The 43,997-nt window shown below is 37.3% G+C and carries 48 protein-coding genes; 42 read left to right on the plus strand and 6 right to left on the minus strand.

Annotated features, from left to right (window positions below; translation table 11 throughout):
* Positions 1-139 precede the first annotated feature (139 nt).
* The gene (gene ubiE / locus QOS06_RS08050; RefSeq protein WP_283595743.1) at positions 140-847 is read right to left on the minus strand and encodes a bifunctional demethylmenaquinone methyltransferase/2-methoxy-6-polyprenyl-1,4-benzoquinol methylase UbiE; all 708 of its coding nucleotides are present in this window, start codon (positions 845-847) and stop codon (positions 140-142) included.
* Between the two features lie 20 nt (positions 848-867).
* Positions 868-2,091 carry an MFS transporter gene (locus QOS06_RS08055; RefSeq protein ID WP_181462878.1) on the minus strand — a complete coding sequence of 408 codons (1,224 nt, stop codon included), beginning with the start codon at positions 2,089-2,091 and terminating at the stop codon, positions 868-870.
* A 130-nt stretch (positions 2,092-2,221) separates the two neighbouring features.
* On the opposite strand from QOS06_RS08055, the gene QOS06_RS08060 reads away from it, so the two are divergent.
* From QOS06_RS08060 to QOS06_RS08105, 10 genes are all read left to right on the plus strand, one after another.
* Positions 2,222-3,100, plus strand: a complete 879-nt coding sequence (locus tag QOS06_RS08060; protein WP_283595744.1) for a metallophosphoesterase family protein — start codon at positions 2,222-2,224, stop codon at positions 3,098-3,100.
* A 145-nt stretch (positions 3,101-3,245) separates the two neighbouring features.
* Positions 3,246-3,515: a 30S ribosomal protein S14 gene (gene rpsN / locus QOS06_RS08065; RefSeq protein ID WP_003667006.1), complete on the plus strand. Its 270-nt coding sequence runs from the start codon at positions 3,246-3,248 to the stop codon at positions 3,513-3,515.
* Between the two features lie 316 nt (positions 3,516-3,831).
* Positions 3,832-4,269 carry an IS200/IS605 family transposase gene (gene tnpA, locus QOS06_RS08070; RefSeq protein ID WP_152715617.1) on the plus strand — a complete coding sequence of 146 codons (438 nt, stop codon included), beginning with the start codon at positions 3,832-3,834 and terminating at the stop codon, positions 4,267-4,269.
* Positions 4,266-5,426, plus strand: coding sequence for an RNA-guided endonuclease TnpB family protein (locus QOS06_RS08075; protein WP_086118402.1), 1,161 nt, complete (start codon positions 4,266-4,268; stop codon positions 5,424-5,426). The genes tnpA and QOS06_RS08075 overlap by 4 nt, the downstream gene beginning before the upstream one ends.
* 217 nt (positions 5,427-5,643) lie before the next feature.
* Positions 5,644-6,105, plus strand: a complete 462-nt coding sequence (locus tag QOS06_RS08080; protein ID WP_098035609.1) for a hypothetical protein — start codon at positions 5,644-5,646, stop codon at positions 6,103-6,105.
* Positions 6,105-6,410 carry a hypothetical protein gene (locus QOS06_RS08085; protein WP_225430665.1) on the plus strand — a complete coding sequence of 102 codons (306 nt, stop codon included), beginning with the start codon at positions 6,105-6,107 and terminating at the stop codon, positions 6,408-6,410. The genes QOS06_RS08080 and QOS06_RS08085 overlap by 1 nt, the downstream gene beginning before the upstream one ends.
* Positions 6,400-7,062 (plus strand): serine dehydratase beta chain, encoded by a 663-nt coding sequence (locus QOS06_RS08090; protein ID WP_098035608.1) that lies wholly within the window; start codon positions 6,400-6,402, stop codon positions 7,060-7,062. The genes QOS06_RS08085 and QOS06_RS08090 overlap by 11 nt, the downstream gene beginning before the upstream one ends.
* A gap of 11 nt (positions 7,063-7,073) precedes the next feature.
* The gene (gene sdaAA / locus QOS06_RS08095) at positions 7,074-7,955 is read left to right on the plus strand and encodes an L-serine ammonia-lyase, iron-sulfur-dependent, subunit alpha (RefSeq protein ID WP_283595746.1); all 882 of its coding nucleotides are present in this window, start codon (positions 7,074-7,076) and stop codon (positions 7,953-7,955) included.
* A 99-nt stretch (positions 7,956-8,054) separates the two neighbouring features.
* A complete protein-coding gene (gene ahpC / locus QOS06_RS08100; protein ID WP_003671585.1) occupies positions 8,055-8,618 on the plus strand; it encodes an alkyl hydroperoxide reductase subunit C in 564 nt (187 codons plus the stop codon).
* A 13-nt stretch (positions 8,619-8,631) separates the two neighbouring features.
* The gene (locus QOS06_RS08105) at positions 8,632-10,299 is read left to right on the plus strand and encodes an FAD-dependent oxidoreductase (protein WP_228342186.1); all 1,668 of its coding nucleotides are present in this window, start codon (positions 8,632-8,634) and stop codon (positions 10,297-10,299) included.
* An 85-nt stretch (positions 10,300-10,384) separates the two neighbouring features.
* Here the strand turns inward: QOS06_RS08105 and QOS06_RS08110 are convergent, their stop codons facing one another.
* Entirely contained in the window at positions 10,385-11,788 is a 1,404-nt protein-coding gene (locus QOS06_RS08110) for a C69 family dipeptidase (protein WP_283595748.1), read from the minus strand.
* A 138-nt stretch (positions 11,789-11,926) separates the two neighbouring features.
* Here QOS06_RS08110 and QOS06_RS08115 point away from each other — a divergent pair, with 138 nt between their 5' ends.
* From QOS06_RS08115 to QOS06_RS08130, 4 genes are all read left to right on the plus strand, one after another.
* Complete coding sequence (locus tag QOS06_RS08115; protein WP_283595749.1) at positions 11,927-13,756, plus strand: cation:proton antiporter family protein; 1,830 nt, start codon at positions 11,927-11,929, stop codon at positions 13,754-13,756.
* A 79-nt stretch (positions 13,757-13,835) separates the two neighbouring features.
* Entirely contained in the window at positions 13,836-14,021 is a 186-nt protein-coding gene (gene thmT, locus QOS06_RS08120; RefSeq protein WP_003663508.1) for a 2-hydroxymuconate tautomerase, read from the plus strand.
* Positions 14,022-14,155: 134 nt separating this feature from the next.
* A complete protein-coding gene (gene glpK / locus QOS06_RS08125; protein ID WP_181462871.1) occupies positions 14,156-15,658 on the plus strand; it encodes a glycerol kinase GlpK in 1,503 nt (500 codons plus the stop codon).
* A gap of 46 nt (positions 15,659-15,704) precedes the next feature.
* Complete coding sequence (locus QOS06_RS08130; RefSeq protein ID WP_324294750.1) at positions 15,705-16,217, plus strand: hypothetical protein; 513 nt, start codon at positions 15,705-15,707, stop codon at positions 16,215-16,217.
* Positions 16,218-16,308: 91 nt separating this feature from the next.
* On the opposite strand, the gene QOS06_RS08135 is transcribed toward QOS06_RS08130, so the two are convergent.
* Together QOS06_RS08135 and QOS06_RS08140 are read right to left on the minus strand one after the other, a co-directional pair.
* Complete coding sequence (locus tag QOS06_RS08135) at positions 16,309-16,545, minus strand: hypothetical protein (RefSeq protein WP_086118374.1); 237 nt, start codon at positions 16,543-16,545, stop codon at positions 16,309-16,311.
* 9 nt (positions 16,546-16,554) lie between these two features.
* Positions 16,555-16,761 carry a helix-turn-helix domain-containing protein gene (locus QOS06_RS08140; protein ID WP_224758160.1) on the minus strand — a complete coding sequence of 69 codons (207 nt, stop codon included), beginning with the start codon at positions 16,759-16,761 and terminating at the stop codon, positions 16,555-16,557.
* A 509-nt stretch (positions 16,762-17,270) separates the two neighbouring features.
* On the opposite strand from QOS06_RS08140, the gene QOS06_RS08145 reads away from it, so the two are divergent.
* The 22 genes from QOS06_RS08145 to QOS06_RS08250 all read left to right on the plus strand — a co-directional run bounded on the left by QOS06_RS08145 (position 17,271) and on the right by QOS06_RS08250 (position 37,710).
* A complete protein-coding gene (locus QOS06_RS08145; RefSeq protein ID WP_283595751.1) occupies positions 17,271-18,272 on the plus strand; it encodes an LCP family protein in 1,002 nt (333 codons plus the stop codon).
* A gap of 19 nt (positions 18,273-18,291) precedes the next feature.
* Positions 18,292-19,167 (plus strand): YveK family protein, encoded by an 876-nt coding sequence (locus tag QOS06_RS08150; RefSeq protein ID WP_283595752.1) that lies wholly within the window; start codon positions 18,292-18,294, stop codon positions 19,165-19,167.
* A 12-nt stretch (positions 19,168-19,179) separates the two neighbouring features.
* Complete coding sequence (locus QOS06_RS08155) at positions 19,180-19,926, plus strand: CpsD/CapB family tyrosine-protein kinase (RefSeq protein ID WP_283595755.1); 747 nt, start codon at positions 19,180-19,182, stop codon at positions 19,924-19,926.
* 15 nt (positions 19,927-19,941) lie between these two features.
* Positions 19,942-20,601 (plus strand): sugar transferase, encoded by a 660-nt coding sequence (locus tag QOS06_RS08160; protein WP_283595756.1) that lies wholly within the window; start codon positions 19,942-19,944, stop codon positions 20,599-20,601.
* Positions 20,602-20,619: 18 nt separating this feature from the next.
* Positions 20,620-21,492 carry a glucose-1-phosphate thymidylyltransferase RfbA gene (gene rfbA, locus QOS06_RS08165; RefSeq protein WP_283595757.1) on the plus strand — a complete coding sequence of 291 codons (873 nt, stop codon included), beginning with the start codon at positions 20,620-20,622 and terminating at the stop codon, positions 21,490-21,492.
* A gap of 13 nt (positions 21,493-21,505) precedes the next feature.
* Positions 21,506-22,087, plus strand: a complete 582-nt coding sequence (rfbC, locus tag QOS06_RS08170; protein ID WP_003664372.1) for a dTDP-4-dehydrorhamnose 3,5-epimerase — start codon at positions 21,506-21,508, stop codon at positions 22,085-22,087.
* Between the two features lie 11 nt (positions 22,088-22,098).
* The gene (rfbB, locus tag QOS06_RS08175) at positions 22,099-23,139 is read left to right on the plus strand and encodes a dTDP-glucose 4,6-dehydratase (protein WP_283595758.1); all 1,041 of its coding nucleotides are present in this window, start codon (positions 22,099-22,101) and stop codon (positions 23,137-23,139) included.
* Between the two features lie 39 nt (positions 23,140-23,178).
* The gene (locus QOS06_RS08180; RefSeq protein ID WP_283595759.1) at positions 23,179-24,099 is read left to right on the plus strand and encodes a glycosyltransferase; all 921 of its coding nucleotides are present in this window, start codon (positions 23,179-23,181) and stop codon (positions 24,097-24,099) included.
* A gap of 1 nt (position 24,100) precedes the next feature.
* Positions 24,101-24,550, plus strand: coding sequence for a PssD/Cps14F family polysaccharide biosynthesis glycosyltransferase (gene pssD, locus QOS06_RS08185; protein WP_283595761.1), 450 nt, complete (start codon positions 24,101-24,103; stop codon positions 24,548-24,550).
* A gap of 12 nt (positions 24,551-24,562) precedes the next feature.
* Positions 24,563-25,063, plus strand: coding sequence for a glycosyltransferase (locus tag QOS06_RS08190; RefSeq protein ID WP_283595763.1), 501 nt, complete (start codon positions 24,563-24,565; stop codon positions 25,061-25,063).
* 21 nt (positions 25,064-25,084) lie between these two features.
* Positions 25,085-26,242: a hypothetical protein gene (locus QOS06_RS08195; RefSeq protein ID WP_283595765.1), complete on the plus strand. Its 1,158-nt coding sequence runs from the start codon at positions 25,085-25,087 to the stop codon at positions 26,240-26,242.
* Entirely contained in the window at positions 26,230-26,955 is a 726-nt protein-coding gene (locus QOS06_RS08200) for a glycosyltransferase (protein WP_283595766.1), read from the plus strand. The genes QOS06_RS08195 and QOS06_RS08200 overlap by 13 nt, the downstream gene beginning before the upstream one ends.
* A 3-nt stretch (positions 26,956-26,958) precedes the next feature.
* Positions 26,959-27,672: a DUF4422 domain-containing protein gene (locus QOS06_RS08205; RefSeq protein ID WP_283595768.1), complete on the plus strand. Its 714-nt coding sequence runs from the start codon at positions 26,959-26,961 to the stop codon at positions 27,670-27,672.
* A 19-nt stretch (positions 27,673-27,691) separates the two neighbouring features.
* Complete coding sequence (locus QOS06_RS08210) at positions 27,692-29,119, plus strand: flippase (RefSeq protein ID WP_283595769.1); 1,428 nt, start codon at positions 27,692-27,694, stop codon at positions 29,117-29,119.
* A 38-nt stretch (positions 29,120-29,157) separates the two neighbouring features.
* On the plus strand, positions 29,158-30,264 hold the full coding sequence (locus QOS06_RS08215) for a glycosyltransferase (RefSeq protein ID WP_283595772.1): 1,107 nt from the start codon (positions 29,158-29,160) through the stop codon (positions 30,262-30,264).
* 2 nt (positions 30,265-30,266) lie between these two features.
* Positions 30,267-31,385 (plus strand): UDP-galactopyranose mutase, encoded by a 1,119-nt coding sequence (glf, locus tag QOS06_RS08220; RefSeq protein WP_283595774.1) that lies wholly within the window; start codon positions 30,267-30,269, stop codon positions 31,383-31,385.
* Positions 31,386-31,781: 396 nt separating this feature from the next.
* On the plus strand, positions 31,782-32,627 hold the full coding sequence (gene rfbD / locus QOS06_RS08225) for a dTDP-4-dehydrorhamnose reductase (RefSeq protein ID WP_283595777.1): 846 nt from the start codon (positions 31,782-31,784) through the stop codon (positions 32,625-32,627).
* A 455-nt stretch (positions 32,628-33,082) separates the two neighbouring features.
* A complete protein-coding gene (locus tag QOS06_RS08230) occupies positions 33,083-35,086 on the plus strand; it encodes a S8 family peptidase (RefSeq protein ID WP_283595779.1) in 2,004 nt (667 codons plus the stop codon).
* A complete protein-coding gene (locus QOS06_RS08235) occupies positions 35,077-35,910 on the plus strand; it encodes a toll/interleukin-1 receptor domain-containing protein (protein ID WP_086118481.1) in 834 nt (277 codons plus the stop codon). Before QOS06_RS08230 ends, QOS06_RS08235 begins: the two co-directional genes overlap by 10 nt.
* A 97-nt stretch (positions 35,911-36,007) precedes the next feature.
* Positions 36,008-36,700 (plus strand): TIR domain-containing protein, encoded by a 693-nt coding sequence (locus QOS06_RS08240; protein ID WP_086118480.1) that lies wholly within the window; start codon positions 36,008-36,010, stop codon positions 36,698-36,700.
* A 610-nt stretch (positions 36,701-37,310) separates the two neighbouring features.
* Positions 37,311-37,601: a type II toxin-antitoxin system Phd/YefM family antitoxin gene (locus tag QOS06_RS08245; RefSeq protein ID WP_098046359.1), complete on the plus strand. Its 291-nt coding sequence runs from the start codon at positions 37,311-37,313 to the stop codon at positions 37,599-37,601.
* The gene (locus QOS06_RS08250) at positions 37,585-37,710 is read left to right on the plus strand and encodes a hypothetical protein (protein ID WP_263851182.1); all 126 of its coding nucleotides are present in this window, start codon (positions 37,585-37,587) and stop codon (positions 37,708-37,710) included. The genes QOS06_RS08245 and QOS06_RS08250 overlap by 17 nt, the downstream gene beginning before the upstream one ends.
* 62 nt (positions 37,711-37,772) lie before the next feature.
* On the opposite strand, the gene QOS06_RS08255 is transcribed toward QOS06_RS08250, so the two are convergent.
* A complete protein-coding gene (locus QOS06_RS08255; RefSeq protein WP_283595786.1) occupies positions 37,773-39,212 on the minus strand; it encodes a helix-turn-helix domain-containing protein in 1,440 nt (479 codons plus the stop codon).
* A gap of 143 nt (positions 39,213-39,355) precedes the next feature.
* Between QOS06_RS08255 and QOS06_RS08260 the strand changes: the two genes are divergently transcribed.
* The 6 genes from QOS06_RS08260 to QOS06_RS08285 all read left to right on the plus strand — a co-directional run bounded on the left by QOS06_RS08260 (position 39,356) and on the right by QOS06_RS08285 (position 43,648).
* Complete coding sequence (locus QOS06_RS08260) at positions 39,356-40,297, plus strand: NmrA family NAD(P)-binding protein (protein WP_152715307.1); 942 nt, start codon at positions 39,356-39,358, stop codon at positions 40,295-40,297.
* A gap of 135 nt (positions 40,298-40,432) precedes the next feature.
* A complete protein-coding gene (locus QOS06_RS08265; protein ID WP_229280764.1) occupies positions 40,433-40,990 on the plus strand; it encodes a hypothetical protein in 558 nt (185 codons plus the stop codon).
* Between the two features lie 309 nt (positions 40,991-41,299).
* Positions 41,300-41,635, plus strand: coding sequence for a hypothetical protein (locus QOS06_RS08270; RefSeq protein WP_003672313.1), 336 nt, complete (start codon positions 41,300-41,302; stop codon positions 41,633-41,635).
* A 119-nt stretch (positions 41,636-41,754) separates the two neighbouring features.
* Positions 41,755-42,402: a type II toxin-antitoxin system death-on-curing family toxin gene (locus QOS06_RS08275; protein WP_225431047.1), complete on the plus strand. Its 648-nt coding sequence runs from the start codon at positions 41,755-41,757 to the stop codon at positions 42,400-42,402.
* A 56-nt stretch (positions 42,403-42,458) separates the two neighbouring features.
* Positions 42,459-42,617: a hypothetical protein gene (locus tag QOS06_RS08280; protein ID WP_262866210.1), complete on the plus strand. Its 159-nt coding sequence runs from the start codon at positions 42,459-42,461 to the stop codon at positions 42,615-42,617.
* A gap of 143 nt (positions 42,618-42,760) precedes the next feature.
* On the plus strand, positions 42,761-43,648 hold the full coding sequence (locus tag QOS06_RS08285) for an LPXTG cell wall anchor domain-containing protein (RefSeq protein ID WP_283595794.1): 888 nt from the start codon (positions 42,761-42,763) through the stop codon (positions 43,646-43,648).
* Positions 43,649-43,997 lie beyond the last annotated feature (349 nt).

A 43,997-nucleotide genomic window follows, 5' to 3' on the forward strand; every position in this document is an offset into this window, starting at 1 on the left:
AAAACTGGAACAACTCGGACTTATGAATATGTCCAAGACGCTCCAGTCAATTCAATGTGATTAAGTTGTCGAACCGCTGTATACGGAACCGTACGTACGGTGGTGTGAGAGGTCGATAATCGAACTAATCAATTATCTCCTACTCGATTTTATCGCCAAAATGTAATGCAGCTGCGCCAAAGTTCAATGGTTGGTAATGGACTTCCTTAAATCCGACTGCCTTCATCATCCGCGCCAGTTGGTGGGCGGAGACAAATTGTTGGCTGGTTTTCTTTAAATATTGATAATCGCGGTAATGTCCACCAGCTAATGAAGCCATCAATGGAAAGGCCGTAAAGTAAGCTTTCCAGCCGACTTTAATAATTGGATTGGTCGGCTGCGACATTTCCAAGCTAACGAATTGCCCACCTGGCTTGAGGACCCGGTAAATCTCGCTGAGCGCCTTATCTGCATCTGGAACATTTCGTAAGCCAAAGCCGATGGTGACGATATCAAAGCTATTGTCATCAAACGGCAACGCCATGGCATCCCCTTGTACTAAGAAGAGGTTGCCAATCATCTTTGTCTTTTCTTTAGCGATTTCCAACATTTCTTTATTAAAATCAAGCCCGGTTACTCGTCCAGCAGAGATCTGCTTAGCCAGGGCAATTGTGAGGTCTCCCGTTCCACAGCAAACATCTAAGGCGTTATCGGTAGGCTTAATTTGAAGCTGGTTAAAAAGTTCGTGTCGCCATATTTTCTGCGTTCCTAGACTAATCACATTGTTTAATAAGTCATAGCGGGGGGCAACCCGGGAAAATAAGTTATTTACTTCGTGTTCATTTAATAATTTATTTGTTTGAACCATGATTTTCTCTTTTCTTTAAGTTATTCTGTAAGTTGCTTCTTTGGTCTAACCAACATCACCAAGATAAAGTTAAGCAGGAGAGTCAAACCAGTAATGACAAAGACCATTTCATAACTAGAAATTCCCGAAATGAATGACCCAAGAATTGACCCTAACACCGCACCCGCAGCCTGGAAAGATTGATTGTAACTAAAGATCCGGCCGAATGCTTCGGTTGGGACGTCAAGGGTTAAGACCGTTTGGGTAGCAGGCATTAACGCCGCGTTTGCTAACCCAAGCAAGAAGCGCCAAAATGCCAAGGCCCATGGAGACTTAGTAATGCTCATGGGGATAAAGAGGATAAAGGCCGTGAGAATCCCAATCTGTAATACTTTTTCTGGTCCAATCCGGTCCATCGTGTGACCAACCTTTGAAGCGGCAAGCAATGTTCCTAGTCCTGGAGTAGCAGCAACAATCCCAGCGACAAAGGCAATATTGCCGTGGCCGCCCATCAATTGCCGAACATACAAACTGATAATTGGGTCAATTGACATGGTAGAAGAAGTAACAATCATTGTGGTTAAGAACATAACGAAGATCAATGGTGGATTATCCAGATTATGAATTATCTCTTTCATTGGCTTCATCGCTTCTTTTTTAATCGGGGTAAAATGTTCTACCGTCAATAACCACGTACTGAGAAAGACACAAAACATTAGTGCTCCGGTGATGAAAAATGGGATTCGGTACCCAAACAATCCTGATAGGAAACCACCAAGCAAAGGACCAACCAAATTGCCGGCCACCCCCGCAGTAGTCATCGCTGACATTACCCAGCCTGATTTATTATGCGGTGTTTCGCCAGCCATTAAAGCAGTAGCGTTATTAATGTAGCCGGAAAAGACTCCTTGAAGGAACCGCATGCCAATAATCATCCAGACACTTTGGGCAAATCCAATTGCACAGATTGTACAAGCCATTACTCCCGATGCACGCATACACATCAGTTTTCGTCCTTTGCGATCAGCCAGACTGCCCCAAAACGGTGAAACAATGGCTTGACTAATGAAGGTCACCCCAAATGCTAGTCCGGAGTAAATGTTGAGCTGAAAACGCGTAAAGTTTCCTAATTCTGCAATAAAAAGTGAGATAAACGGCATCGTCATCGAGTAGCCCATCCCGGTGATGAACGCGCCGAGCCAGAGGGTGTAAAAAGTTCGGTGCCAACCGTGAGGAAATTTTCCTCTTGCGACTTCCGAATCCATTTTGATTATCATCTCCTAAAATGATTTGTTCATAAAAGTATATTGTAACAAAATAATTTGTAATGTGGGAAATCATTCTGAAAATACAAATTAATTTAGCATTCCTTTTCGAAAATTTGCTAATATATTAATGAAGATAAGAAAGGGGAAATCATCTGTGAAAAAGAGGATCGCAGTCTTTTCAGATACGCACGGAAATCTAACAGCGTTGCAGGCAATGTATCGCGATAGCATAGCGCAACATGTTGATGAATATTGGTTTATTGGTGATTTACTGATGCCAGGCCCAAGTGTAAAATCAATTTGGGAGATTTTGCAAGAAATGAAGCCAACAGTAATTGTACGAGGAAACTGGGATGACCTAGTTGTTCGTGGCGCTCGCGGGATGATGGATATGGAGCGTCCTTCCCACATTTACTTTGCACGGTTAGCCCAGTATGTTGCGGAACATGCCCCTGACGGAATGGTTGATGAAATTGCAAGTTGGCCGATGCACGTGACGAAACGCGTGGGCCCCCTTAACTTTGGTATCTCCCATAACCTGCCGTGGCTTAATATGGGCCAAGTCCTTTTTCCTACGCAAGCTAGTGAAAATTTTGATAAGTTGTTTAACGTCGCTGGCGAACCAGTTGATATTGCCATTTATGCCCATGTTCACCATGACCTTTTGCGGTATGGGAGTGATGAACGCATGGTTTTAAATCCCGGAGCAGTCGGCGAGCCATTCAACCACTGGCAACCTCTCCAGCGTGATTTGCGGGCCCACTATCTAATTTTGGAAGTAGACGATATTGGTTTAGCTGAAACTAGCTTCCGTCATATTGGATATAGTCGCGATCAGGAAAAACAAATTGCCGATAAGAGTGATTTGCCATACCGTGACCTTTACAAGAAGATGATGGTGACGGGACGGGCTTATACCCATGATGATGAACTTTTAACTGAATATAATAATCAATACAATTATGCTGACGAATACCGTAAATACGCGAAAAAATTAAATGGTTAAGAAAAGTCAAAAAGTAATGCAAAATCCTTGTATTTTTTGTAAGTATCAGCGATAATATTAAAATGAAAAGAGTTCGCAGATGTTTTAATTTTAAATAGTAATTGTATAGTAGATAAAGTTTTTAATATAAAAGGAGAACTACTTAATGGCAAAAAAGTCAAAGATTGCTAAATTACATCACCAAGAAGCTTTAGTAAAGAAATACGCTGAAAAGCGCAAAGAATTAAAGGCGAAGGGCGACTACATCGGTTTATCCAAACTTCCTCGTAACTCTAGTGCGGTTCGTCTTCACAACCGTGATCGTTACGATGGCCGACCACATGCTTACATGCGTAAGTTTGGAATGTCACGGATTAAGTTCCGTGAACTAGCACACAAGGGTCAAATCCCTGGTGTTCGTAAGGCTAGTTGGTAATAAGGAGTGAGTGGGAATTAACCTTCTCGACAAGGCGGTGGGCTAAGGATAGAACGGTGATTAGCACGGCACGGGCTGATTATCGTTCGGACTTAGACTTGAGCCTTGTGGTTACGACGCGAAGCTAGTTCCACGATATCTTAAATAATGTTCGTATAGATTAAAGAGGCTGTTGAAAAAACAAAGTTTTTTCTCAGCCTCCTTTTTGAAAAGGGGCAAGGAAACACGTTCTTTTAAGAACGTGATGAATTGCCCCCCCTTTTTTTACGCCCGACGGGCGTATATGGGAAACGTGAATTATGGTATAATCGTTGGTATGAAAGATACAAACAGACTTACATATGGCCGAACATCGGTCTACAACCTTAATTACCACATTATTTGGGGAACCAAATACCAAAACAAAGTCCTTACCGGTCGGGTCGAGATCGCCTTCAAACGGATTATCCATGAGATCGCCGCTAAATATGGCTTTGAAATTGCCCACATGGAAATTGGGAAGGACGACCATGTGCACTTGTTAGTGAGTGCACCACCCAAATTATCGGTGACGAATATTGTTCGTTGGCTGAAAGGCGGTACTGCCTATCAGCTATTTCGGGAATGTCCGGAATTACAGCGAAGCTATTGGAAAAAGGAGGGCCGTCACTTGTGGTCGCCCAGTTACTATGTTGAAAGTATTGGGGCCGTTAATGAACAAGCCGTTGCCAAGTACATTGATGATCAACAGAAAAAGGAGGTGGAACTAGAATGAACAAGGTCATTAAAGGGATCAAACTTCGCTTGTACCCTAACCAATCCCAACGGGATCAGTTATGGCAAATGTTTGGTAATGACCGCTTCGTTTGGAACCAAATGCTCAGTATGGCTAAGGAGCGTTACCAAAACAATCCCAGTAGCCACTTCGTCAATGAGTATGGTATGAACTACCTCTTGAAACAGCTCAAGCGTGAATATCCCTTTCTCAAGGAAAGTGATTCCACCAGTTTCCTAGTGGTGAACCATAATCTTACCGAGGCCTTTAAACGATTGTTTAAGCACCAAGGTGGCTATCCCCGCTTTAAGAGCCGCCATGTGGCCTATCAGGCCTACACTGGCCGATCAACGTGCAAGGTACTTGCCAAGCGGCGATTACAATTACCAAAACTCGGAAGTATACGCACGAGTAAAACGACTCTTATTGGTGAGGCCAAAATTAAGCGTTATACGGTCAGTTATGACCCGACGGGTCGTTACTACCTCTCCCTGCAAGTTGAAACAACCGTTGAACGGTTACCGAAAACGGGGCAAATGGTCGGGCTTGACGTAGGCCTGGCCGACCTTGCGATTAGTTCTGATGGTGTCAAGTACGGTACCTTCAACGCTAAATTGTTAGAACATCAAGTAACGAAGTGGCAAAGTAAATTCAGCAAGCGGCGCCACCGGGCAACCGTTGCCGTTCGCCAATGGAATCACAACCACCAAGATACCAAGTTAGCACTCAATGATTATCAGAACTGGCAACGCGCCCGACTTGTTAAAGCCCATTATCAACAACGAATTGCCAACAAGCGCAAGGATTACCTCCACAAGCTAACGACGGCTCTAGTTAAGCAGTACGACGTGATTGTTATTGAGGATTTGAAAGCCAAGAATCTCCAAAAGAATCACCACTTAGCGAAGTCGATCGCTAACGCTAGTTGGTATCAGTTCCGGACGATGCTGGAATACAAGTGTGCTTGGTATGGCAAACAACTAGTCTTGGTGAAACCAAACTATACCAGTCAAATCTGTTCGCATTGTGGCTTTAACAGTGGCAAGAAGCCACTTGAAGTTCGCGAATGGACTTGTCCAAAGTGTGGCGTTCACCACGACCGAGATGTTAATGCGGCAGTTAACATCTTGCAAAAAGGATTAAAAGCCGTTGGCTAGGAACTAGCCTTGGTAAAAGAACGGAGTTCTGTAAGTTAGGTAGCAAGAATACTTGTGTAACATCCTAAATACTACTTCGTGTTCCCAGAAGCTCGGTCATTTATGGCCGAGTAGTTCACCGATAATCTTCTAAAAAATTGACATTTTAGCTTCGTTCGCGATCAATAACTGCTATACTAAGAATAGTAGACGAGTAAAGTCGGGCGGTGGAAATCTAATGAACGAAAAAGTAGTTTTTGATCAACTAAGTAAAGATGTAGCTGATCAAGTACGTGTAAGGCAAACATATAAATACTTTAATGGGACTGATCGTTCTAAGGGTCTTTATGATGAAGCCATTAGAATGGGGGAGGATGTCCTTCAAGAGCATAAAGAGGGATATAATGAACCACAAGCAATGGTCGACCTTGTTGATCAAGCGATTTATAATTCGCGAAAAGCATTAAATGGTCAGCAAACGGATAAGCATTCGTTGAAGATGCAGTTATCACGAGCAGGTCAGTTCTTACGGAGCCAGGAGTTTGCTGGTTTACCTATTAAGACACAACAATACTGGGAACGTGAGATTACGGCAGCCCATAATATTGAAGTGGCTTCAAATACTGATCAAGCCTTAGCCAATAAGACAGCTATTAAGGTGGCAACAATGTTTGATACAATGGAACGCGGCCACAATTAATGAAAGAAGCTGCTCAGCAACGGGCAGCACGGGCTAAAAAGGCAATGGCAGCCCGAAAAGAGGCTGAAAAAGAGCGGCAAAAGCGGGAATTCTCGCCAAGCAAAAAGCACTTGCTGAAAAGGCTGCCAAAGAAGATCGAAAAGCAGAAAAGAAACCGAAGAAAAAATCTGGTGGTCATCGCGGCTTCTGGTCATTTCTTGACTTTCATAAAAAGAAAAAGTAATTATAATGAAGAGGTTGAGAAAAACATGATTTTTCTTTCAACCTCTATTTTATTTTTAAGGGAACAACAACATGAAAAATAACTATAAAAGTGTTTTTGACATTATTGGACCAGTAATGATTGGTCCTTCTAGTTCGCATACTGCAGGGGCGGTCAAGATTGGTCGAGTCGCAAATAAACTTTTTGGCACGGTTCCACCTAAAGTAACCGTTCACTATTATGGATCTTTTGCTCGGACGCATCGTGGTCATGGAACAGACTATGCAATTGCGGCGGGATTGCTAGGATTTGCGCCAGACGATTCACGAGTTCCATCGGCGCCAATGATTGCTCGCCAAGGAGGAATGGACCTTCGCTTTGTTGAAGAAGAGGGTGAAAGCCCGATTCACCATCCTAACACAGCCATCCTTCAAATGACTGGTGATAAGACGAGGGTAACGGTTGCTGGTTGTTCGATCGGTGGCGGGATAATTGAAATTAGGGCTATTAACCTTGATGGTGTTGATATTTTACCAGCGGGTCCCTTACCAATTGTTATCTTTCGCGATTATAGTAAACAGATGGCCAATGCACTGGCGATCAATACTGATTTGGAAGAAAAAGCACCATTTACCCGGCGACAAGTATTACGGGCAGATGATTGTGATATTTATGTTTACGATATTAAAAAACCGATGCAGCCAGCGACGATTGCTTATTTTGAAAAGAAGTACCCGGCTGCAATTTGTCTTTAGGAGAAAGAGCGATGTATCAAAGTGTTAAAGATTTAGTGCGAACTGCAGAAATTCAGCAAAAAGCATTGTCCGAACTAGTGATTGAGGCAGAATGTCATGAATCTGGTAGCAATCGAAAAGAAGTTTGGCAACGGATGCGATCAAACTTACTGACGATGCGAGCCGCAATTAAACAAGGTGAAAATGAGCTGGGAGTTCGGTCAAAAACTGGTTTAACTGGAGGCGAAGCGATTAAGCTGAAAAAATATCGTGCAAAAGGAAAGACCCTCTCTGGTGATGTTATGATGGCTGCCGTGGAAAATGCGATCGCAACTAACGAGGTTAACGCAGCAATGGGAGTCATCTGCGCAACCCCGACTGCCGGTTCATCCGGGACTCTTCCTGGCGCTCTTTTTATGTTAGAACAACGATTAGGCCTTAGTGAAGATCAGATGATTCGCTTCTTATTTACTGCTGGTGGGTTGGGCTTAATTATTGCCAATCATGCGGGAATTGCTGGCGCGACAGGCGGCTGCCAAGAAGAAGTTGGTTCAGCATCGGCAATGGCTGCCGCGGCGGCTGTTGAAGCAGCGGGTGGTAGTCCAGAACAAAGCAGTCAAGCATTGGCAATTGCTCTTAGTAACTTGTTAGGCTTGGTATGTGACCCGATTGCCGGTTTGGTAGAAATCCCTTGTGTTAAAAGAAATGCGATTGGAGCTGGGAACGCGTTAATTGCAGCTGATATGGCACTCGCTGGTTGTACGAGTATGATTCCGGCCGATGAATGTATTTCTGCTCTTGATAAGGTTGGCCGGTCAATGTCAGTTGATTTACGGGAAACAGGCCTCGGTGGACTGGCTGGAACCCCAACTGGACAGGTGATTAAGACGAAAATCTTCGGCAAGGAAATTTGATCTTTTTGGAATTATTCTAAAATTACTTGCAAATTAGCATAAAAAGATTATACTAAGAGTTGCAGTTAAGAATGATTCTAATTTAAGGAGAGGATATACATGAACTTTGTAGGACATGAAATTGAAGATTTTAAGGTAAATGCTTATCATGACGGTGAAACAACCGAAGTATCCAAGAAGGATGTTTTAGGTAAGTGGAGTATTTTCTTCTTCTACCCAGCTGACTTCTCATTTGTTTGTCCAACTGAATTGGAAGCTTTGCAAGATAAGCACGAAGACTTCAAGAAAGCAAACGCTGAGATTTACTCTGTTTCTGAGGATACCGAATTTGTCCACAAGGCATGGGCTCAGGCTTCTGACAAGATTGGCAAGATCAAATATCCAATGCTTGCTGACCCAGCTGGTAAGTTAGCCCGGATGTTCGATGTTCTTGACGAAGACGCTGGTCAAGCATACCGGGGAGTCTTCATTGTTGATCCTGATGGTATTATCCAATCCTACACAATTAATAACATGGGAATTGGTCGGAGTGCTGATGAGATCTTACGGACACTCCAAGCTGCTCAATTTGTTCGTGAACATGGTGACCGGGTCTGCCCAGCGAACTGGAAGCCAGGCCAAGATTCAATTAAGCCAAGTCTTGATCTAGTTGGTAAGCTTTAATTTGGTGAGCTAAATGGCAGAACAACATTTATATGATTTAATCATCGTTGGTGCTGGACCAGCGGGATTATCTGCTGGTTTATATGCTGGACGCGCAACCTTGGATACGTTGATTTTAGAAGGAGATACTGTCGGCGGTCAGGTAACAACGACCTCGGTGGTTTATAATTATCCAGCTGTCGAAAAAGTCGACGGTACTCAATTGATGAACCAGATGCAAAGCCAGGTCGCTAGCTTTGGGGTTGAAATTCAACATGATGCGGTTGAAAAGTTTGATCTTACTGGTGAAGTTAAGACATTGATTGGCAAGAGTGGTCAAAAATATACTGCCCGAAGCGTAATTATTGCGACTGGTGCTAACCCTAAAAAAGTTGGTTTTCCCGGTGAAAATGAATTCCGTGGACGGGGAATTGCTTATTGCTCAACTTGTGATGGCGAACTTTTTACCGGTCTTCAAGTCTTTGTCGTTGGTGGCGGATATGCGGCCGCTGAAGAAGCTGACTATTTGAGCCGCTTTGCCAAGCACGTTACTGTTTTAGTTCGTGGCGATCATTTTACATGTCCTGTATTGACTGCTAAGCGTGCCTTGGATAATCCTAAAGTTAGTGTGGAATACAATACTGAGGTAAAGGAAGTTAGTGGGGATGATTACCTTACTACTGCTACCTTGGTTAATAATAAGACTGGCGAAGAGACGGTTTACCATGTCGATGATGGTGACCAGACATTTGGGATGTTCATTTATATTGGTACGCAACCAGCAACGAAAGCATTAGCTAATATCCTTGATTTGGATGATCGGGGCTATATCATGACGGATGAAAATGGTAAGACAAACATCGATGGCGTTTACGCTGCTGGGGATGTTATCCATAAAAATCTTCGCCAGATCGTGACAGCTGCATCCGATGGGGCGGTTGCTTCTACTGCTGCAGAACGATACATTATTTTGCAAAAGGAAAAGCAAGGTATCCCGATTCATGCAGAAACTAATAAAAAGCCTGCTAAGACCGTGGGACAGACAAGCGAACTTAGTCAACAAGAAAACACCACGCCGCATGAAGGAAACTGGCTGCCAGCTGAGATTGACCAACAGTTACAACCAATCTTTGCCCGTTTGACTAAGGATATTAAACTCCAAGTGTTAACCAATGGGACAGAGCTTAGCAATCAGTTAGTTAGCTTTGTTGAAGAATTTGCTTCACTTGATAAGCACCTGCAGATGGAGACTAAACCGGCGCCAGCGGACGTAAAGTACTTACCACAATTGCGCTTGCTTGATGCGGATGGTAATGATACTGGCTTACATTATGCGGGGATTCCAACTGGTCACGAATTAAACTCCTTAGTTCTAGGTGTCTACAACGTTGCCGGTCCTGGACAAACAATTGCACCAGAAATGGTAGAACGAATTAAGAAACTTGCGCCGACTAAGATTCGGATTGGCGTTTCCTTAACTTGTCATTTCTGTCCTGATGTTGTTGCGGCTTGTCAACGGATGGCTTCTCTGAATGTGGGAATTACTGCCACAATGATTGACTTGCAGCATTTCCCAGAATTACGAAAAGAAAAGAAGATTATGAGTGTTCCAGCGACGATGATTGATGATGACCCAGTTATTTTTGGAAGTCAATCATTGGAAGAACTAGTTACGGCAGTTGAAAAACATCATCAAAATTAAGATAAACGAGGATTTGAAGAAGTAAAACTACAAAAAGCAGCCCCTAAGCTGGAAATTCCAACTTAGGAGCTGTTTCTTTTTTGTCTTACAGATTCTCATCCGTATTAAAGTTTAATTCACAATAATCAGTCATCTTGGTAATCAATTCAAGGCTTAACTTCTTATAAGCATTCAAAGTATCGGTCGCATAGTCGTCACTTTGCCGCGTTAAGAAGGTTGCTCGTGCTTCTCCTTTGAGGCTTGGGAGGCGACGATCAGTTTCCGCAATCATCTTAATGGCCGCGGCGTTTCGTTCCTTCTGAACATCCCGTAATAATGGAAGAAAATCGTGTAGGTGGCTGTCAACTAGCACACTGGCATGCTTGAAAATCCAGTAAGCAGAGTTGAGCTGAGCCGGTAGCTTCCCACGCTTGTACGGGGCTGGCGTATCGGTAATGCCGTTGAAGAATGGCACATAGGTACTTTCGGCAGCGACTCCCATTGCTAACCAGTGAATATTAGCGCCCGGTCGGTTCATCTGTAAAATATGTGACTCTTGGGTCTTTGCTAAACTAATTGGCCGGTACTTATGAGCGTGCTCACCGTGACCAAGGGGATCGAATTCGGTTCCCTCATAGTGGTTGCTGAGATAGTTCTGGGCATCAAAAATCGATAACTTATGGTCCGGCTTCATGATAAATGGCAGTTCGGTTGATTCTGGTGTCTCTTCCGTTGCTTGCCGGGGACTAAACATTTGGTGACCAACCCATACCCGCGGTTCAGAGTAAATCGCATCTGACCGGTCAGCTGTCCCGAAGATTTTACGGAAATTGAAAGTAGCTGGATCAGGGTTTAAGTCATGCTTCTCAACAAATTCTTGAATTCCGGGATGGAACATGAAATTATTCGTATCATTAAAGTCAATTTCTTGAATTGCCAGTTGGTTGGCGACCACCGCGTATGAATCATCCGGAATCCGTTGCGCAACCCAGTAGTGACCTGCTCCGGTTTCGAAGTACCATGCTTCATCATTATCGGCGAAAAGTACCCCGTTTGTTTCGCCGGTTCCGTACTTCGCGATCAAGTTACCAAGGCGTTGGACTCCTTCACGTGCCGTCTTAACATATGGTAGCACCACGGTGATCATCGCTTCTTCATTTAACCCATTTTCAACTAGCGGATCATAGCCCAAGACGAGGGGATTAGAATAAGCACTTTCAGTCGCACTCATTGCCACATCATATTCATTAATCCCATCTTCTTCAAACAGCCCGTCTTTATCTGTCCATTCAGGAGTAGCCGTATACCGAGCGCTTTCTTCTGGCAAGTCAAGCTCTAAACGGGTATCCTTAGAGATGAAGTGACTGGGCATTTCGCCACGCTGGTGAACAACCATGTGCTTGGGCCAGGCAGCCTTAGCATCTTCATTTCGACCGATCATGATCGTGCCGTCGATACTAGCATCCTTTCCAATTAATATACTTGTACATGCAGTTAATTTATTCCCCATAGATAATAAATTCTCCTTTTGTGTAATATATTAATTGTACCGCGAACCACGATTTAAGTCGATTTAGTTAGAATATTTTAATTTCAAGTTAAGAAGTATATAATATTGCTGTATAAAATAGGAAGGGAGAAAGAAAATATGCAACAATTATCACTGTTAATCGTTATGTTAGCGGCGTTAATTATTCCTATTATTATGGCGCGGTTTAAAGTTTCTTCAATTCCGACCGCCATTGCTGAAATTATTACGGGGATTATTCTGGGAAAAAGTTTCTTAAATATCGTTAACCCCAACTGGACCCTCAATATGATGTCGTCGATGGGGGTTATTATGTTAATGTTTTTGTCTGGGATGGAGATCAATTTTGACCTGTTCCGCAAAACGCCCGGGAAAAAGCGTGATAGTAAGTCGCCGGTAATTATGGCTTCACAGGCATTTGGCCTCATTGTTATTTCTTCATTTGTGATTGCCTTAATTATTAGCAGTTTGCACTTATTTAGCGATATTTTGTTAGCAACAATTATTTTTTCAACCGTCGCCCTCGGAGTTGTTATCGCGACGTTAAAGGAAAAGGATATTTTACAAAAGCCAGTGGGGCAGACCCTACTACTGACGGCGGTCTTAGGGGAAGTGGTCCCGATGCTTGCATTGACCTTCTATGCATCCATTAATGGGGGCAATGCCAAACGCTTGGGCTTAATTGTCTTCCTTTTCTTGGCAGCTTTTTTCCTCTTGCGGCGGTTTAAGCAACCGTTTATTTGGTTTAATAAAATTTCCAAATCAACCACTCAACTTGATATTCGGTTAGCTTTCTTCTTGATCTTTGCCTTAGTAACAATCGCCGAAACGGTGGGAGCAGAAAATATCCTGGGAGCCTTCCTAGCCGGGATGGTCATGAAACTGCTTGAGCCTAGTGAAGCAACTGAAGACCGGTTAAACTCAATTGGTTATGGTTTCCTGATTCCGTTCTTCTTTATCATGACGGGTGACCGCCTTGACTTGAAGAATTTATTTGCTAACCACCAAGCACTCGCCCTGATTCCGATTTTGGTCATCGGCTTTTTACTTGCTAAATTGCCAACCATGTTTATTTATCGGCGGCGTTTTAAGCCCCGTAATTCATTTGCCGGCAGCTTTTTAGTAGCGACAACGATTACCTTGGTATTACCAACCTTGGAAGTTGCGCGGAATTTGCATGCAATTACTGGTGCGCAATCGGATGCCTTTACATTGGCCGCCGTAATTATCTGTATCATTGCGCCAATCGTCTTCAATTCAATGTATAAGCTTGAAAAATCTGATTTGATCAAGCAAAGGGTTAATTTTATCGGAACCAACACCTTAACTGTTCCGATTTCCCAACAATTATATAAGAACTGGTATGACGTGCGGATGGTGACGGACAATGAAAATAACTTCAAGACCTATAATAGTCAGGTGAAGCATTTAGAGTATCTCCCGACTCTTGACGCGGAGGCCCTGGAGCAGGGAGGCTACTTTGATTGTGATATTGTTGTTGTTGGGTTCTTAAATGATCATAAGTCAGCACGTTTAGCTCAGATCGCCAAAGAACATGGAGTAAAACGGGTTATTGCCAGTCAAAATAATCCGCGGCTAGACCCAAAAGATGTCAGCGCGCTTCGTGAAAAAGGGATTGAAATCTTTAATAGTTTCAATGTTCAAAGCAGTGTCCTGCGTGCCTTGATTGAATCACCATTGATCTTGCGGATGTTAACCGATACCGAAGCCGGACTATATGAAGCAACCGTTCTTAATTCACGTTATACTGGACGTGAACTGCATACATTGCCATTTGTTAATGATATTACGATTAGTCGGATTTTCCGGAAGCGCAAGCCAATTGATCCGCATGGTGATACGATTATCGAGTATGGTGATCATATCCTCTTTACGGGGGACCGGAAAGCAGCCGAAGAGGTTCGTGAAACCTTGCGCGGCGTTAATTAAAATATTTTTCGTTAATGTAATTGCCGTAAAAGCGCTATTATGGTAAGATTTTAAATGAATTTAGAAGGAGGCACGGATTATGCCATTAGTTCATATTGACTTGATTGAAGGCCGGACCGATGAGCAGTTAAAGGCTCTCGTAAAGGATGTTACAGCAGCAATTTCAAAGGATGCCAACGTTCCTGCCGAACGGGTGCATATCGTGTTGAATGAGATGCGCAAAGACCGCTATAGTGTAGCTGGTAAGATGGTCAGCGACAAGTAACAACAAGAGAGTCATCGGGGGAGGCAGTTCAGTCTTTGCACGGTGGCTTTTTTGTATGATCTAAAATCCATCAAGTTTCTTCCCATTATATAGGTAGAAACTGCTCGCAATTAGCAGCGAAAGGATGAATATAATTGAGTGAACAACAATATATCATGGCGATTGACCAGGGAACGACGAGCTCACGGGCGATTATCTTTGACCATGACGGAAATAAGGTTGCGATCAGCCAACAAGAATTTCCTCAATACTTCCCGCAGCCAGGGTGGGTTGAACATGATCCCCTGGAGATTTGGGATAGCGTTCAGTCGGTGATTTCAAACGTAATGATTAAGTCCCAGATCAAGCCCTATAAGATTGCGGCGATTGGGATTACTAACCAACGGGAAACGACGGTTATTTGGGATCGCCATACCGGTAAGCCGATTTATAACGCAATTGTCTGGCAATCAAAGCAAACGAGCGATATTGCCGAACAATTGATTAAAGATGGTTATAAGGATATGATCCACAAGAAGACTGGCTTAGTGATTGATTCATATTTTGCGGCCACCAAGATCAAGTGGATTCTTGACCATGTCCCTGGTGCCCGAGAAAAAGCGGCGAAGGGTGACTTAATGTTCGGGACCATCGATACTTGGCTACTATGGAAATTATCAGGACGGCGGGTCCACGCAACGGATGTGACTAACGCTAGCCGGACGATGCTTTTTAATATCCATACTCTCGAGTGGGATCAAGATATCCTTGATTTGCTTGAGATTCCGCAGTCGCTTCTGCCAGTAGTAAAGCCAAGTTCAGCAATCTACGGTTATACCGGTGATTACCACTTCTATGGTGTCCAGATTCCAATTGCCGGGATTGCTGGTGATCAACAGGCGGCTCTCTTTGGTCAAGCAGCCTATGATAAAGGTTCAATCAAGAACACCTATGGGACTGGAGCCTTCATCGTCATGAATACGGGACTAAAACCCACGCTTTCGGATAACGGCTTGTTGACGACGATTGCGTACGGCCTGGACGGACAAACTCATTACGCGCTTGAAGGGAGTATCTTTGTGGCCGGTTCTGCCGTTCAATGGTTGCGGGATGGCCTTAAGATGTTTAATAAGGCAAGCGAGTCCGAACAAATGGCTGTCGATGCCAAGACAACAGGCGGCGTTTATGTTGTCCCCGCCTTTACGGGATTGGGCGCACCGTACTGGGATCAGGAAGTGCGGGGCGCAATGTTTGGTCTTACCCGGGGAACTGAGCGGGGACATATCATTCGCGCGACCTTGGAAGCAATCGCCTACCAGACCAAAGATGTTGTCGATACGATGGTTAAGGATACCCAGTTACCATTAACAGCACTGACGGTTAATGGGGGAGCATCACGGAACAACTTTATGATGCAGTTCCAGGCCGATATTTTACAAACGCCAATTAAGCGGGCAGCAATGGAAGAAACAACCGCCCTGGGAGCAGCCTTCCTCGCTGGATTGGCCGTTGATTTCTGGGAAGACCAGGATGAGTTACGAAAGCTATCACGGATTGGCGACCAGTTTGATCCGCAGATGGATCCACAAGAGGCAACTGACTTGTATCGGGGATGGCAACGGGCCATTGCAGCTGCGCAGTTTTATGGGAAAGATTAACTAAAAAACCACCGATCACCATTCAACAAACTAATGTAAAAGGAAAATGAGAGAAATGAAAATGAAAACACCGGTTCAGATGACTGATGATTTGGCACGCTTTATTAAGGAAACCCGGGAAGACGCGGCTTATCCTCATGAATCACTCTATGTTGATTTGTTAGAACAGTGGAAAGTTTTAAGTCGTTATCAGTTAGCATACGCTGATAAGGAAAGTAAACGCCTTTATAATGCCTACTGGAACTCCATGGCACGGTGGTATGAGGTTTTTAATAACGAACGGAACCACTTATTAGAGCCAACTGCTGTGCCAAGCGATGAGTTAATGGACTTCTATGCTGGTTTGATTGAAGACCTCATGGATCACGTCCTTAGTCTGGTACCACCAATGCCCCATTCGACGATTATTAAATTAACTGACTTCCGGGTTTTGTTGAGTAACGAGTTACAAAAGATCACCCAACTCGACCTCGGAATTCAGGGCCCCATCGACTTTGCGATGATCATGGATTATTGGAAGATGTTGGGTGAAAGTTTTGATCGGGAAAAGATCAAGTAAGTGAATAAAAAACAGGCCTGTGACGTGTACCCCCAGAGTTGATTTCCAACTCTGGGGGTACACGTCACTGGAGCAATCCAGACCTGTTTTTTTAGTTAATCCAATCTTTTAAATACTCAATCAATACCCTCGCGTCTTCTTTTGTTAATGCAAAAGTATTATCATGGCTGATATTATCAAAATCAATATTTGACACCAGCATTTGCAGCTCAGGCTCGTCAGCGTTCTGATAAATACTAAGCTCATTAACGCACTCATCATCACGATCTTCGCCATCATATTTAATATGGAGCCACTTAGCTTGATGGTCGATTTCATGTTTTTCCACATTCTCACCTCAAAACTCTCCTTTCATTTTAGCACGAAGCTGGTGGGCACGGGTAATTACTCTGCGCCGCCATTGCGAAACGGCTGCTCGGCTGACACTGTACTCATCTGCAATCTGCCGGTCACTCAAGTGGTGGTTGAGTTTGGCAATCAAATATCGTTGTTGAACGCGGGGACAGTGGTGGTAGAGATAGTTAAGAAAGTCGCTATTTTCCAGGTGAGCAAATGGATGACTCCGCTAACCGAGTTTCCACGCAGATTGTTGAATCCGAAAAAGATGCTAGTATGTCAGAGCTGATAAAGTATAATGAGAAGCTTAATGAATATATGTAACGAACGGTGAGTGCCTAAGGAAAGTTTCCTGGGCGCTTTTTGTTAGGCAAAATTTTCAAATTTGAATTTGTAACTAAAATGAAATAAACAGGTGATTAGCGATCAGAATTCGTTATTTACCCGTTAAGAAACCGATATAATCATAAAGAAAACAATAACGAATTTTATAATTTGACGAAAATGTGAAAAAGTTATGAAATTCATCCTTGACTATTGATGTTACATTCTTAATAATGTATTAAGTAATTATAAATTTGATTGACTGACAACTGATATTAAAAAAGTTCACAACTCGTTATTTACAATTGTTAGTGTAGGTTTCCAGTAATGTAACTTGTTGCACTAGTGGATTTTTTTAATTACGGCGTTAGTCAAAAATGGGAGAAATTTTTTATGTCAGACGAAAATAATCGACCCTTGAATAATAATGATGATGGTATGCAACAACCAGAACATCACCATCACCACCACAGACATCATCGACGTCACCGGGGATGGAAGATCTTCTGGTCAGTTGTAGGGATATTAGTCCTCGTCGCCCTGTTCTTTGCGGGGATGGCATGGCACAACCTAAAATCAACGACCGATGATATGTATAGTAGCGCGGGTGCTACCAAGTCACGGGATGCGCAAAAGGTACTTGACCAAAAGAAACCGGTCTCGATCCTCCTGTTAGGAACTGATACCGGGGCGCTTGGTCGGGACTATAAGGGCCGAACGGATACGATCATGGTAATGACCTTGAATCCAAAGACGAAGACCACTACGATTGTTAGTCTTCCCCGGGATATGAAGGTTAACTTACCTGGCTATCCGCAATATTCACCAGCAAAGATCAATGCTGCTTATACCTATGGGGGAGTCAAGGAATCGATTAATACGATTCAAGATCACTTCAATATCCCAATTGACTACTATGTGTTAGTTAACATGGGTGGTTTGGAAAGGGCAATCAACCAAGTCGGTGGAGTTGATGTCAAGTCACCATTGACGTTTGATTATGAAGGCTATCACTTTGAAAAGGGTGAGACCTACCATATGAACGGAAAAAAAGCCCTTCAATTCAGTCGAATGCGATACGACGATCCTGATGGCGATTATGGCCGACAACAACGGCAACGGTTAGTAATTATGGACTTGCTTAAGAAGTCCGTTTCATATAAGACAGTCCTTAACCGATCATTCTTACGGTCAGTATCTGATAATTCACAAACTGATTTAACCTTCAATGATATGATGCGGTTAGCGCAAAGTTATCGTGATACAAACGAACACATCGTTCAAGATCATGCGCAAGGACGAGGCCAAAATGAAGATGGTCAAGCCTTTGAGGTGGTGCCGACGAGTGAGCAGCAACGGATCACCAACTTGTTACAAAATAGTCTAAAAAATTAATACATGAGGAGTAGAAGTCGTGAATAGTTCACAACAAACAGCGAATAATACAATTGATTTGCATCGGTTAATGATGCTCTGTCGTAAACATATTAAGATGTTAATTATCTGGACATTATTGGCCGGAATACTGGGGTATGTCGTCGCCCAGTTCGTCGTGGTACCAAAGTATACGGCGACGACCGAAATCTTAGTTAACCAAAAGCATGAAAATAACGATAATGGTCAGGCCTATAATAATCAGCAAGCGGATATCCAAATGATTAACACTTATAAGGATATTATTACTAACCAAGTGATTTTGAGTAAGGCAAGTAAGCAACTGAAAAATCCAGTTCGTGTTATCAAGCCGGCTCAACCGGCAGAATACCGTCGTAACGCGGATGGAACGCGCCGACTAATTAAAGAAGCCCAACCGGCAGTTGTTGAACGTGGTGGTAAGAGTTATAGTCTTTCAACCGATGAATTAAAAAAGGCCATTAGTGTTTCAACTCAGCAAAATTCGCAAGTGTTTTCACTTCAAGTTAAAACTGATGATCCGCAAGAATCGGCAGTGGTTGCTAATACCGTTGCTAATGTCTTTAAGCAACAAATAAAGAAGATCATGAGTGTTAACAATGTGACAATTGTTTCCCGGGCAAGCACACCAGATGAACCATCGTTCCCGAATAAGAAATTATTCGCCTTAGCTGGTGCTGTATTAGGCTTAATCCTTAGTTTCTTATATATCTTGATTGGAGACTTAATGGATACTAGTGTGCATGATGACGATTATCTTACTAATGAATTAGGATTAACTAATCTGGGTCATGTGAACCATATTGAGATGAGTCGGGACTTTAAAGTTAATAATCAAGAAAGTCGGCGCCAAAATAACGGTAATCGTCGGGTTTAAGGAGGAGAGAATATGTCATTATTTCATCGAACACAACAACAATCAACAGACACCATGGATAATGGGGCAAAATTGATTACCGTTGCTCATCCAAAGAGCCCAATTTCTGAACAGTTCCGGACGATTCGGACCAACATTAACTTTATGGCGATTGATAAGCCAATCAAGAGTTTGGCGCTGACTTCGGCCAATGTAAGTGAAGGGAAGTCTACCGTAACGGATAACGTTGCCGTAGTATGGGCACAAACAGGACAAAGAGTATTATTAATTGATTCAGATTTACGGCGACCAACCCTTCACGCTACTTTTAATAAGAGTAATCAGCACGGATTAACGACAATTTTAACTAGTGGCACTAATTCTGTTGATTTACGGGAAATTATTCAACCAAGTGGGGTTGATAACCTTGATATCTTAACAGCCGGTCCGATTCCACCCAATCCCGCGGAATTATTGAACTCACAACGGATGAAAACATTACTGGATACAGTTAAAGGCATTTACGACATGGTGATCGTGGATGTACCACCAATGTTAGAAGTTACTGATACGCAAATCCTGTCACGTCATCTGGATGCGGTTGTCTTAGTTGTAAAGCAGGGACAAACCCAAAAATTAGCGGTTAAACGGGCTGTTGAGCTTCTTAACTTAGCACAGGCTAATTTGCTAGGTTATGTAATGAATGATGTTAATGCCGATGGTGATGCAGCTTATGGCTATGGCTATGGCTATGGCTATGGAGAGGGAGCAGATAAATAGAAAAGATAATGGGGGATGAATTTGTTGGAAAGTAAAGCTATTTTACTTAACAAAGATAAAATAAAATCACGTTTTGTCTACCATGGTATAAAACGTATTTTTGATATTGTAGCAGCTACATGTGGAATAGTTCTTTTAAGCCCTCTAATGATAATTATTGCCGTTTTAATTAAGACTGAAGATCATGGACCTATTTTTTATAAACAAGTAAGGGTAGGAAAAAATGGTAAGACATTTAAAATGTATAAATTTCGTTCGATGTTTGTAAATGCCGATAAAATGTTAACTAAGCTAAAAGAACATAATGATGTTGAAGGTCCAATGTTTAAAATGAAAGATGATCCACGGATAACTAAAGTGGGGCATTTTATCCGTAAGCATAGTTTGGATGAATTGCCACAATTTCTAAACGTCTTGAGAGGAGACATGAGTTTAGTGGGTCCACGGCCACCACTGCCGTCGGAAGTGGAAGAATATAGTGAATATGATAAGCAACGTTTATTTGTGATACCTGGCTGTACTGGGTTATGGCAAGCAACAGAACGAAATGAAGTTGGCTTTAATGAAATGGTTCAATTAGATATCCAGTATATTCAACGTGCTAGTTTTATATTTGATTTATGGATCATTTGGAAAACAGTTGAAATAATAATTAGGCCAAATGGATCTTATTAAATGAAGGGGGAGTAAGGAATGACAAAAGGAATAATTTTAGCTGGAGGGTCAGGAACCCGTCTCTATCCCATCACACGTGGTATTTCAAAACAATTGATTCCTGTTTATGATAAGCCGATGATTTATTATCCACTATCGACTTTGATGCTGGCGGGAATTCGGGACATCTTGGTGATCTCGACACCGGAATATTTGCCACTATTTGAAGAATTATTGGGTGACGGGTCCAGCCTGGGCTTGAACTTCTCCTACAAGGTGCAAGATCAGCCAAATGGACTCGCCGAAGCTTTTATTCTCGGAGAAGATTTTATTGGTGACGATAGTGTTTGTTTGATTTTAGGAGACAATATCTATTATGGAGCCGGTCTGTCTGAATTGGTTCAATCAGCAGCAAAAAAAACTGATGGTGCCACGGTATTTGGCTACCATGTCAATGATCCAGAGCGTTTTGGCGTGGTCGACTTTGATGATCAAATGCATGCTTTATCTATTGAAGAAAAGCCGGCTCATCCCAAGAGTAATTATGCAGTGACTGGTCTTTACTTCTATGATAATCGAGTAGTTGATATTGCTAAAAATATTAAACCATCAGACCGTGGTGAACTTGAAATTACGGACGTTAATAAGGAATACCTGCGTCAAGGAAAACTTGATGTCAAGTTAATGGGTCGTGGGTATGCCTGGTTAGATACTGGCACCCATGATTCAATGCTCGAGGCAGCAAACTTCATTGCCACAATTGAAAAGCGGCAAAACTTAAAAGTGGCTTCCTTAGAAGAAATTTCTTATCGGATGGGTTACATTAATAAGGATCAATTAGTTGAACTTGCTCAACCATTAAAGAAGAATGACTATGGTCAATACCTATTACGGTTAGCACAACAGGACTAGGAGTGAACAGATAATGGGAAAATTAAACGTTCAAACAACAAAATTACAAGACGTCAAAATTATTACACCCGCCGTCTTTGGTGATCACCGGGGTTTCTTTGAAGAAACATACTCTGATCGTGACTTCAAGGCAGCTGGGATTGACTTTAACTTTATTCAAGATAACCAATCACTTTCAACGCAGGCGGGCGTTTTGCGCGGACTACACTTTCAACGGGGAAAGGCAGCGCAAACAAAGTTAATCCGAGTTGTTACCGGTGCCGTCCTTGATGTAATTGTTGATTTACGGAAGGGTTCACCAACATACAAGCAATGGGAAGGTTATATTTTATCAGCAAGTAATCACCGCCAACTTCTGGTTCCGCGGGGCTTTGCGCATGGCTTCTTGACTCTAACTGATAACGTTAACTTTGTTTACAAGTGCGATAACTATTACGATGCAGAAGCAGATGGGGGAATTTCCTTTAAGACGCCAGAATTAAACATTGACTGGCCAATTGAATTTGATAAGGCCATTACTTCTGAAAAGGATGCCGCACAACCAACCTTAACTGAATTTGAAAAAGACAACCCATTTGTTTATGGTGAAATTTAAGCGAGGTCGTTATGGAAACTTTTAAAAATATTATTGTTACCGGGGGAGCTGGTTTTATTGGCTCCAACTTTGTTTACTATGTTGTTAACCACCATCCGGAAGTTGAACACATTACAGTTTTAGATAAACTAACTTATGCTGGTAATCCTGCCAATCTTGATGGTTTACCAAAAGATAAGGTTGAACTTGTAGTCGGGGATATTTGTGATAAAGACTTAGTTGATAAGTTGGTAAGCAAAGCTGATGCCGTTGTGCATTACGCTGCTGAAAGTCACAATGATAATTCCTTGATTGATCCAACCCCGTTCATCCAAACTAATATTGTTGGGACTTCGGTTTTAATCAATGCTTGTCGTAAGTATGACGTTCGTTACCATCATATTTCGACGGATGAAGTATATGGCGATTTACCATTACGGGAAGACTTACCCGGTCATGGTGAAGGAAAAGGAGAAAAGTTTACTCCCGAATCACCGTACCGACCATCAAGTCCTTATTCTTCATCGAAGGCTAGCTCTGACTTATTAGTGCGGGCTTGGGTTCGCTCATTTGGCTTACGGGCGACGATTTCTAATTGTTCCAATAATTATGGTCCTTACCAACACATTGAAAAGTTCATTCCCCGTCAGATTACTAATATCTTGAGCGGTATTCGCCCTAAGCTTTACGGTTCAGGTAAGAATGTCCGCGACTGGATTCACACTAATGATCATTCACGGGCGGTTTGGGATATTTTGACCAAGGGGAAGATTGGTGAAACTTACCTGATCGGAGCCGATGGTGAAAAGAACAACAAGGAAGTTCTGGAAATGATCTTAGAGTTAATGGGCCAACCTAAAGATGCTTATGACCATGTTAAAGATCGTCCTGGACACGATTTACGTTATGCCATTGATGCCACGAAGCTCCGGACTGAACTCGGTTGGGAGCCCGAATTTACTGACTTCAAGACCGGTTTACAACACACGATTGATTGGTATACTGAACACCAAGATTGGTGGAAAGATGAAAAAGCCGCAGTTGAAGCAAAATATGCGAAAAACGGTCAATAAAGATCAAGTTATAAAACTCAGCATTTATGAGGTGGGATATTGAAAATCTCAATAGTTATTTCGGTTTTTAATGGTAGTGTCTTTCTTCAAGAACAACTTGATTCAATAAAGAATCAAACAAAAAAGGCTGATGAAGTAATTATATGTGATGATGTTTCTTCTGATAATAGTAGGACATTAATTAAAACATATATTAAAAAGAATTGTTTAGAAAAATCATGGAAACTAGTAGAAAATAAAAAAAATAAAGGATGGAGAAAAAATTTCTTTGATGGAATAAAAATGTGTAGTGGCGATTACATATTTACTTGTGATCAAGATGATATATGGATGCCCAATAAAATTGAGGTTATGTATAATATCATGACTAAGAATAACGTCATCGATGTTCTAGTATCTGATTATATTTCTTTTTCCAATTCATCCAATATGCACCCTAAAAATACAGTTAAATTGGCAGTCAAACAATTAAAAATTAATAAGCATTTTATGAAAGTTAAGAGACCTGGCTGCACATTTTGCTTCAAAAAAAATTTTTTTGATTCAATAGAGCGTTATTGGAATAAAGACTTTAATCATGATGCTTTTTTATGGAGATCGGCAATTATCAAAGGAACTCTCTATATATGTAATCAACAATTAATATATTGGAGGCAACATTCTAATAGTACTTTTGCAATTGAAAAAAATACGGTTAGAAATAGTAAAGCTATAAGACTTGAGTTATTAAAAAAATTAAATTGTGAATTAAGCACGTATCAAAGTTATGCTAGTAATGAGAAGTTTTTAAAGAGCTTAAACTACATAAACTATGCTCTCAAAAGGAATTCTTCTAGAATTAATTTAATTGAACAGCTTACTTTTTCTAATCTATTTAAAGAAGTTTATTTTTTACCTAGTTTTGATTACAAAAGAAGTTTTATTAGAGATATCCTAGTATCGTTAAAAGGAGAAAATTAAAATGAAAGTATGTTTAGTAGGGTCAAGTGGTGGTCATTTAGCCCATCTATATATGTTAAAACCGTTCTGGAATAATAAAGAAAGGTTTTGGGTTACTTTTAACAAGCAAGATGCAAATAGTTTGTTAAAGAATGAAAAAGTTTATAATTGTTATTTCCCAACTAATAGAAATTTTAAGAATCTTATAAAAAATACTATTTTAGCTTTTAAGGTTTTAAAAAAAGAAAAACCAGATTTAATTATTTCTTCTGGTGCTGCAGTTGCAGTTCCTTTTTTTTATATTGGTAAATTAATGGGAGCAAAACTTATCTATATAGAAGTTTTTGATAGAATAGACAAACCAACTTTAACTGGTAAATTAGTTTATCCAATAGCTGATAAGTTTATAGTGCAGTGGGAAGAAGCAAAAAAAGTTTATCCTAAAGCTATTAATTTTGGATCTATTTTTTAAGGAGACATAGCAATGATTTTTGTTACTGTTGGAACACATGAACAGCCATTTAATAGACTAATGAAAGAATTAGAGATTATAAAAGATAATTATAAGTTGAAGGATGAAATTATAATTCAGGGTGGTTATAGTACATACCATCCTCATAATTGTACCTTTTATAAATTCTTAGATTATGATCAGATGAATAGTTATATGGAAAAAGCAAGAATAGTTATTACGCACGGGGGACCAGCAACTATGATTATGTCTTTACAACATAAAAAAATTCCAATTGTTGTACCACGGCAGGTAAGGTTTGATGAACATATAAATAACCATCAAGTTGAATTTGCGTCGAAAATAAGTTCCACTATGCAAAATATATTATTAGTTTTGAACATAAAAGATCTTAAAAAAAACATTTTTGATTATAATAATTTAACTAAAAGCAAACAAGTTTCTAAAGAAGATAATAATAATTTGTTTAATAAAAAATTAGAACAACTAGTCAAAAAAATGGGACTTAGCTAGTTTTTCGAGAGGTTAGTGTACATGGTTAAACAACCAAATCAAAATTTATTTAATAAGTATATTTTCTTTATTGCATATATTCCGTGGTTAGTTTCTTGGATTTTTACATCTACTTATTTTAAGGATACTTTACATCCTTATTTTATTATATCTGTTTATAATTTACTTGGAATTCCAATTTTACTTATTGCTTTCATATGTAGAAGTAAATTGAATATAGTGAATATTATTGTAGGACTATTGGTATGTGGAATCGGATGGAGAATCTCATTTCATAATGACAATGCTTCTTTTGTTTTTTATACGTTAGTTCTATTATACCTTGCTGCAGACTTACAGTTTAAGCAACTAATTGAGTTAACATTTTACATACAGATAATTAGTCTTATATGTATAATTAGTAGTTCTTTAATAGGGATAATTCCTAACATAGTTGATTCAAGTTATGCTGGAGGTTTTTTTCGAGCTCGTTATTGTCTAGGCTTTACGTTTTCAACTTATGCGCCAAACTATTTTTTATCTTTAGTATTAGAATATTTGTTTTTAAAAAAGGGAAAGAAACTTTACTTTATAGAATTGTTAATAATTATTTTTATTGATATATTTATTTATTCATATACTAAAACTAGATTATCATTTTATATGACCCTAGGCGCATTAATCTTTTATTACCTTGCAAAAAAAATTCGACCCTCATTTTTTAAGAAAACTATTATTAGTTTTCTTATACATTATAGCTATATAATTGCATGTGTGTTAAGCTTTACGATCACATTAAAGTATGGTACAGGGGGAGATTGGTTAGAAAAACTTAACTTATTACTAAGTGAGCGATTACGTTTTGGAAAACTTGGATTAGAGCAATGGGGTATGAGTATGTTTGGAAAAAGTGTTACATGGCTTACTGATCCAACAACGTATAATTATATCGATTCATCTTATATTAATATTGCAGTTTGTTATGGTTGGGTATTATTGTTAATTATTGTGTTAACATTTTCTGCCATTTTAAAAAAGATTACAAATACTAACCAAGTGTTAGCATTTGTATTAGTTCTTTGGGCAATACGTGCCATGATTGATCCACAACTATTTCTATTATGGTTTAATCCATTTCTTTTTTTAATTGGGAAGCAACTTTTTGGAAATAATTTAGAGGGAGAATTATGTACTCAATAGTTTGCGTTTTTAATAATGAGGATTTACTAAATAAATGTTTAATTAAATCTATAAAATACCAAAAATTTACTGATTATGAATTAATATTAATTGATTCGAAGAGACATAACTTTCAATCTGCAAGTAGTGCTTTAAATTATGCTTTCGAGTTATGTACGGGCGATTATGTAATATTTGCTCATCAAGATCTTATTATAGAAGATAAGAATTTCTTACAAAAGCTTGATTTATCTTTGAAAAAAGAAGATTTTGGGATAGCAGGTGTAGCAGGGTTAAAGATAGGAGATAACGGAAAAGTTGAATTATTTTCTAATATTTTACATGGATTAGAAAAGCAAAAAATAAGTCCTTATGTAAAAAGAATAAATAAACTAACTAAAGTTTCTACTGTTGATGAATGCTTTTTTGTTGTAAAAAATAATGATATCAGATTTAGAAATATTGGAGAGACTTGGCATTTATATGCAACAGATTATGCTCTACAGATGGAAGCAATAAAAGAGAGTGTAGTTGTCCTACCATTACAATTATGGCATTATTCCAAAGGTAATTCTTTTAATATGAATTATTTTGATGCAATATATTCATTATGTAAGAAAACTAAGGACAAGAAGTTTATAACTACTTTTTGGGGTAAATGGCCAACCAATATTGTCTTATTAAAAATAAAAATTTTATATAGAAAGTTAAGATATCGTATAGCTAGGAGATAAACTATGAAAATATATGTAATTACACATAAAAAATATAAAAAAATAAAATCAGTATATCCTTACTATCCATTATTAGTTGGAAGTAGTAATGGAAATAAAGGAGAAAATTTTTATCTTAAGGATAATAAAGGTAATAATATTTCAAAAAAAAATAAATCTTATTGTGAACTAACTGGAACGTATTGGATTTGGAAAAATAATTTGGAAAATAATAATGATATAGTTGGAATTGTTCATTATAGACGCTACTTCACAAAATATAAAGGGATTTTTAAGAGATTTGGTATTTTAAATAGTAAAGATTATAGTAAAATCCTTGAAAGATTTGATATGATTTTGCCAATGAAAAATTTAGGTGAATTTAATGGTAAGAAGGCAAAAGAATTCTTTATTGAAAATCATGATGAAGAAGTATGGAATATTACTAAAAAAATAATTTTTAAAGAGTTTAATGATTACTATGACGATTTCTGTTGGTTTGAAAACCAAAAATCTGGTTATTGTTATAATATGCTAGTTACAAAAGAGAATATTTATAGCAGATATTGTAGTTGGATTTTTCCGATATTAAATGAGATAGAAAAAAATATTAATTTAGATGATTATGATGATTATAATCAGAGAATGATTGGCTTTATTGCGGAACGTTTAATGAATGTTTGGGTGCATCATAATAATTTTAAAGTCAAAGAAATACCAGTCTATTTTCAAAAATAGTTTTTAATTAGGTGCTAGTATGAAGGTTATTAAGAATTATTTATATAATGCGGGTTATCAAATTTTATTAATGATTGTTCCTGTAATTACAGTTCCATATGTTTCAAGAGTCTTAGGACCTAAAGCAAGTGGTATTAATTCATATACTAATAGTTGGGTAACTTTTTTTGCAATGTTTGCTCAGTTAGGAATAATACTCTATGGGAATCGTGAAATTGCCTATCATAGAGATAATAGGAAGGAAAGATCTGTATGCTTTTGGGAAATTGAAGCATTACAGTTAATGACAACAACTACTTCACTGATTGTATATCTTTTGTGTGTTTATTTATTCAGTTCAACATTTAAAGAATACTTTATATATCAGTCACTTTGGATTTTAGGGGCAGGAGTTGATATTTCATGGTATTTTATGGGATTGGAAGATTTTAAAAAAACTGTCACAAGGAATTCGGTTGTAAAAATAATTTCTATTATATTAACTTTTATTTTAATAAAGAATAGCCAGCAACTGAGCGATTATATTTTACTTTTAGGATTTGCTCAATTAGTTGGTAATCTAACGTTATGGCCTTATTTAAGAAATTCCATTAGTAAAGTTCCATTATCAAGTTTGAGACCTTTTTCGCATTTTTATCCAGCATTATGGCTATTTATTCCTACAATAACAACACAAGTCTATGTTGTTGTTAATCGATTAATGTTAGGTAAAATGTCAAGCCAAAATTCACTTGGTGAATTTGATTATGCTGATAAGATTGTAAAATTAGTTTTAGCAGTTGTTACTTCTATTGGAACGGTTATGTTACCTCATGTGGCGAATAGTTTTGCTAATGGAAACAAAGAGGCAGTCAGGAATGGACTTTATAAGTCTTTTGAATTTGTTACTTCTGTTTCTATTCCATTAATGTTTGGGATCATGGCTATTTCAAAAAAATTTGCTCCCTGGTTTTTAGGAAATGCTTATAAGGAAACAGGGAATATTATGATCTTCGAAAGCTTTATTATAGTTTTTATTGCATGGAGTAGTGTAACGGGAACGCAATATTTAATTCCTGTGAAAAGAGTTCATGAATATACTATATCTGTTACAGTAGGAGCTCTTATTAATATCTTACTGAATTTTGTTCTAATAAAATTTTATGGTGCGATAGGAGCAGCGATAACAACGTCTATTTCTGAACTTATTGTTGCAATGGTTCAACTATTTTATGTAAAAAAAGATATAAAATTGACAGTACTATTCAAGTCAACATGGAAATATATAATTAGTGGTTTAGTATTGTTTATTATTGTTCGAGTGATATGTAACCATATTAGGATGACCATAATATCACTATGTTTTGAAGTATTAATTGGTATTATTGTTTATTTGCTAGGTTTAATAATGTTGAAGGCACCTATATTAGTTGAGTTAAGAAAAATATTAACTCTAAAAAATAATTGAAGTTATTTCAATTTAAATTAGAACATTGAGTGAAAATTATGAAAAAAATTTTATTTATAAGTACAGTAGATTTCAGTAAAAATGGTATTACGACATTTATTATGAATAATGCTAGTCAAATGTCGAGAGACAATATAAAAGTTGGAATTGTTTCACCTAATAAAATAGATTTAGAGACAAGAAAAATATTAAATGAAAATAAAATCAGTATATATGAATTACCTTATAGAAAAAACAATCCGTTCAAATACCTATTTAACCTAATAAAAGTAATAAAAACTAATAAGTATAATTTAATTCATGTTAATGGTAATAGTAATACAATGGTTATAGAGTTAATGGCAGCTAAGATTGCTGGATGTAGTTGTAGGGTATCTCATGTACATAATACAAAAACAGATCATGATGTGCTTAATGTTTTTTTAAGACCTGTCTTTAATTATTGTGTAACAGAACGATTAGCATGTAGTTATGAAGCTGGTAAGTGGCTTTATAAAAATAAAAAATACAATGTTATAAATAACGGAATTAATATCAATCAATATTCTCCATCAACTAATAGTAGAGTATTAATTAGGAAAAAATATAACCTAGGAAAGAATGATATCTTAATAGGAAATGTTGGAGGTTTTAACTTTCAAAAAAATCAGTTATTTAGTTTGAGAATATTGAAGAGTTTAAGCAAAGAATATAAACTCATACTTATTGGTGAAGGTGAAAATTTTAAAAATATAAAGAATAAAATTAGGGAAATGGAATTGTCGTCGAGGGTTATTTTAACAGGTAATGTGAATAATGTTTCCGATTATCTATCTGCAATTGACATTTTTATAATGCCTTCAAGATTTGAAGGACTCCCGTTTTCTTTAGTTGAAGCACAAGCTTCTGGTTTACCCTGTATAGTTTCTGATAAGATATCTCGTGCCTCAAATTTAACTGGTAAAGTAATTTATTTACCTATTACGGATGTAAAGATTTGGAAGAAAAAAATAGAAAAAGAAGATATACCAGATTTTAATAAAAGGGAACAAATTGCTTTATCTAATTTCAATTCTATACGAAAAAAAGGATACGATGCTAAAAGTAATTCTATTAAGTTAGAAAAGATTTTTTCTAACTTAATACGAAATAAGGAGTTTAAGTGATAATGAAAAACTATGATTATCTAGTAGTAGGCGCAGGCCTTTTTGGGGCAACTTTTGCCTATGAAGCTGCTAAGCGTGGTAAGCGCGTAAAAGTAATTGAAAAACGCAACCACATTGCTGGTAACATCTATACTAAAGAAGTAGATGGTATTCAGGTTCATCAATATGGTGCGCATATTTTCCATACGTCTAATAAAGAAGTGTGGGATTATGTGAACCAGTTTGCGGAATTTAACCGCTATACGAATAGTCCGGTAGCTAACTACAAAGGACAAATGTATAACCTGCCGTTTAACATGAATACTTTTAGTCAGATGTGGGGTGTACGGACACCAGCGGAAGCAATGGCAAAGATCAATGAACAACGGCAAGAGATGGCAGGTAAAGAACCACAAAACTTAGAAGAACAAGCCATTTCCTTAATCGGTCGCGATATCTATGAAAAACTCATTAAAGGTTATACCGAAAAGCAGTGGGGACAAAAGGCAACTGAATTACCAGCCTTTATTATCCGGCGTCTGCCCGTGCGATTAGTTTATGATAACAACTACTTTAATGATACCTATCAAGGAATTCCAATTGGCGGCTATACTCAGATTGTCGAAAAAATGCTTGAGAGTGATTTGATTGATGTTGAAACTGGAGTAGACTTCTTTGATAAGAAGGATGAATACCTTAAAGATTATCCAAAGATTGTTTTTACCGGGATGATTGATCAATTCTTTGATTATCAGTTAGGTGAATTGCAATACCGTAGTTTACGCTTTGAAACTGAAGAAAAGAACGTAGGCAACTATCAAGGTAACGCAGTAATTAATTATACTGATGCTGAAACACCATATACCCGAATCATTGAACATAAGCATTTTGAATTCGGTAAAGGTGATAAGGATAAAACAGTGATTACTCGTGAATATCCGGCTGATTGGCATCGGGGTGATGAACCATATTACCCAATTAATAATCAACGGAATAACGAACTTTATAAGCAATATGCAAAGTTAGCGAGCGAAGAGGCTAATAATGTGATTTTCGGTGGTCGTTTAGGTCAATATCGTTACTACAACATGGATCAAGTATTACACGCAGCATTGACGGCTGTTAAAGAAGAATTTAAATAAATCAAAAGGGTATCGGCTTTTGTTTACCGGATACCCTTTTTAGTTTGGATGAAATTGATTGAGAATAGTAAGAAAAATCTCACTAACGGTTGAATTTTACTCGATATTTAAGGGAAATTCAAGATCTGCATGGAATTCTGCTTGTCTTTTTGCTACAATAATAAAGCAACATAATTAAACTTCATTGAATTGGTGTCTGTCAAAGGACGCCTTTTTCTTCTTAACACTAATGTTGTAATATGTGTGTCGAACCTGTATTTATTGCAGGTTTTTCTTTTAAACTACTACCAAAATTTTAGAAGATATTTTATACTAATATGGTAGCTAAATAATTGCATTAGGCGATATCTTTTTTCTTAGATGTCGCCTTTTGTTTAGTAATTGGGAGAGGTAAAAATGACAAAAATTTTAATTACAGGTGCTAATGGTCAACTCGGTTCAGAATTACGGAACTTATTAGATGAACGCGGAATTGCATATGACGCCTTTGATTCTAAACAAATGGATATCACAGATCAAGCCGTTGTAAATGAAAAGATTAGTGCGCTTAAGCCAGAAGTGATCTATCATTGTGCCGCTTATACTGCTGTTGATAACGCTGAAGATGTTGCCAAAGACCTCAATTGGCAAGTAAACGCCGATGGTACGCGCAATGTTGCCGAGGCCGCTAAAAGAGTTGGCGCTAAGATGGTTTACATCAGTACCGATTATGTCTTTGATGGGACCAATGAAGGCGAGTATGAAGTTGATGCGCCCACTAATCCACGAAATGAATATGGTAAAGCTAAACTTGCCGGTGAAAAAGCAATCCAAGAAACCTTAGCTGATTACTACATCATTCGGACATCCTGGGTCTTTGGTAAATACGGTAAGAATTTTGTATACACAATGCTTCGTCTTGCCAAAGATCATGATCAGCTCACCGTCGTTAACGATCAATTTGGCCGCCCAACGTGGACTAGAACCCTAGCAGAATTTATGACGTACTTAGTCGATCATGATCAGCCATTCGGTACCTACCAGCTATCTAATGAAAATAGTTGTTCCTGGTACGAATTCGCTACCGAGATCTTAAAGGATAAAGATGTTGAAGTCGCTCCTGTTGATTCTTCAGCATATCCAGCCAAAGCTTACCGTCCTCGCCATTCAGTTATGAGCTTGAAGAAGGCAGAAGATACCGGCTTTGAGATTGTGGATTGGCAGACTGCATTGAGTGAGTTTATGGGGGAGATTGAGGAGTAGAGTGAGAACCGGCTTGGACGCCGGTTTTTTGTGTGGTATACTTTGAACATATGTTCTATATCAGAATATTAGATAATAAAATACATTGAAAGAATACAAGGGAGGCATGAAAAATTTGGTTGTAAAAAAGCAAAAAGTTAAATTTAAGTTTTATAAAGCTACTAATAGAGAGGGTTACCCTGTCAATATAGCAGGATTACTTCACAGAGTAATTTATTTATTGAAAAATAATCAAAAGAAAGTAAAACTATATGGAGTTACCGTAAGGATTGACGTTTGAAAAAATAATCTTAGGTGATTAAACCTTACATAAATTTCCTAGTTTAGAACAGGTTTATTTTCATATGACGAAATTACGTAATGTTGGTTTAGCAATTGTAAAAGAACAATAGATAATTTAAGAAATTTAGATCTTGATGCAGATGAATATCTTGCAGAGGATATAAATTGTATTTTTGATACCCGAAAATTATTTGATATTTATTCAACGTAACTTTCATAGTCTTTCAATAATTGAGGTAAATAATTCTTTTGGCAAGTGCAATAATGGAAAAGATCTTAAGCAATCAATTAATAATGCGAAAGTAGTACAAAAGATACTCGAAGAAGAGTTCGATGGTAAGATTGATTTTAAGATTTTTAACAATGAATCAGAAATTAATAAACTTGACTTTAAAAGTTATGAAATAGCAAAAACAATGTTTAAAAAGATCATTGTTGATGCCTGGTACGTTGAAAAGTTTGGTGTAGAGGAAGTTGATCAGAAAGATTTTGAGAAAGCTAATACTAAGATCGTGACTCTTTATGATACAGGAATTGATACACAAGAACTTTTGAAAAAAATAGGGATTAGTGTCACTGATGACAGGATTCTTGGTGATGGAAGGACTATCTCACTTAACGAAGAGGAGATCAAGCTATTAGTAAATAAGGCTCCCTATTTAACTGCGATGCAAGCCGATGATTTATCCCATTATTCACCTACGGACTTTGAAGTTAAAGATGTGTCAAAAAAGATGGCTATTCAATTACCATCTAATGAACCCGTAGTAGGAGTAATTGATACGCCATTTGATGAAAATGTCTATTTTTCTGATTGGGTTGAAGCCACTAATATCATTGGTAAAGATATTAGTTTGAGTTCAAAAGATTACGATCATGGAACGGCAATTGACTCAATTATTGTGGATGGACCAAGTCTAAATCCTAACTTAGATGATGGGTGTGGGCGTTTTAGAGTTAAACATTTTGGGATTGCCTCTTCCGGAAGAACTAACTCGTTTAAGATAACAAAGAGAATAGAAGAGATTATAGATAAGAATCCTGAAATTAAAGTGTGGAATCTTTCTTTAGGATCAGAGAATGAAATTAATAAGAATTTTATCTCTGCTGAGGGAGCAGCCCTAGATAGACTTCAAACCGAGCATAATATTATTTTTATTGTCAGTGCAACAAATAAGGGCAGCGATGATAGTGATGAAAAAAAGATTGGAGCGCCAGCTGATTCTATAAATTCATTAGTTGTGGGAGCTGTTGACAAAAATAGGCACCAAGCCTCTTATGCTCGAAAAGGTGGAGTGTTATCTTTCTTTATTAAACCAGATATTAGTTACTTTGGTGGCGATAGAGGGGACTATCTGAAAGTTTATAAATCTGATGGAGAGTATGAAACGAGTGGAACATCGTACTCTGCTGCATGGATAACGCGTAAAATGGCTTATTTGATAGAAGTAATAGGATTAAGTCGAGAAGTAGCTAAAGCATTAATTATCGATTCAGCATATGGTTGGACAAACTTACCCAAGAATCATAATTATATTGGGACTGGAATAGTTCCCAGAGATATTAAAGATATTCTTGAAACGCCAAATGATGAGATACGCTTTATTGTTCAGGGGGTCTCAGATAAATGGGATACATATAATTACAATTTGCCGATTCCAGTAGACAAGGATAATAAATATCCTTTCTTTGCGAGGGGCACATTATGTTACTTTTCTAAGTGCACAAGGGCTCAAGGTGTGGACTATACAAATACCGAGTTAGATTTGTATCTTGGACGTATTAATGATAAGGGTAGAATTGATTCAATTAATGAGAACCATCAATCTGATTTATCTGACAGTCATATCAGAGAAGAAGATGCCCGAAGTAACTTCAGAAAATGGGATACAGTGAAGCATATCAATCAAACGTTAAATCCCTCGGCACGACCTAAAAAGGTTTATAAAAACCCAATGTGGGGTATTAGTGTAAAGTCTAAGGATAGGTTGGGACATAATAATAGGAAGAATATCCCATTTGGTATTGTTGTGACACTTAAAGAAATGAATGGCGAAAATAGAATCGATGACTTTATTCAACAATTGAGCTTACGTGGCTGGATAGTTTCCAAGATTGACATTCAAGAAAGAGTTAATGTTTACAATCAGGCTGAGGAAGAGATTGAGTGGGAATAGGAAAGGAAGAAAAGATTATGTATAAAGGTTATGATTTAACACTATCTGAACAAGACATTTCGAGTCTCTTAGGTGAGAATATTAAATATTATAGTGAATATACAAATAGTATTACGACATTTAGGGAAAATCTTTGTAAAAACATATGTAAAAGGTTTGATTTACGTGATGAAAATGAGGCACTAGATGCAGAATCACTAAAAAATGAATGGTTTCCAAGTGGAAATTATGATCTATTTATTTCTCATTCTCATAAAGATGTAGAGTTAGCAAAAAAACTAGCAAGCTGGTTATATGAACGATTTGAATTAAAAGCATTTATTGACTCTACAGTTTGGGGGTATGTAGATGAATTATTACGACAAATTGATAATAAATATTGTATTCTAGAAAATACCTCTGATGGTATTACTTACAATTATGAAAAAAGAAATTATTCAACAACCCATGTTCATTTACTTTTAGCTTCAGCTTTAAGGGAAATGATAGATAAGTGCGAGTGTTTATTTTTCTTGAATACAACTAATTCAATTAGCCTTAGTGATTCAATTGAAAGTCTTACAACAGAATCACCATGGATTTATGATGAATTACAAAATGTAAGGTTCCTAGAGAGAAAAAAGCCACGTAGAGTCTTTAAAGAGGTTGTAGAAAAGAAGTCTGAATTTCAGAATAAAGATCTTATTGTTAAATATGATGTTAGTGAGGAATTGAAAAAGCTAGAAAAACTAAATAAGAAATCGTTAAATGATTGGCTAAATAAGTATGAACATACAGAAAAAAAGAATAATCCTTTAGATATACTATATACATTAAACATTTAAAACGAGTTTGTTAAAGTTACTAATAATTGAACAAATTTACTCAGTAAGAGAAATAGAATTGTTTAATTATAAATAGTATTAAAAAGTGAGGTTACTTATGGGAAATAAAATCTTTGTATCATATAAATATGCAGATAGCAGTGTAAAACAATTGCAGGGATATAATAGAGGCACTGTCCGAGACTATGTTAGCTATCTGCAAGACCACAAATTTAGTGGAGATGACTTGAATAAGGCAGAAAGCGATAACGAAGATCTAAGCAACTTTAAGGTTGAAACAATACGAAGTAAGCTTAAAGATAAGATATGGGATTCCTCAATTACTATAGTTTTAATCTCTCCTAATATGGTTGATTGGACCAAAGACCAGAAGGAGCAATGGATCCCTTGGGAAATAGCATATTCATTACGGACTCAGACAAGAATTGATATTCGAAGTAAGCCAAATGCTTTGATAGCTTGTGTTTTACCTAATGTAGAAAATGATTATAAGTATTTTGTTGATAATTGGTATTATTATGATGATAATAATAAAAGACAAATAGTAAAAAGTATACGTACTTGGGCTACATTTGATATTTTAGGAAATAATATGTTCAATAAAATTAATCCAGATAAAAGGATGATAAATGGTAAAGAGGTATATTTTGGAAAATCATCGTATGTACTTGTTGTAAAATGGGATGACTTTATTGATGAGACAGATAAGTATTTAAAAGAAGCTCTAGAGTTAAGGAATAGTATTTATGATTATAAAATCTGTAAAAGAATAATAAAGGAAAATGATTAATGCGAACAGAAAATAAAAGATTTCACCTGCAACTAATAGAAGATACGATAATCAGAATGAGTTCGAATTCATTTTTAATAAAGGGATGGTCAGTAACCATACTGAGTGGTTTAATTACTCTTTATATAACGAAAATGAGGGAGAAATGGTCACCTAGGTTACTTCTTTTAGGAATAGTAGTATGTATAATTTTTTGGATTAATGATACATACTATTTATATCAAGAGCATAGATTTAGAAGTTTGTATGAAAAAGTAAGAAAGACTAATAATGAAGCTATTGACTTCAACATGGAACCTCCTACAAAACCTTTTTGCTATTTTCTTAAATGTATGTTTCGCCCAATTTTTTGCTGGTCTTATTTAGTTATCTTAGTACTTTTTTTGTTTTTTATACTTCATGAATTTCATATTATTATTAAATTCTAGACTATTTAATAATGTAAGTCTAAGTCTCAATCAGTATAGTAAATTGGAGACTGCCAAAGCTAGACATATTGATATAGACTGAACTCTTTTAGTATGGCTGAATCGTAACCGCTTACTTTGATTACCTACACTTGTGCACAAATATAATCTTGGCTGATCTAATATAAGCGAGGTGATAAGCTATGATACAAGTAGTTACAATCAAAGACTTTAGAAAATCATTTGAGAAATACGCTGATGATGTGGCAAACTATAATGAAACAATTATTGTTGCACGTCCAGAGCAAAAGAATGTTGTTGTAATATCGGAAAAAGAATATAACTCTTGGCAAGAGACTAATTATCTATTACAAAGTAAAGCAAATAATAATACTTTGGCTCATTCTACTAATCAGTTAAGTGATTCTACTAAATATCATTTTTTAACACCTAAAGAATTTGAGAGGATAGCAGCTGATGACCAATTATGTTGAGCAATTAAAATTGTTTGACTTTCATCAACGTAAATGGCAATTTGTAGAAACAATGCCGGCTGATTTGTTTGAAGAAATCCAGAAAAAGGTTCAATTAGTGATTAAATAAGATTGTAATTCTTGTTATAGCAAAGGCATCCCCGTATTCTTTTAGTGAGGATGCCTTTTAGCTTATCCAACAAGCAAACAGGACAGAAAAACGTAAAGATATTCTCTTGGCGCGTTGTAATTAATTTCGTATTCCTGTTCTAACTTATTTAAGCGGTAATCTAACGTCGAGCGATGAATTTGAAGGTCAAGAGCGGTTTGTTTCTTATTCTCGTGATTTAGAAGGAAGAGTTTCAATGTTTTAAATAGTTCTGAATTTTCTTTTGCTAGTTTCTGTATTTGGGGACTTAGATAACTATTCAAAGACTGATCTTGGCGGATATGATCAAGAAGATCGAGAGCAATGTAATCATGATATTGATTAAACGTGTTTGCTTTCCCCAGTCTTATTGCCTTAACTGCTTGTTGATAGAATTGATTAAACTGGTGCAGATGAGTGAAAGAATTGCTCAGCCCTGCACCAGTTTTATTTCTAATTAAATAAGGGGCTAACTCTTGCATAATCGTTTTGGTGATGAGCGGACTGCTATTTTCCACCATATAAACATTGTAATCATCATAGTGGAAACTAATAAACCTCGTTAGGATCGTTCCTAATGGTTGGATATTAGTTGTTGGAGCCTTTATACATAACACACTTAATGGTTGGATATTAGTTGTTGGAGCCTTTATACATAACACACTTAATGGTCGTTTTAGTTGATGAGGGTCAAATTGGAGACGATTTTTAATTTCACTTACTGAAATGTTTGGCCGCACTAGAATATCACGAAGCAAACCCTCAAGATTGTTTCCTTGTGATTGATAGGGGAAGTTATGCAGCCCGACTGTTGCTGAAATTTTATCAATCACTGATTCGATCGTTGATTTGTCCTTTTCAAAGTTAGAACGATCAACAATAACAATGGCAAGATAGAAGTGATCTGAATTCCGTAAACCGATCTTTTGCAAATAGAAAGGTTGGTTAAAGTCGGCAAATCGATACTCTTTTCCGTTACCTTCTCTTATTGAATGCACTGCTTGCACTAAATGTTCATTTGCGTTATCTGCAACTCTAATATATCCTGCCTTAATGGTCTTTAACCAATCAACTAGGACTGGCTTACCTTTTCCTTCACTATGCCCGAGAAGCTTTAAACTGGAATCAAAAATCAAAAGCGAATTTGTAATCTTTGCTTGAATAACCTGTAAAATTCGTTGAACAGGATGCTTATACGAAAGAGCATCAGCTAACTGATTTTCCCATCCTAAGTAGTCAATAACCTCTCTTTGTAACAAATTTAAAAGCGCCTCTGGAGTCCGGGTAGTGCGGATCCACGATTGTTGCTTATTACTTAACGATTTAGGACTAATTAGGATTTTACTTACCATTTTATTACCCTGATATATCTGAAACGCAGAGCCAGCTAACTTAAAATTTAACTGGCTAATGTCTAATTCTCTTAATGAGTTAGTTAAATAATAATCTTTTGCGACTTTACTCACAATATGTTCTAGCTTCATCTGTTTTCTCCTACATAATGTAGTAATTTTTAGGAAATAATTACTGCTTTATTGACGATGATATATGAATTTCTTTCTATTATACTTTAAAACATAATATGAAATGAATCACAAAGCAATTATTAAGATGGAGGATTAGTAAAATGAAGAAATTAATTGTTACAGGTATAGATGGTAACTTAGGGAGAGTTGCAGCTAAAGAAATTCAAAAATTAGTTCCAGCTGATAGATTAATCTTTTGCAGCTATAACGAGGATGAGCTCAAACCTTATGACAAAGTTGGCATTGAAACTCACAAAACTGATTTTAATCATGCAGAAGGGCTAGGGGATGCGTTTAAGAATGGTGAAAAATTATTATTAATCTCTATGCCGTTCGTTGGTGCTAAACGTCAGGCTGCACATAAGAATGTTGTCGATGCAGCTAAAGAAGCAGGTGTTAAGCAAATTGTTTATACTTCCTTAGTCAATGCTGATGATCCAACAAATCCAAGTGTTGAAAAGAAGGATCATATTTATACGGAAAATTATATTAAGGATAGTGGTCTAGATTACATTTTCTTACGCAACTCGCAATATGCCGAGGCAATGATCACTAACTATTTTACCTACGTTAAGGGCGATGGTATTTTGAAGAACAATCAAGGGGATGGCTTAATGGCCTACATCTCCCGTCAAGATTGTGGTAAAGCGGCGGCTTATGCATTGGCTTCTAATGATTATCACTCTGCAATCTTAAATATTAATGGATCCGAAGCAATGACAATTAGCAAATTCATTGAAATTGGTAATGAAGCTACCGGGAACAATGTTAGTTACCAAGAAATTACTGATGAACAGAACTATGCTATTTTTGATGCGATGGGTGTTCCTCGTACAACTGATGGAAAGTTCAAGAAAGACTCTGAAGCACCATTCTCAAGTGACGGGATGGTAACATTTGGTCAAGCAATCCGTAAAGGAAAGATGAGTTTGAAAACCGATGATTTTGAGAAACTTACTGGTGATCAACCCCTAACCGTTAAATACATGTTTGAACACTCGGACGACTTCCAAATTGGTGCCCGGCACTCACAGGATAAGTAAGTTAAATTAGTAGTCTTGTCAAAAAACTATTATGGCAAGGCTTTTTGATTTTGTAATAAAGAGAAAAGCAAAAGCAAGTCATTTTCTAGTAAGATAGATAATATAGAGAGATTAATTAAAGTGTAGGAGATGACTATGAAAGTAGATAAAGTTTTAAACATTATATTAATATCATTGGGAATAACAGTAGTTGGATTAGTGACATTTGTAGGAATTAGGGCAAATCAAGATCATGCTACGAAACATAATAACTACGCTGAATCATCTAAAGTTAGTAACAAGAGTAGGAGTTCTAAGGACACAACAAAATCGGATGAAGTTACCGGCAATAAACTAACAACTAGTTCAAATACTAGCTATCAATTTTCTGAACAAAAAGATAAATCAAATGCAGGAAAAGTTATAAAGCTCAACAGTGTTGAAGAAGCCGAAGCAACGATTAAGCAACACGAAGCGACTTGTCCATATGGTCATGAACCGTTTTATCCAGGGTTAGTTTATACTGGAACATATACGTGTAAATGCGGATTAAAGATTATCTGGTGGGATAAGGCGATGAAGGAAAGCGTTGATAGAGATATGGCGAAGTATTCACATGACCCTGAGGATTACAGCTATGGCACTAGTGACCCGTGGGATGAATCGGGAACATCGGAACCTCAGGATGGCACAGCTGTAAGTAGTGTTGATTAATCTTTAATAAGTTTCAAACCGAGAAAACTAGAAATGATTTATTTGATCTAGATTTCACAATAAATACTATGGTAAAATTAAATTCGAATATGCGTTCGATGATGAGGTACTATATGTGAATGCTGTTGACACGTTAAACAGAGTCATTCCACTTATCAATCAACTTTATTTGGATTATAATAAATATTATTTTAGTGGAAATCCGAAGATATACAGAATGAATAAGCTATCATATACAGATACATTAAATGCAGGTATGCTTTAAAAGCAGCGAAACTTATTGCTTAAAGAAAAAGGGGCTATTAAATTATGATTCAATTAGTAGAGTTGGTTACCGTTGATAATGAAAATTTAGCCTACCATTATGCTTCAGATGATATTGATGCTGTGTTTAATTACGAGAAGAAGTTTAATGACTTAACTAAGGATATTCCGCTTTCATTCAGTTCTCATATTTTGGCTACGGAAGATTCTACATTTGATTCTTTATGTGAAAAGGATCCGTACTTTAAGCAATTCAGAAATTATTCTGACTTAACGAGTTTCGTTAAGAAAACACAAGAAAAAAGTCAACTTACGGAAAGAACATTACTAACCGATGATGATATAAAGAATTATCATTATCTAGAACATAATTATGAGTGACTGCATTTATATTATTTAAAATGATAGCTCTAAGAGATATTTGCACGTTAATGTAGAGCCAATTCTTCTCATGTAAAGATAAAAATATAATATTTATTTATGGTATACGGTGATTTGTGATGAGCAATAAAATGTATGGATATTTGGTTGTGACAAATATTTGTAGAAGACAAATTTATGAATATAAAAAGATATTTTCAAAATCTATAAATTTAAATCAAATAGATAGAAAAAGGTGGAAGCTTAGGTTCAGGAAAAGTAAAAATGGTCTTTATAAGCTTTCATTTTATTTTGATAATAATCTTGAAGGGTATTGGATAGTAATTCCTGCTGAACAACCTTCATTAGATTTAGAAAAGCTTGCTGATCTAAATGAAAAATCTGAAACTCTTTTGAAAGAGGAATGGTTTTATGGGATTAAAGATGAAGCTGGTTTAAAAGGAATGCTTGGACAAGTGGATAATGGTTTCTTTGGATATACACCTTATCCCACAATATTGCATAAAGCTACATATTTTTGGTATACAATTTCAACTAAGCAAATGTTTAATAATGGCAATAAGAGAACAGCACTATTAACATCATTATTGTATTTAAAAATTAACGGTTTTTCTTTTGACATTTTGGATGAAGTTAAGTTATATAATATTTCGATTCAAGTAGCCAATAAACAATTCTCCTATAATCAGCTTTATCAATATATTCTTAGACATAGTTACATTGATTTTGAATTTTCTAAAAGAATTCTTTCAGATAAAAAAGCTTGATGATAAACTATACATATAGTATTATATTTATTATTAGTTAGGAAGGAGCTGAGACAATGAGTAACAATTTGAAAGGTCAGTTTGTTAAGGTTCCAGCGGTAAAAATCAATGAACTTGTGAATAATGTTGTTAATGTTGACCCTAAAAAAGCTATGAATGAACTACTTGAAGATCCTAAACTGGTTAAGACATTAAAGAAATTATCATTGGTTTAAAATAAAAGATCAATCTGGTATTACTGATAGTAGTAACTATATATGACTCTATAATGAGATTTTCGTTAAGAAGCACTGACGAGAAATTGAATACTTTTCATAAAACAGCTTATGCCTTAATTTTGGCGTAGGCTGTTTTATATTTGGTTACTAAAATAAAACCCTCCCACCTATCGATTTCGCGTTATAATGATGATTTGAAAGCTGAACAGGCCAAATTAGCTACTGCTCAAAAGACTTTGGACGATGCTAATACTGCTTTAGCTAAGGCTAATGATAAATTAAATGCTAAAAAACAGATTGTTGGCAATGCACAGACTATGCTTAAGGCTGATAATGATAAGTTAGGTCAATTGCAAACTACGCTTAGTGATTTACAAAATGCTCCAGAAAAACTTGCTACAGCTAAACAAGCCGTTGTCGATGCACAAGCAAAGCTAACTACTGCGCAAAATGAATTAACTACTGCTACTAATGAGCTTAATGAATTGAAGCAAGCTGCCATTACTGCTCAAGCAAATGTTGATGAAGCTAATCAAAAGCTTGCCATTGCTACTAAGAACCAGCAAAAGGCTCAACAAGCACTTACCCAAGCTAAGGATGAATTAGCAGCCTTACAGCAAAAAGAAGCATTAGCTAAACAAGTTGCTGAACAACAAGCTAAGTTAGCTGCTCAAAATAAGGCTAAGGGCAACGGCTACCATGTTGCGAATAACCAAGTCGTTGATTCTCAAGGTAATGCTGTTCAGGATTGGGCTGTTAAGAATGGTCAAATGCTTGATCCTAACGGTGCTGTGATTGAACAGGCTACTCCAAAGACGGTAAACGTTGCTGTAAATGGTACCAAGGGCGAAACTGCTAGTAACGCTGTGGTTCTCAAGACAGGATCACGTTCTGCTGTACAAACTCAAGTAGCAAATGAGAATGCTCAATTACCACAAACTGGTAATGCTGATTCTGTTCTTGCACTCGCTTTTGGTAGTTTATTAGCAATGTTTGGAATTGGTGCTCTTCGGAAGCGGGAGTATTAGTCTGATGAAAAAATAGAATAATATTATTAAGCAGTTTTTGCTTAAATCTCTTTGAAGTGCGTTACTAGAGTTGAAAATCAACTTGGGGGATGCACTTCATTTTTATATGATATTGTTTCTGTTTTTTATGGCGCAAATTATTGAATTAAAACAAGTAAGATCATCTAGCCACCATTTCTAGAATTTGGTACAATAGAATGGCTTTAAAACTTAATGGTCAATCGACGCAAAGTATTACGCTGATTGACCATTCTTTATGGTATGAAATTATTACCTAAATTTCAAGAATAAGTTAGCCACTGGACTCAAATAAATAATACTGACCAATTGATTATTGGTTGATGGAGCT

Origin of the sequence: Limosilactobacillus sp. DJ3M12 (assembly GCF_947381695.1) — a bacterium.
Taxonomy (GTDB): Bacteria; Bacillota; Bacilli; order Lactobacillales; family Lactobacillaceae; genus Limosilactobacillus; species Limosilactobacillus kinnaridis.

Excerpts from the sequence above, each read along its gene's own strand:
- tnpA (WP_152715617.1), top strand. The coding sequence starts at position 3,832 with ATGAAAGATACAAACAGACTTACATATGGCCGAACATCGGTCTACAAC.
- pssD (WP_283595761.1), top strand. The coding sequence starts at position 24,101 with ATGAAAGTATGTTTAGTAGGGTCAAGTGGTGGTCATTTAGCCCATCTA.
- QOS06_RS08130 (WP_324294750.1), top strand. The coding sequence starts at position 15,705 with ATGAGAGAAATGAAAATGAAAACACCGGTTCAGATGACTGATGATTTG.
- rfbA (WP_283595757.1), top strand. The coding sequence starts at position 20,620 with ATGACAAAAGGAATAATTTTAGCTGGAGGGTCAGGAACCCGTCTCTAT.
- rfbC (WP_003664372.1), top strand. The coding sequence starts at position 21,506 with ATGGGAAAATTAAACGTTCAAACAACAAAATTACAAGACGTCAAAATT.
- QOS06_RS08205 (WP_283595768.1), top strand. The coding sequence starts at position 26,959 with ATGAAAATATATGTAATTACACATAAAAAATATAAAAAAATAAAATCA.
- QOS06_RS08280 (WP_262866210.1), top strand. The coding sequence starts at position 42,459 with ATGAGTAACAATTTGAAAGGTCAGTTTGTTAAGGTTCCAGCGGTAAAA.
- thmT (WP_003663508.1), top strand. The coding sequence starts at position 13,836 with ATGCCATTAGTTCATATTGACTTGATTGAAGGCCGGACCGATGAGCAG.
- QOS06_RS08160 (WP_283595756.1), top strand. The coding sequence starts at position 19,942 with ATGAATTTGTTGGAAAGTAAAGCTATTTTACTTAACAAAGATAAAATA.
- QOS06_RS08275 (WP_225431047.1), top strand. The coding sequence starts at position 41,755 with ATGAGCAATAAAATGTATGGATATTTGGTTGTGACAAATATTTGTAGA.
- QOS06_RS08210 (WP_283595769.1), top strand. The coding sequence starts at position 27,692 with ATGAAGGTTATTAAGAATTATTTATATAATGCGGGTTATCAAATTTTA.
- QOS06_RS08270 (WP_003672313.1), top strand. The coding sequence starts at position 41,300 with ATGATTCAATTAGTAGAGTTGGTTACCGTTGATAATGAAAATTTAGCC.
- QOS06_RS08105 (WP_228342186.1), top strand. The coding sequence starts at position 8,632 with ATGGCAGAACAACATTTATATGATTTAATCATCGTTGGTGCTGGACCA.
- QOS06_RS08255 (WP_283595786.1), bottom strand. The coding sequence starts at position 39,212 with ATGAAGCTAGAACATATTGTGAGTAAAGTCGCAAAAGATTATTATTTA.
- QOS06_RS08085 (WP_225430665.1), top strand. The coding sequence starts at position 6,105 with ATGAAAGAAGCTGCTCAGCAACGGGCAGCACGGGCTAAAAAGGCAATG.
- QOS06_RS08060 (WP_283595744.1), top strand. The coding sequence starts at position 2,222 with ATGAAGATAAGAAAGGGGAAATCATCTGTGAAAAAGAGGATCGCAGTC.
- QOS06_RS08260 (WP_152715307.1), top strand. The coding sequence starts at position 39,356 with ATGAAGAAATTAATTGTTACAGGTATAGATGGTAACTTAGGGAGAGTT.
- QOS06_RS08145 (WP_283595751.1), top strand. The coding sequence starts at position 17,271 with ATGTCAGACGAAAATAATCGACCCTTGAATAATAATGATGATGGTATG.
- QOS06_RS08195 (WP_283595765.1), top strand. The coding sequence starts at position 25,085 with ATGGTTAAACAACCAAATCAAAATTTATTTAATAAGTATATTTTCTTT.
- QOS06_RS08155 (WP_283595755.1), top strand. The coding sequence starts at position 19,180 with ATGTCATTATTTCATCGAACACAACAACAATCAACAGACACCATGGAT.
- QOS06_RS08240 (WP_086118480.1), top strand. The coding sequence starts at position 36,008 with ATGGGAAATAAAATCTTTGTATCATATAAATATGCAGATAGCAGTGTA.
- glf (WP_283595774.1), top strand. The coding sequence starts at position 30,267 with ATGAAAAACTATGATTATCTAGTAGTAGGCGCAGGCCTTTTTGGGGCA.
- QOS06_RS08110 (WP_283595748.1), bottom strand. The coding sequence starts at position 11,788 with ATGGGGAATAAATTAACTGCATGTACAAGTATATTAATTGGAAAGGAT.
- rpsN (WP_003667006.1), top strand. The coding sequence starts at position 3,246 with ATGGCAAAAAAGTCAAAGATTGCTAAATTACATCACCAAGAAGCTTTA.
- QOS06_RS08055 (WP_181462878.1), bottom strand. The coding sequence starts at position 2,091 with ATGGATTCGGAAGTCGCAAGAGGAAAATTTCCTCACGGTTGGCACCGA.
- rfbB (WP_283595758.1), top strand. The coding sequence starts at position 22,099 with ATGGAAACTTTTAAAAATATTATTGTTACCGGGGGAGCTGGTTTTATT.
- ahpC (WP_003671585.1), top strand. The coding sequence starts at position 8,055 with ATGAACTTTGTAGGACATGAAATTGAAGATTTTAAGGTAAATGCTTAT.
- QOS06_RS08115 (WP_283595749.1), top strand. The coding sequence starts at position 11,927 with ATGCAACAATTATCACTGTTAATCGTTATGTTAGCGGCGTTAATTATT.
- QOS06_RS08190 (WP_283595763.1), top strand. The coding sequence starts at position 24,563 with ATGATTTTTGTTACTGTTGGAACACATGAACAGCCATTTAATAGACTA.
- sdaAA (WP_283595746.1), top strand. The coding sequence starts at position 7,074 with ATGTATCAAAGTGTTAAAGATTTAGTGCGAACTGCAGAAATTCAGCAA.
- QOS06_RS08080 (WP_098035609.1), top strand. The coding sequence starts at position 5,644 with ATGAACGAAAAAGTAGTTTTTGATCAACTAAGTAAAGATGTAGCTGAT.
- QOS06_RS08245 (WP_098046359.1), top strand. The coding sequence starts at position 37,311 with ATGATACAAGTAGTTACAATCAAAGACTTTAGAAAATCATTTGAGAAA.
- QOS06_RS08250 (WP_263851182.1), top strand. The coding sequence starts at position 37,585 with ATGACCAATTATGTTGAGCAATTAAAATTGTTTGACTTTCATCAACGT.
- QOS06_RS08215 (WP_283595772.1), top strand. The coding sequence starts at position 29,158 with ATGAAAAAAATTTTATTTATAAGTACAGTAGATTTCAGTAAAAATGGT.
- rfbD (WP_283595777.1), top strand. The coding sequence starts at position 31,782 with ATGACAAAAATTTTAATTACAGGTGCTAATGGTCAACTCGGTTCAGAA.
- ubiE (WP_283595743.1), bottom strand. The coding sequence starts at position 847 with ATGGTTCAAACAAATAAATTATTAAATGAACACGAAGTAAATAACTTA.
- QOS06_RS08200 (WP_283595766.1), top strand. The coding sequence starts at position 26,230 with ATGTACTCAATAGTTTGCGTTTTTAATAATGAGGATTTACTAAATAAA.
- QOS06_RS08265 (WP_229280764.1), top strand. The coding sequence starts at position 40,433 with ATGAAAGTAGATAAAGTTTTAAACATTATATTAATATCATTGGGAATA.
- QOS06_RS08075 (WP_086118402.1), top strand. The coding sequence starts at position 4,266 with ATGAACAAGGTCATTAAAGGGATCAAACTTCGCTTGTACCCTAACCAA.
- QOS06_RS08090 (WP_098035608.1), top strand. The coding sequence starts at position 6,400 with ATGAAAAATAACTATAAAAGTGTTTTTGACATTATTGGACCAGTAATG.